Source organism: Histophilus somni (assembly GCF_014202395.1).
GTDB lineage: Bacteria > Pseudomonadota > Gammaproteobacteria > Enterobacterales > Pasteurellaceae > Histophilus > Histophilus somni.
In genome coordinates, this window is the sequence record NZ_JACHGQ010000008.1 from 62,006 (window position 1) to 111,269 (window position 49,264).

The window sequence follows — 49,264 nt, forward strand, 5'->3', positions numbered from 1 at the left end:
AACTGCATAGCATTCTTTTAACTACGCTACTTATCTCCCTTCCTGTACTATCACAAGCTAAAACCCTAAGATTGGCTCATCATATGGCTAATGATAATGTTAACCATACACTAGTTATAGATTTTTCAGACAAACTCAAAGAAATATCTAATGGAAAACTTACTGTTGATGTTTACTCAAACGGGATTTTAGGCGATCAAGTGGAGCTATTTGAAGGAATGAAGCTCGGTACTGTTGATATGTCCATCTCAGATACTAGCATCATTGCATCTTATTATTCTCCAATTGGGATTTTAGATATGCCTTATTTTTTTAAGGATATGGAGCATATTAAAAAATTACTAAGTACAGCCAAAATGGCAGAAATTAAAAAACAAGTTGAAGCCAAATCAGGGGTTAAAATATTAAGTATTCAACCTGTTGCTTATAGAAATATTATTCTCAAAAAAGAACTTGCTGATAATAATAAATTTGATGGCTTAAAAATTCGAGTACCAAATTCTCCTGTACTTGTTAATACTATAACGTTGCTTGGAGCTACACCAAGTCCAATTCCATCAGGTGAGGCATACACTGCTATCCAAACAGGAGTTGTGGATGGTATGGAAGGTAATCCGGAATTTTTAAGCTCCATTAAAATCAGCGAAGTAGCTAAAAACTGGTATGAGACACAACATGCCATGACTTTTACTGCGTTAAATATTAGTGCTAAAAAATTTAATTCATTAACAGAATCTGAACAACAATGGATCAAAGAGGCTGTAACTTTTGCAATAGATCAGTTTTATATTAAGACTGTCAACACTGATGAAAAATGGAGAAGTTATCTAAAACAACAAGGTGTCGAGTTTCATAATGTAGATATACCAACTCTAAGAGAAAAAGCTAAACCAATGGTTGATAAATTTGTTCAAGCAAACGGATTAGAAGAATTATATAAAGAGGCACAAAAATGAAACTAGATGGTTATATTTCCTCATTCAGAAATACATTAACGATTATACTTTTTTCTGCACTTGTCATTGTTGTATCTATAGGTGTGTTTTCTAGATTTTTAACATCACATCCTTTCGCTTGGACTGAAGAACTGTCTAGATTTATTTTTATTTGGTTAGCTTGGATAGCTTCAAGTTTAACAATTGCTAAGGGCATTAATATTACCTTTGATATTGTGCTGGATAAATTAGAACAAACCGTTGGTAATATTGCTCATATTATTGTGAATGTTATTTCTATCATTTACATACTCGCAGTCATTATATTGGGATATATACTTTGTATTAATAATACAAATTCATACTCCCCTTTACTAGGTGTTCCAATGTGGACTCTAAATCTTGCGATACCTGTTGGTGGGGTATTGATGGTTTATGAGCAAATTAAAAATTTAATCAAGAAACGTTAATTATAATGAGGTGATATATGCTACTTCTTGCATTCTTATGCTTCTTTATTTTGGTTCTGCTCGGTGTGCCTATTGCATTTTCAATGGGATTAGGTGCCATAATTTCAATTCTGTCTAATGATTTACCGTTAGCATTGATTTCTCAGCGTTTATTCTCAGGTATAAATTCCTTTTCATTATTAGCAATTCCGTTTTTTATGTTAGCTGGAGAATTAATGGAGAATGGAGGAATATCCAGAAGACTTATTCATTTATCGAAATGTTTAGTCGGACATTTTAGAGGCGGTCTAGGTATGATAGATATATCCACCTCTGTAATTTTTGCCGGAGTATCAGGATCTGCAGCAGCAGATACAGCCGCCGTCGGTTCAATTATGATACCTACCATGAAAAAAAATGGCTATCCAGCAGGCTTAACTGCAGTCCTTCAATCTGTAGCAGGATCTCTTGGTCCAATTATTCCACCTAGCTTAACTGCGATTATTTTTGCCTCATTAACTGGATTATCAATTAAAGATTTATTTTTAGCAGGGATTTTACCTGGAATTGCTATAGCTATCGGATTGGTTCTAGTCACCTATTTCTATGCTAAAAAATATAATCTTGGTAGAGATCAAAAGGCATCTAGAGCCATTTTATGCAAAGCATTTAAAGAGGCGTCTTCTGCATTATTTATGCCGGTTATCATAGTAGGTGGAATTTTGGTTGGGTTCTTTACGCCAACTGAAGCTGGGGCTGTAGCAGTACTTTATGCTATTGCAGTCGGTATTTATTATAAAGAATTAACTTTTGAAAAATTCAAACATTCAATACTAAATGCAGCCGCAATGACCGCAATGTGTACCCTAATTATATCAGGAGCAACTATTTTATCATGGATTATCGCCTTCACTCGTTTGCCTGATTTAATTATAGGGTTCTTAACAAGTATTACGGATAATCCTTACATGATCCTTCTGCTCTTAGTAGCATTTTTATTATTTATCGGCATGTTTATTGAAACTATTGCCGCAACTATTATTGTTGCACCAATTTTAATGCCAGTAGCTTATCAATATGGAATAGATCCGATACAATTTGCCATAATTATGATCGTTGTCTTAGTTTACGCAGGAGTAACCCCTCCTGTCGGTGGAGTATTGTTCATTACTATGGGGATTGCTAATGTCAAACTACAGGAAACGCTAAAATACCTCGTTCCTTATCTAGGTGTCATATTCATCGTTGTGTTACTGATGATATTATTTCCTTCGATCTCTTTGATGATACCTAATATGTTCCGTTAAAAAACAAGTGAGTATAATGTGTTTTTCATTTTACTCACTTGATGGCGATAATGACACAATTTCCTCTTGTATGAACCCATATTTGCGACTAGACTACGCCCTTACAGTTTTTATTATGATTTTACGAAGTTATGTATTTATCTGATTTCTATTTTGACTTACCTGATGAATTAATTGCACGTTATCCCAAACGTGAGCGTTCTTCCAGTCGTATGTTGCAATTAAACGGACAAAACGGAGAATTATTTCACCGCACTTTTAGCGATGTTGCAGATCTGATTAACGAAGGCGATTTGCTGATTTTTAATAATACCCGAGTGATTCCGGCGAGAATGTTTGGGCGAAAAGCAAGCGGTGGAAAAATAGAAGTGTTGGTTGAGCGGGTACTAAATGAACATCATTTTTTAGCCCATATTCGATCTTCAAAATCACCGAAAGAAAATACAGTGCTTTTTTTAGGTGAAGATAAGCTGGGAGAAGGGAAGGGTGTTGAAATGCTGATGAAGGCACGCCATGAAAATTTATTTGAACTGGAATTAAGTGATAAAAGTACCGCTCTTTTAGATATTTTACAGAAAATAGGTCATATGCCTTTACCCCCTTATATTGATCGTCCAGATGAAGATGCCGATAAGGAACGCTATCAGACGGTCTACAATAAAGTTCCGGGGGCTGTGGCTGCACCAACTGCCGGCTTACATTTTGATGATGAGCTATTGACACAACTCAAAAACAAGGGGGTTAATTTTGCCTTTGTTACCTTACATGTCGGTGCCGGCACTTTCCAACCTGTTCGTGTAGAAAATATTGAAGATCATAAAATGCACGCAGAATATGTGGAAGTCCCGCAAGAAGTGGTTGATGCTGTTTTAGCCACAAAAGCAAAGGGTAAACGAGTTATTGCAGTAGGTACAACTTCTGTACGGTCAATTGAAAGTGCGGCACTTTTTGCCGAAGAAAATAATAGCACTCATTTACTTGAACCCTATTTTTCCGACACTTCCATTTTTATTTATCCGGGCAAAAAATTTCGTGTTATTGACTGTTTGATTACCAATTTCCATTTGCCGGAGAGTACTTTGATTATGCTGGTTTCTGCTTTTGCCGGTTATCAACATACGATGAATGCTTATAAAAGTGCGGTCGAAAATCGCTATCGCTTTTTTAGCTATGGCGATGCCATGTTTATTACGAAGGCCTAAAAGCCGATTACATCAGACTGTTTATCTGACGAGAAGGATTACAAATGACAATGAAATTTACCTTACATAAAACTAACGGTATGGCACGTCGAGGTACCATGACTTTTAATCGTCCGCAGGGCGAATTTACGGTGGAAACGCCAGCTTTTATGCCGGTTGGAACCTATGGCACGGTAAAAGGCATGACACCTGAAGAAGTGCGGGCAACAGGGGCAGAAATTTTACTGGGAAATACCTTTCATTTGTGGCTTCGCCCCGGTCAAGAAATTATGCGTCAACACGGTGATTTACACGATTTTATGCAATGGCATCGTCCAATTTTAACCGATAGTGGTGGTTTTCAAGTTTTTAGCTTAGGTAAATTGCGTAAAATTACTGAAGAAGGTGTTAAATTTCAAAATCCAATTAATGGCGAAAGAATTTTCTTATCACCGGAAAAATCTATGGAAATTCAATATGATTTAGGTTCGGACATCGTGATGATTTTCGATGAATGTACACCTTATCCGGCAACTTTCGATTATGCCAAAAAATCCATGGAAATATCTTTACGTTGGGCAAAGCGTAGTCGTGAACGTTTTGATGAATTAGGTAATAAAAATGCCTTGTTCGGTATTGTACAAGGCAGTACTTTTGAAGATTTACGTAAACTTTCTATTGAGGGGTTAATTAATATCGGTTTTGACGGCTATGCTGTTGGTGGATTAGCTGTTGGAGAACCTAAAGAAGACATGCACAGAATTTTAGCATATGTTTGCCCGCAACTTCCGGCGGATAAACCTCGTTATTTAATGGGTGTCGGTAAACCGGAAGATTTGGTTGAAGGTGTTCGCCGTGGTATTGATATGTTTGATTGCGTTATGCCAACTCGTAATGCTCGTAACGGTCATCTTTTTGTCAGTAACGGTATTGTAAAAATTCGTAATGCAAAATATCGTAATGACACAACCTCCCTCGATCCTGAATGTGATTGCTATACCTGTAAACACTATACCAAAGCTTATTTATATCATCTGGATAAGTGCGGTGAAATTTTGGGGGCGAGATTAAATACCATTCATAATCTTCACTATTATCAACGTTTAATGGCTCAAATTCGTCAAGCGATTGAAGAAGATCGTTTTGAGGATTTTGTTGTAGAATTTTATAAAAAAATCGGTAAATCTGTGCCTACACGATAAGAAAGTAATAATAATTGTCGGAGAAATAACCTACAAGGTCGGTTATTGATAAATAAAGTGCGGTGAAATAAAAAGATATTTTCACATTAAAAGAATTTTATGCTATTTTACGCAAGTTTTTAATGAATGTTTAACTCACTTATAAGGATAAAATAATGGAAGCTCAACAAAGTAGCCCACTTTCTATGTTATTTATTTTTGCCATTTTTGGATTGATTTTCTATTTTATGATCTATCGTCCACAAGCAAAACGTAACAAAGCACATAAGCAGTTAATGTCTGAATTAGCGAAAGGCACTGAGGTGTTAACTTCAGGTGGTATTATCGGTAAAATCAGCAAAATCAGTGCTGAAAACGATTATGTCGTTATCGCATTAAATGATACGACTGAAATCACTATCAAACGCGATTTTATCGTAGCCGTATTGCCAAAAGGTTCTTTAAAATCTATCTAAATTTTCATTCATTCCGCAAGGGAACAAGTCTATGTTAAATCGTTACCCTTTATGGAAGAATCTAATGGTGATCCTAGTGATCGCCATTGGTGTTTTATATTCTCTTCCAAATCTTTACGGTGAAGATCCAGCTGTACAAATCTCTGGAACACGAGGGCAAACCGCTGATATAAACGTGCTTACTAATGTACAAACATTATTAGAGCAAAATAATTTACCTATCAAATCAATTATTTTGGAAAACGGCTCAATTTTAGCTCGTTTCAACAATACAGATGATCAACTTTTAGCTAAAGATAAAATTATTGAACAACTTGGTAATAATTATTCCGTTGCACTTAACCTTGCACCCGCCACACCAAAATGGTTAACCAATATTGGCGGTAGACCGATGAAATGGGGGTTAGACCTACGGGGAGGTGTTCGTTTCTTAATGGAAGTGGATATGCACACTGCATTGGATAAACGCCAAGAACAATTACAAGACAGCTTACGTACCGAATTACGCAAAGAAAAATATCAATATATGTCCATTCGTAATGGAGAAAATTTTACAACTCTCATTACCTTAGCTAAACCGGAACAACTTTCCGATGTACAACGTTTCTTGCGTAAACAACATCAAAATCTGAATGTTAATGCCATTTCTGAAAACACACTAAGTTTAGAATTATCAGAGAACGCTCTAAGAGAAATTCGTGATCATGCTATTGAACAAAACTTAAGTATTTTACGTCGTCGTGTAGAAGAATTGGGTGTTGCTGAACCTGTTATTCAGCGTCAAGGGGCTGAGCGTATTGTAGTGGAATTACCCGGTGTACAGGATACAGCTCGGGCAAAAGAAATTCTAGGTGCAACAGCAACGTTGGAATTCCGTTTAGTAAATCAAAATGCAAATTTAGATGTCGCTCTTAAAGGTATGGTGCCTTCTGATTCGGAAGTGAAATATGATCGCAATGGTAGTCCTATTGTGTTATATCGACGAGCTGTATTAGGCGGTGAGCATATTACTAATGCAAGTTCAGGCATAGATCAAAATACCGGTTCTCCTCAGGTTTCGGTTACTTTAGATTCTGAAGGTGGTGAAATTATGTCACAAACTACCAAACTTAATCTAAAGAAACCAATGGCAACTTTATATGTAGAATATAAAGACAGTGGTAAAAAAGACGAACATGGTAAAACTATTTTAGCTAAACATGAAGAAGTTATTAATGTTGCGACAATCCAAGGTCGTTTCGGTTCACAATTCCAAATTACCGGCATCAATAGCCCTGCTGAAGCACAAAACCTATCGGTATTACTACGTTCAGGTGCTTTAACTGCACCAATTCAAATTATTGAAGAGAGAACGGTAGGCCCATCTTTGGGGGCTCAAAACGTTGAACAAGGGCTGAAAGCAGGATTATGGGGATTAGCCATTACGATTATATTTATTCTATTTTACTATAAGCTCTTCGGTTTATTTGCCGGCATAGCCCTTATTGCCAATATGATACTTCTTGTAGGTATAATGTCTTTATTACCCGGAGCGACTTTAACAATGCCGGGTATCGCAGGGATTGTTTTATCTGTCGGTATGTCTGTTGATGCTAATGTATTGATTTTTGAACGAATAAAAGAAGAAATTAATAATGGTCGCACAATTCAGCAAGCTATTAATGAAGGTTATAGCGGTGCATTTACGAGTATTTTTGATGCGAACTTAACCACTATTCTAACATCAGTCGTATTATATGCTGTAGGTACTGGACCGGTTAAAGGGTTTGCTATTACACTCTCTTTAGGTGTAGCGATTTCAATGTTTACTGCCATTACAGGAACTCGTTTTCTTGTAAACTTAATCTATGGTGGAAAACGTGTTGAAAATTATCAATTTAAGGCAGGTGAATAGTGAGTTTATTTACACGCAATAAAAAAGTGCATGAATATAACGGGGTCATTTTACCTTTTAAACTAACCCCTTTTATGAAATACCGCTACTGGGGATATGCTTTCTCTATCATTGTAACTGCGGTCTGTTTTTTCTTTATTTTTACTAAAGGATTCAACTGGGGACTGGATTTTACCGGTGGAACAGTGATCGATACCCATTTTTCTCAACCGGCAGACCTCAATAAAGTACGATCTACATTAAAAGAGAATGGAATAGAAAGTGCGTTGGTACAAACTACGGGAGGTGTTCGAGATGTCATGATCAGATTACCTGTCGTAGAAAGTAGTGCTGAAGTGGGTAATAAAATTAAAACTATCCTCAATAGTTTGGATGAAGGTCTTGAAATTCATAGTATTGAATTTGTAGGTCCGAATGTTGGTGAAGAATTAACACAAGGTGCAATTTACGCAACATTAGCAACATTACTGATGTTATTAGGTTATATTGCTTTCCGTTTCGAATGGCGTTTAGGTACAGGTGCAGTTATTGCCCTTGCTCATGATGTTATTGTCACTTTAGGTGTTTTTTCCTACTTCCAAATTGAAATGGATCTTACTTTCGTGGCTGCTATCCTGTCTGTTGTAGGATATTCGCTTAATGATAGTATCGTTGTTTTTGACCGAGTGCGAGAAAATTTCCGTAAAATTCGCCGTATTGATACTGTTGAAATTATTGATATTTCATTAACCCAAACTCTGGCAAGGACATTAATGACATCAATCACAACATTATTTGTCGTAATTGCACTTTTTGCTTTCGGTGGACCAACAATCCATAGCTTTTCACTTGCGTTGTTAATAGGGATTGCTTTTGGTACTTATTCAACGATTTATATTGCAATTACTCTAGCTCTTGATTTAGGGCTAAAACGTGAACATATGCTAATCCAAATTGTTGAAAAGGAAGAGTTTGAAGAAGGCTTCTAAACTCATGTTGTCGGGCATTTGCCCGACATTTAGAACCAACAAATCAAAACACTGGAAACTGTTTAAAAAAATAACAATGAAAAATGAGTGGTAGGATTTTTCACAACAAGAGTTGTTTAACACGAGTTTTTTTGGTTCAAAACGTTAGTCATGTTTTTCTTATGTTATTCTCATCAAAAACCTATCTGTATCATCTTAAGGTCGAATAAATCGAATAAGCAAGCATAGTAATCGGTCAAAAAGTGCCTACTGTCTTGCTATAAAAAAAGATTGTCTTTCTTAATATAACGTATTGCTATGTATAGACTCTACTACACGTTTTTTTTGGTAGATGGTATGTATTTTAGGCGTGAAAATTTTTAGAAGTATTTGGAGGTAATTCTAAAATCTTAGTTTTGTAGAGCAAACGGAAAAGACAGAATTATTGAAATTTTAAGTAGCGATTTTGGGGATTAACGAGGTAACTTTTTGGTGCTCTGAGCGAGACTTGAACTCGCACGTCCTATGGACACTACCCCCTCAAGATAGCGTGTCTACCAATTCCACCACCAGAGCGTAATTTGAATTTAGGTTTTTATTGAGGAATGTCGCTGTTTTTTGTGTCAGGTGTCGGTATGCTTTGTTGTTTTTCCTGAACTTGCTCCGCAACTTTTGATAAATCATCAAACTTACCACTTTTAACATTATTGCTATGTGAATTGATATTACCAATCAATAAACTGATAGCAAAAAATGCTGTTGCCAAAATGGCTGTCGTACGAGATAAGAAATTGCCTGCACCTGCTGAACCAAAAACTGTTCCTGAAGCACCACCGCCAAACGAAGCCCCTGCATTAGCACCTTTACCTTGTTGGATTAAGATGAAACCAATGAGGACAATGGCAATAACTAAGTAAGCGATCAGTAAAACTTGGTACATTATTTCTTCTCTCTAAATTCAAACATTTCTATAAACAAAATAACGTGCGAATACTATCTAATATTGGAAACCTTCGCAAGTGGTTTTGATAAAAATTCGGTTAATTGTTTTAATTTCAGGCAAAATTTAAACTGTGTTTACTCATTTTTTTTCAAATCTGCTTTTTTATTCTCTTTCGTTTGAAGTCCTAGTTTCCGCAGTGCGGAAAAATTAAAGTAACCTAATAATTCAGGTAAAAGTTCACTGAGCGTTTGCATAAATTGTTGATAGGATCCTTGCCTGCGGCTGATGCTGTCCAGTTGAGCTTCCCAATGTGCGGTCATATCCGGCTGAGTTGCGATTTCTGGTAAGGCTTGAATGAGTGTTCTGCCTGTTTCTGTACTGTGAATATTCCGCCCTTTTTTATAGATGAATCCTCGCTTAAATAATAATTCAATAATGCCTGCTCTTGTTGCTTCCGTACCTAGACCATCTGTTTCACGTAAGATTTTTTTCAATTCTTTATTTTGTACAAAACGTGCGATTCCCGTCATTGCCGAAAGTAAGGTTGCATCGGTAAAAGGTTTTGGCGGTTGTGTTTTTTTGCTAATTACATCACCTTTTTCACAAAATAATTCATCACCTTTTTTCACAATAGGAAGCAAAGGTTCTTGTTGTTCATCTTCATCCTCTTTTCCCCAAAGTTGTTTCCAGCCCGCAATTTGTAAATTTCTCGCTTGAGCAATAAAAGTTCCCCCAGCAATATTTAATGTAATTTTACTTTTTCGATATTCAGCCTCTTGACAAAATTGCATCAAGTATTGGCGGGCAATTAAATTATATATTTGTTGTTCATTTTGGTTTAAATGCACTGTTTGACGTTTTGCTGTTGGAATAATAGCATGATGTGCTTCTACTTTTTTATCGTTCCAACAACGATTTTTCAGCTCAGTATTAACTATATCGGGAATTTCTTTATATAAAATACTGTGTGCGGAAATTGCACGTAAAATGGTATGTCGTGCGGCAAAATGTTCTTCAGGTAGATATCGACAGTCGGAACGGGGATAAGTGATCAATTTGTGAGTTTCATATAATTTTTGACAAACATCTAAAACCTCTTGTGCAGACATGGCATAACGTTTCGCCGCATCTATTTGTAATGCAGAAAGTGAATAAGGCAAAGGTGCGGTCTCTTTTTCTCTTTTGTCAATATATTCTGTCACCGTCGCCGGTTGTGCGGTAATGCGTTTTACTACATTTTTAGCTAAAGCGTTGGATAACACCCGTCCTTCTTCATCTTGATAATCTTCACAGGCTTTACTCGGTTGCCAAAGTGCGGTAAATGTTGAGGGCGTTTTTTCTTTTGTTGCAATAAAGGCTTGAACCTCAAAAAAATCTTTCGGTTGAAAATGCTCAATTTCTAAATCACGACGTACAATTAATCCTAAGACAGGTGTCTGCACTCGGCCAACGGATAGAACACCGTTATAGCCTGATTGACGACCACGAATAGTGTAGGCTCGGGTCATATTAATGCCATATAACCAATCTGCTCTTGAACGTGCTAATGCTGATGTAGCAAGGGGGATAAAATTTTTGTTAGGCTGTAATTTTTTTATTGCCTTTTCTACCGCACTTGGATTGAGATCGTTAATTAGACAACGTTGAATTTCGGCTAATTTTGTAGCAGGCAACTTGGCATAACTGAAAACTTCATCAACTAATAATTGCCCTTCTCGATCCGGATCCCCAGCATTAATTATAATGTCTGCTTGATGAATTAATTTAAGTACAATGTCCAGCTGACTTTTTACTTCTTGTCTGGGAAGTAATAGCCATTTTTGCGGAATAATAGGTAAATGTTCTAAACGCCATTGTTTGAACATTGGATTGTAAACATCAGGAGCAGCTTGTTCCAATAAATGTCCTACACACCAAGTTACATAATCTTGTTCGCCACATTTGACAAAGCCTTGTCCACGTTGATGCGGTTTAGGCAATACGTCAGCAATAGCTCGAGCAAGGCTGGGTTTTTCCGCTATAAATAATCGCATTAGACTACTGATTCTAGGGATTGATGAAAGCCAAATATTCTAACATAAAGTCAGGCTATTCCAAATTCGCTAAATTTTCGCTAAAATGCCTTGCGTTTTTTGATTAACTTAGATGGAAGAAAATTATGTTCGGAAAAGGTGGCTTAGGTAACTTGATGAAGCAAGCTCAGCAAATGCAAGAGCGGATGCAAAAAATGCAAGAAGAAATTGCACAATTAGAAGTAACAGGCGAAGCCGGAGCGGGTTTAATTAAGGTTACAATCAATGGTGCTCATAACTGTCGTCGTATTGATATTGATCCTTCTTTAATGGAAGACGATAAAGAAATGTTAGAAGATCTTATTGCAGCGGCATTTAACGATGCAGTACGCCGTGCAGAAGAAATGCAAAAAGAAAAAATGGCATCCGTTACTGCCGGTATGTCTTTACCTCCGGGATTTAAAATGCCGTTTTAAATTAATTCATATATGACCGGGACGCAATGTTTGCGTCCGTTTTTTTTAATAAGATAATTCATTATGCAAAGCAGTCCTCTTTTAGAAAATCTGATTGAACATTTACGCTGTTTACCCGGCGTTGGTCCTAAATCCGCACAGCGTATGGCATATCATTTATTGCAACGTGATCGTAGCGGTGGTATGAATTTAGCTGGTGCTTTAACCGAAGCGATGTCGAAAATTGGTCATTGTACTCATTGCCGCACTTTTACGGAAGAAGAGAGTTGTGCAATTTGTAATAATCCAAGACGACAAAATTCGGGTTTTCTTTGTGTTGTGGAACAGCCTTCCGATATTCCGGCTATTGAGCAAACAGGGCAATTTTCCGGGCGATATTTTGTGTTAATGGGACATTTATCTCCTTTAGATGGGATTGGTCCGAAAGAAATCGGTTTGGATTTATTGCAAAAGCGGTTACAACATGAAAGTTTTTATGAAGTTATCTTAGCAACCAATCCAACCGTTGAAGGTGAGGCAACAGCGAATTATATTGCGGAAATGTGTTTTCAACATAATATAAAGGTCAGCCGTATTGCTCATGGTATCCCTGTAGGAGGGGAATTGGAAACAGTTGACGGCACAACTTTAAGTCATTCACTTATTGGGCGTCGTGAAATTCAACTATAACATGGTTGACGTCTTCCCCCGACTTTAGGTGGGGGATGTCAATCCTTATTTTATTGTTACACGTGCGAATTTTCGTTTTCCGACTTGATAAACTGCGGTGGAAGGTGAAACAATAAGTTTTGCATTGTCGACTTTTTCACCATTAATTTTGACCCCACCTTGCTGCACCATACGAATAGCCTCAGAAGTTGAGCCAACAAGTCCAGCATCTTTTAATAAATTCGCTAAACCGATTTCGCCGGTAAAGGTAAATTCCGGCATGTCATCAGGTATTGCCCCTTTTTGAAAACGATCAATAAATTCTTGTTCTGCAGTATCTGCATCATCAGCACTGTGAAAGCGTGTAATAATTTCTTTTGCAAGTAAGATTTTGACATCACGTGGATTACGACCGTTTTCAACATCCTTTTTTAATTGTGTAATTTCTGTGAGCGGGCGGAATGACAACAGGTTATACCAATCCCACATAAGCTCATCGGAAATTGACATGATTTTACCAAACATATTACTTGGTGTTTCGGTTACGCCAATATAGTTACCGAGAGATTTAGACATTTTTTTCTCACCGTCCAATCCGACTAATAAAGGCATAGTAATTGCAACTTGAGGTTTTTGTCCGCAAGATTTTTGTAGCTCACGCCCCATTAATAAATTGAAGGTTTGATCTGTACCGCCTAACTCGACATCGGCTTCTAAATGTACGGAATCATGACCTTGTAAAAGGGGATAAATAAATTCATGAATGGCAATCGGTTGATTATTGTTAAATCGTTTTTTAAAATCATCACGTTCCAACATTCTTGCAACAGTATAATTCGATGCCAAACGGATCATTCCTATTGTACCCAACTTACCTAACCAATCTGAATTGAATACAACTTGTGTTTTTTGTGGATCCAATATTTTGAAAATTTGTGTTTTATAAGTTTCCGCATTGCGTAACACATCTTCTCTTGATAAAGGGGGACGAGTAGTATTTTTTCCTGAAGGATCGCCTACTGTTGCGGTAAAATCGCCGATTAGAAAGATTACTTCATGACCAAAGTTCTGGAATTGGCGAAGTTTATTAAGTACAACCGTATGCCCTAGATGAATATCGGGTGCCGTTGGATCTGCACCTAATTTAATGCGTAGCGGACGGTTTTCTTTGAGTTTTTCAATGAAATCCTGTTCTGAAAAAACATGATCAACACCACGTTTCAATTCGGCAATTACAGTATTTATATTAGTCATTATGAATCCTTAATTTGAATAATATTAATAAGTTTTTTATTTTCCTTATTATAGGGATTATTGATTAAAAGAAAAGTCCATAGAATATAAGGTTGTCGTAATAATTCATTTTTTTCTCGGCGACCAAAGTGCGAATAAAAAAAGCGGTCAAAAAGTATTTCCTTTTGACCACTTATCTTCTATTTTAAAGACTAGAATTTATAATTTACACCCAAGCGGAATTCATGACCACGTGCTGGAAGCGTGTTATCATTTCCACGTTGTGCATGCGATTTGTAATGCTTGTTCATAATATTATCAATTGCAAAGTTGACATTCATGCTGTCATCGTTAAACGGTTTCCAGTTGATTGTCAGGTCAGTTACATTATAACCAGGTTTGCCTTTACCCGGCGTAACGTTACCCCCTACCAGTAAGAAGTCGTCTTTAGCTTTGACTTTTTCAACAAGGCGGTGATGTAAACCGATTTCAATATTAGGTTCCTCGAAACGGTAACTTACAGATGCCGTCCATGTGCGACCCATCGCAGAAGCGTATTCAGGATTGCCGCTTAGTAGTGGTTTGTTATTTTCGATGCCGCCACCTTTTTTGGCTTTTTTGCCAAGATTGGTGTAGAAGCGAGGTTTGCTGTCGGCGACACCAAGACGAGCGGTAAAGCCACCTTGATGGTAACCGAAATTCAATTCATAACCGCGGTTTTTAATTTTGCCAGCATTTAAGATGCTCTGCCAACCACCATGATTCGAGTGGTTGTCGCGACCGGCGGTTGTGCCTAGGGCATCTTTGATACGTTGCCAGAAATAGCTACCGTCTACACTGAACGTACCGTTGTCATAGTTAAACCCGATTTCAGTGGTGCGTGCCTGCTCGGCTTTGGTGCCTTCAAGAATACTGGTTAAACCACGATTTTGACCATGACTTAAAATGGCATCTTGCATACGTGGGCTACGGGTAGCGTAGTTATGGCTCGCACTAAAGCTTAGCTCAGGGGTGGCTTCGAAAATCACGCCGATACTCGGGTTAAAACTTGAATCACTGACTTTTTTGCCGTCCATCGCTTTAAAGGTAAACTGATCATAGCGTAACCCGGTTGTTAGCGTAAGCTGGTCAGTGGCTGCTGTTATGGCTTCCACATAAAAACCAGTATCTGATTTACGTTGATTAGAGATACCTCCGGCTTTAAAGTGCGGTTTGGACTCTTGATGGCGGTAGTTGATACCGTATTTCACGAGTACATTGTGATGAACCGGTAAATCAAAATTGACGTTTGCTCCTTGGGTCACCACTTTGATTTGAGTGGCACCTTCTCTATTGCCGGCATAACCATTGCCTTTGTCATTGGCAGACCAACGACCATGTACTAAACGATAAACATTGACAGTGGCTTCTTTGGCAAAGCCTAAGTTTTTCCCTGTCCATTCTAAATTGGTGTTATCGACCGTCATTTTGCGTGCAGCGGGGGCTTGTTTGGTTGGATTAAAATTGACAAACTCTTCACGCACCAAACGATCGCCTTCATGTTGTTCGTGCAAATGGCTCAAGACAAAACGGTGATCGCCGACGGTAGCACCGACTTTGGCGAGGTAGCTGAGTTTATTTAAATCGCTGTACAAGACACGGTCAGATTTGTTTACTGAATCATAATAACCTTTACCGGCTTTGTAATTGCCGTCTTTGACAAAGTTTGTTGCGATTAACGCATCAAACATCCCGCTTTTTCCATATACGGTGGCATTATAATTTTGAGAGTAATTGGTGCTGAAGCCTGTGCCAACTCTTGCACCGAAGTTTTTATCACTGCCTTCCAGTAAATCTAAGGCATCTAGGGTTTTGGCAACAATCGCCCCGTTGGTTTGACCGATACCAGCTGAAGCACTACCTGCCCCTTTTTGGACAGACACAATTTTGACCATGGCAGGGTCTAGCATATGACGACCTTGATGGTAGTGAATTTGTGCATCAGAATACGCATTGTCCACTTTAACATCAATGGAGTTTTGTCCCATACCACGAATATAAAGGTATTGAGAAGTGCCGTTACCCCCCCCCTATGGCGATAGATGGCTCGTTTTTCAGTAAACCGCGTAAATCGGTTTCCGTACTTTCGTCTTTGATTTGGGTGGTCACGACATTGGTTTTGACTTTTAAACCTTGATGATTTGTAACATTGATGGTGTCCAATACCACAGCATCTGTTTGAGCAAATGTATTTGCGGTAAACACACCAAATACTAGAGCGGGAATAGGCAGCAATTTAAACTTTTTCATTTGATTTCCTTAATATAAAAACTTTAGAAACATATTCTAATTCTTATATTGAAAATTATTTTCAATGATAAAAACGGCGTGATACTAACATAATTTAATTTTATTGCAAATATTTCTCATTCAAATTTTCACATAAATCAAGCGTTAACTCGTTGAGCAAGGAAATCTAATACCTGCTCCTTAGCAATTATTTGTTTTTCACCCGTACGACGATTTTTATATTCAATTTCGCCTTTTTCTAAATTTTTTTCACCAATAACAATCATATGAGGAACACCTATCAATTCCATATCCGCAAACATCACTCCGGGACGCTCTTTTCGATCATCAAAGATAACATCTACATTTTTATTGAGTAAGCTCTGATACAATTCTTCAGCAAAAATTTGTACATTTTTTGACTTATACATATTCATTGGGATAATTGCTACAGTGAACGGTGCAATTTCATCAGAAGACCAAATAATTCCTTTTTCATCATGGCACTGCTCAATAGTAGCAGCAACAACACGACTTACTCCGATGCCGTAGCAACCCATAATCATCGTTTGTGGGCGACCATCCTCACCTTGTACAGTTGCTTTCATTGCCTCCGAATATTTTGTACCTAATTGGAAAATATGCCCAACTTCAATACCTCGCTTAATCTGTAAAGTACCTTTGCCATCAGGACTTGGATCGCCTTCTACAACATTACGTAAGTCTGCTACTTTAGGTAGGGCAACATCACGATCCCAGTTAACATTAAAGTAATGTTTGCCATCAATGTTCGCACCAGTGCTGAAATCGCTCATGAGTGCCACGGAGCGATCAATAATAGTCGGAATTGGTAGATTCACAGGCCCTAACGATCCTATACTGGCACCAATTTTTGTTTTTATTTCGTCTTCATTTGCAAATTCTAGAGGCTCGGCGACTTCCGGTAATTTTTGTGCTTTGACTTCGTTTAACTCATGATCTCCACGTACAATCAATGCGATAAGAGGTTGGTTTTCATTTGCACCTTTTACGATCAGTGTTTTAACTGTTTTTTCCACAGATAAATTAAATTGTTCAACTAAGTCATTAATAGTTTTTGCATTTGGTGTATCTACTAACTCTATAGTTGCACTCGGTGCCTGGCGTTGACCTATTGCTACGGCTTCCGCCAATTCAATATTGGCTGCGTAGTCGGAATTGCTTGAAAAAACAATATCATCCTCGCCACTTTTTGCCAGTACTTGAAACTCATGAGATGCACTGCCTCCAATAGATCCTGTATCAGCTTGTACGGCACGAAAATCTAATCCTAAACGAGTAAAAATATTATTGTAAGTTCGATACATGACATCATAGGTATTTTGTAAACATTCTTTGCTGGTATGGAAAGAATAGGCATCCTTCATCAAAAATTCACGGCCACGCATTACGCCGAAACGAGGTCGCACTTCATCACGGAATTTTGTTTGAATTTGATATAAGTTCAATGGTAATTGTTTATAAGAACTGACTTCACGATGCACCAAATCGGTAATAACTTCTTCGTGAGTAGGCCCCAAGACGAAATCACGGTTGCCACGATCTACAAAACGTAGCAGTTCCGGACCATATTGCTCCCAGCGTTGGGACTCTTGCCATAGCTCTGCCGGTTGAACAACAGGCATTTCAACTTCAATTGCACCGCTCTTATTCATTTCCTCACGAACAATATTTTCCACTTTTTTCAAAACACGTAAGCCGGTGGGTAACCAGTTATATAAGCCGGATGCCAAAGGTCGTATCATACCTGCCCGTAACATCAATTGATGACTTACTACTTGAGCATCATTTGGGGTTTCTTTTAATGTTGATAATAAATATTTACTCGTACGCATTTTTGTTCCTATATTTCATGATCTTGAATGAAAAAAATTGGTAATAGTGTACCATTGAGTACTATTGGAAAAAAAGTAAAAGGGATAAGAAAGTCATATTTTTTAGTCAAGGGAATAGTTATCCTTTCCGGTAGCGACGTAATTTGCGAAGTCATCATGACTAAATCCATGAGAAAGCATATAACGCCAAATTTTTTGTTTAGCCCTAGAATCTAATTTATCACGATAGTAAGGAAATTTTTTATTTAAAACCTGTAATACTATTTCGTTCCAATCAATTTCACTTTCTTGCTCAATTTCGTTAATTAGTTCTGCTGGAATGCCTTTTAGCTGATACAATTCCTGTCTAATTCGCTGTAAACCATAACCACGTTTTGCACGGTAATAAAGGTAATTTTCAGCAAAACGTTTATCATTTTGCCAGTTTTTTTGTTGACAGTGGGTAAGTGTTTGAGTAATTTCTTGCTCAGTAAAACGTTTCTCCTGCATTTTGCAACGAAGTTCAAATTCACTATATTCACGCCGAGCAAGTAAACTCATCACGTAGCCTAATGCGAGAGAAGACATATATTTTTCCTTTGCGGTTAATGTAGATCAAAGAGAGTATGGACGAAGAAAAATGCGGTCGTTTTTTACCGCACTTTCTATGATGAGAGCTAAACTCTCCGTGTTAATTAAAAATCACTTTCCGTTCCGGATATATCTTGTTCTGATTCAGCTTCAATATCTGCTAATAGTGCTTTTTCCGGATTTGCCAATAATTCTGAACGTAATTTTTGCTCCAAAACAGCAGCTTGATCAGGATTTTCAGCTAACCATTTCATTGCATTTGCTTTACCTTGACCAATTTTTTCGCCCTCATAAGAGAACCAAGCACCTGATTTATTTACCAACTTGTGTTTTACACCCAATTCAATAAGCTCACCATTTCTAGAAATACCTTCACCGTATAAAATTTGGAAGTCCACTTGTCGGAACGGAGGTGCTACTTTATTTTTAACCACTTTTACACGAGTTTCATTACCAATGACTTCATCGCCATTTTTGATACTACCAACACGACGAATATCAAGGCGAACAGAAGCATAGAATTTTAAAGCATTACCACCTGTCGTAGTTTCAGGATTGCCAAAAACGACACCAATTTTCATGCGAATTTGGTTGATAAAGACGACCAAACAATTTGAGTTTTTGATCTGACCTGTTAATTTACGTAATGCTTGCGACATAAGTCTTGCCTGCAAACCAACATGAGTATCACCCATTTCGCCTTCAATTTCTGCTTTAGGCGTTAAAGCGGCAACAGAGTCAACAATAACCACATCTACAGCACCGGAACGAACTAAGGCATCACAGATTTCCAGTGCCTGTTCACCATTGTCAGGTTGAGAAATTAATAATTCTTTAACATCAACACCTAATTTAGCAGCATAAATCGGATCAAGGGCGTGTTCCGCATCAATAAATGCACAGGTTTTCCCCGCTTTTTGTGCTTGAGCGATGACAGATAATGTTAAAGTAGTTTTACCTGAAGATTCAGGACCAAAAATTTCAACAATACGTCCCATTGGTAAGCCACCAATACCTAGAGCAACATCTAAACTAAGTGAACCGGTTGAAATTGCCTCGATATCCAGTTTTTGGGTGTCTCCTAATTTCATAATCGCACCTTTACCAAATTGTTTCTCAATTTGCCCTAGAGCGGCTTCAAGTGCTTTTGCTTTTTCTTCTGGGGTTGCCATTTTATACCTCAAGTAAATTATGTATCAGAATTTATGTACAATATTATACTGTATTCACATACAGTGCAATTTAAAATTTGATATTTTTAGAAATTTTGCGATCTAATCAGCAAAAAGAGAAAATTATTCCGTATTATTAATTAAATTTTCTAATTCTTCTTGCATGGAAAACCATGAAACTTCAACATCTTCAAGTGCTTTTTTAAGCTGAACCTGTTCATTTAAAAGTGCGGTGAGTTTTGTTTTATTTTCTGTTTGATAAAGCACTGTATCAGAAAGCAGCATTTCAATTTCTTGTAGTTTTTGTTGATATATTTGCATTTTGCGTTCAATATCGGCAATTTCTTTTCGTAATGGTGCACTCCGTTGACGCAGTTCAGCTTCTTTTCTTTTTTGTTCTTTGCGATGATTACTGGTGTTTTCGTTATTATTGATGATTTTTTCGTTGTGCTTCGGCGTGCTATTAATTTCATTTAGCCATTTTTGATAGTCTTCTAAATCGCCTGTAAATTCCTCAACTTGTTTATTATGAACCAAATAAAATTCTTCTACCGTATTACGCAGTAAATGGCGATCGTGGGAAACCACGATTAATGAACCTTGATAATCTATTAATGCTTCTGTCAAGGCTTGACGCATGTCTAAATCTAAATGGTTGGTCGGTTCGTCCAACAGGAGTAAATTTGGACGTTGCCAAACAATAATTGCTAGAACCAAGCGGGCTTTTTCACCGCCGGAAAAAGAAGAAACGGCTTGATTTACTTTGTCGCCATGGAACGCAAAACTGCCCAAGTAATCACGTAATTGTTGTTCTGTTTGTTGGGGAGCAATTTTTTGCATATGCCAGAGTGCGTTTTCTTCCGAACGTAGCGTATCCAATTGATGCTGTGCAAAATACCCTAATTGTACGCCTTTTGCTAATTGGATGTGGCCGGAAAGTGCGGTCAATTCTCCTGCCAATAATTTAATTAACGTAGATTTGCCCGCACCATTTTTACCGAGCAACCCGATACGAGATCCTGGTACTAAATTGAGCTTAATTTTTTGTAAAATTTCCACCGTACTTTCTCCATTGTCATAACCTGCACTGGCTTTTTCAATGGAAACCAAGGGATTGGGTAAAGCGAGCGGTTCACGAAATTTAAAGGTAAAAGGATTATCTACATAAGCAGGTGCAATAAGTTCCATTCGTTCTAAGGCTTTGACTCGACTTTGTGCTTGTTTGGCTTTAGTTGCTTTGGCTTTAAAGCGATCGATATATTTTTGTAGATGGTTTATTTTTTGTTGCTGTTGGCGATAAAGTGCGGTTTGTTGTGCTAATTTTGTTGCACGTTGCACTTCAAAGGAAGAATAATTGCCACTGTATTCATGCAGTTTATGTTGTTCAATATGAATGATCTTATTCACAATAGGATCAAGAAAATCACGGTCATGTGAAATTAAAATCAAGGTGCCTTGATATTGAATTAACCAACGTTCTAACCAAATGACAGCATCTAAGTCTAAATGGTTTGTCGGTTCGTCTAATAAGAGTAAATCAGAGCGACAAAGCAGGGCTTGTGCAAGGTTAAGACGCATACGCCAACCGCCCGAGAAAGATTTAACCGTTCTTGTTAAATCCTCTTGAGAAAACCCCAATCCATGTAAAAGAGAAGCCGCTCTCGCTTGAATTGTCCAAGCATCAATTGTGTCTAATTGTGCATGAATACGGGCAATATCATTGCCATGATTATTTTCGGTAGCAGTTGCTAAGGCCTTTTGTAATTTGCAATATTCACGATCGCCTTTGATAACATAATCTAACGCACTTATTTCTAAGGCGGGTGTTTCTTGATTTACCCAAGCCATTGCCCAGTGATTTGGAAAAGTTATATCACCTTCTTCAGCACTCATTTCTTTTTTGAGTAGTGCAAATAAAGAAGATTTACCACAACCGTTTTTTCCGACTAAGCCAACTTTTTGACCGGGGTTAATAGTGGCACAGGTATTTTCTAAGAGTAAGGTATTTCCACGTTTTAAAGTTAAATTTGTAAAAAGGATCATTAGATAAACTCACTATTGATTAATACCGATATCTCCACTCATAAATCGGAACATAATTAGAGGTGAAACCTGATGAGTTGAGCAAAGGTGAAGATCGTACACATAACTTGCAACGCTTAGATCGATCAACCGCAACATTGTCTTTAATCGTAACGATCTAAAAACGATTGTTTATACTCGAGTTAGTCGTTACGATCGGAAAGATGATTGGATTCGTAAAGTTCGAAGTGGAAAACTTTACAAAATATCCAATAATTCCACTTCAAATACCAACGTGCTGAACGGTGGAATTGATGCACCGGCACCACGTTCACCATAAGCCAAATGATGTGGAATAGTTAATTTCCATTTTGAACCTAGCGGCATCATAGATAATGCTTCAATCCAACCTGCAATTACGCCACTTACTGGAAATTCGGCTGGTTGCCCACGTTTGACTGAACTATCAAATACAGTGCCATCAATTAAAGTCCCTGTATAATGGACACGAACTTGATCTTGACGAGTTGGAATTGCCCCACTGCCTTCTACCAACACTTCATATTGCAAACCAGAGTCTGTTACTTTTACACTGTCTTTTTTCGCATTTTCTTCAAGGTATTTTTTACCTTCTTCTTCAATTTGCTTAAATTGTGCTTGTGCAATTTCGCTGGCTTGTTGCTGTAATTCCTGTAACGCTTTAGCAACTTCGTTTAATTCTAAAGCGGGCGGATTTTGATTCAATGCGTCATAAATCCCTTTTGCAACGGCTTCAGCTTTAACCGCTAATTTGCTATCGACTAATTGTTGACCGATTTGTAAACCGATACCATAACTACCTTGAGCTGAAACATCATCTAAGGCAACCTGTGCAAAAAATTGTTTTGTCATTGTTTTCCCTTTATTGTCGTTGAAAATTATTTCTTATAAGCCAATACTTCGCCTACACGTACAGGCACACCAACGTCCAAATGGTTTGCCAGTTCTACCTTATCCGCTTGGAATAGATTGATCACTGTTGAACCTAACTGGAATGCCCCCATTTCTTGTCCTTTACGTAATTGCACCGCACTTTCACCGCTATAAGTCCACTCTTTCACTTCAGCACTGCGTGGTGGATTAATTATTCCAGCCCAAACAGTACTCATACTGGCGGTAATAGTCGCACCGACTAAAATCTGCACCATAGTGCCGAATTCCGTATCAAAAACACAGATCACACGCTCATTACGAGCTAATAAATTAGGAATATGTTCATTTAAAAACGGATTGACCGAAAATAAATCGCCTGGCACATACATCATTTTACGTAAAGTAGCATCGCAAGGCATATGCACTCGATGATAATCTCGAGGAGAAAGATAGATTGTAGCAAATTCACCATGTTCAAATTCTTTAGCTAATTCAGTATCGCCAGCCAGCAGATCCACTAAGCTAAAACTATGTCCTTTTGCCTGCAACAAAGTTTGTTGCTCAATATGTCCACATTGACTAATTCGCCCGTCCGCAGGTAAACAAAGTGCGGTAGGATTTTCATCAATTTTTCTCGCATCAGCTTTTAACGGACGAATAAAAAATTCATTAAAACTTGCATAGTCCTTAAATTCTGTTTTCTCCGCCTCTTGCATATTTACATGATATTTTTTAGCAAAAAGTTTAATAATAAAATGCGTTACACTTCCCCATTTTTGTTTTGCCAGCCAGCCAGCTGCAAGAGTTAAATAAAGTTGTGGCATGACATATTGAAAAGCAATTTTCAAACGTTGCCAATAAGTCGGTTGTTTTTTTTCAGCATTATACATAACAGGTTTCCTTGTAAAAATTGGACGAGGATTATAACAAGTTATTGGTGTAATGTAACCAGCAGAAGAGTTATTGTTTGTCGTAGAGGGGCGGTTTTAATCTAAAGTTAATAAATAGACGTTAATTATGAATTGGTTAAGTCAAGCCTATTATTGGTGTATAATGGATTTTAATAAGCAGAGAGGGAGATATAATATGTGTACGATTATGCAGAAAGAAGTGAATTTCTGGCAGTAATTGAGCGTTTAATTAAATGGAAACTCAAAGATTAATAACATAGATAAGAGAATCAATTATGCATATCCTGTTGCAAAAATATTATAATTATTTACGCATTGAACGACAACTCAGTCCATATACTCTCATAAATTATCAGCGTCAATTGGAAAAAATTGTAGCGATTTTACAACAAAACGATATTCAATCTTGGCAGCAAGTAACACCAAGTGTTGTTCGTTTTGTATTAGCACAAAGTCGCAAAGAAGGATTACATGAAAGAAGTTTAGCGTTGCGTTTATCTGCTTTACGACAATTTCTAAATTATTTGGTTGTACAAGGTGAATTAAAAGTTAATTCAGCCGTTGGTATTTCTGCACCTAAGCAAAGTAAATATTTACCGAAAAATATGGATATGGAACAGGTGCAACAATTATTGACTAATGAAAGCAAAGAACCCATCGATCTTCGTGATAAAGCGATGATGGAGTTGATGTACAGTTCAGGTTTGCGTTTATCAGAATTACAAAGTTTGAATTTGAATAGTATTAATATTCGCTCTCGTGAAGTGCGTGTCATCGGGAAAGGAAATAAAGAGCGGATTTTACCCTTTGGACGTTATGCTTCTCAAGCTATCCAACAATGGCTGAAAGTGCGGTTGTTATTTAATCCGAAAGATGAGGCGTTGTTTGTCAGTCAATTAGGCAATCGTATTTCTCATCGTTCCATTCAAAAACGTATGGAAACTTGGGGTATTCGACAAGGCTTGAATGGGCATCTCAACCCACATAAATTACGCCATTCTTTTGCTACCCATATGCTGGAAAACAGCTCGGATCTACGTGCGGTACAAGAATTATTAGGGCATAGTAATTTATCCACAACCCAGATTTATACCCACTTGGATTTTCAACACTTGGCACAAGTTTACGACAAAGCACACCCTCGAGCCAAACGTAAAAAATAGTTGGAAGCAGGCAAATTCAAACGAAATATTACCGCACTTGATGGACGTTCAAGCACAATTTGACAGGTTACCTTGCTCAACAACAATGCCAACATTATTAGCTTGTGCTATCGCTTTAGGTTTACTTAATTTTATTTTTACCCAAGAAATATTAAATTTTACTCTTAATTGCTCTGCAACTTCGTAAGCTACTCGCTCAATTAACAAAAATGGGCGAGATTGAACATAATTCAATATAAACTCACTCACTTCCGCATAATTTAAGCAATATTTTACATCATCTGTTTGTGCGGCTCGGCGACAATCCCACGCCATTTCAATATCAAAAATGAGCTTTTGCTTGATTTGCTGTTCCCAATCATAAACACCAATTTGAGCAAGTGCGGTCAATCCTTCAATAAATATTTTGTCTGTCATTATAACTCCGATGAACGAAATTCCATTAGGCTTATACTATCAAGTTTATGTACAATAGACGAACGAAAATTTTCTGTTCCAGCGATAGGGAGTTGATGATGAGTTTGTTTGCGATTATTTATATGTTATTCACTTATTTGTTAGGGTCAATTTCGAGTGATGTTGTGATTTGTCGGTTTACCGAGCGAAACGATGCTCGTGTAACAAACTCAAATGTATTACAAAAAGGGGGGTATCGGCTTGTTTTGGCAGTTTTTCTATGTGATGTCTTAAAGGGTATGTTGCCAGTTTGGGTAGGCTATTATTTAGGGTTAACTTACTTTGAATTAGGCATGGTAGCACTCGCCGCTTGTTTAGGTCATATTTTTCCTATTTTCTTTAAATTTAGTGGGGGAAAAGGGGTGGCGACCGCATTTGGTGCTATCGCCCCCATCGCTTGGGGTGTCGCCGGCTCAATGCTTGGTACTTGGCTTTTAATCTTTCTCTTTAGTGGCTATGTTGCATTAAGTACGGTCGTAACTGCATTAATATTGCCTTTCTATGTATGGTGGTTTAAACCAGAATTTACTTTTCCCGTTGCATTAGTTTGTTGTTTGTTAGTTTATCGTCATCATGAAAATATCCAACGTTTATGGCGAGGACAAGAAGATAAAATTTGGTCTAAATTTAAAAAGTAACGTTACATTTGCTTGCTTAAAAATTTAAATAGAAATCTTGGGTTAAGGTTTTAAATTCTGTACTGTATTGATTGTTCCGATCATAAATAACCAACTGACTTTCCTCACATTTCCGTTCTTCTCGGCTAAAACTAAGTAATAAACGCTGTGGAGTTTTACCTGCTTTAGTGATGATTTTACATTCTCTAATACAAAAAAGACCGCACTTTTTTTGTAAACTTTTTCCTTCTTCAAATGGCAAAATCAAGTGAATTTCACCCGTTAGGTTTAATAGTTTTTCGGCGGCGTTTAGCCAATCCAAGTGGCTTTGCGTTAAGGTATAGCGAGCTAGATTGCGTTGTTTACTGGCACAATTAATACCTTGCTTAAAATAAGGTGGATTCGCCGTAATGACATCAAATTTATGCTCACAATCTTGTGCAAAAACAATAATATCTTGTTGAAAAATCTTGATTTTATTTGCCCAAGGGCTTTGTTGGATATTGTCTTTTGCTTGCAAATAAGCCTGCGGATCCAATTCAACTGCACTAATGTGACAATGTTCAGGGCTACGTTGAGCCAACATCAACGCAATGAGTCCTGTACCTGTACCTAAATCAAGCAACGTATTTGCTTGATTTATATTTGCCCATGCACCCAATAAAATCCCATCAGTCCCCACTTTCATTGCACATTGATCTTGATTAATGTGAAATTGTTTAAACGTAAACTCTTGCTTTTTTGCCATAAATATCCTGAAAAATGACCGCACTTTAAGAACAAAGTGCGGTATAATTTGCCACAAATTTTTTTGAATACCAATTCTTTAATGTGGATAAATATGACATCAACGCAATTTGAAGACTTCGATCTTGCCCCTCAATTACTAAAAGCCCTTGCCCAAAAAGGCTATTCTCGACCCACAGTCATTCAACTTGATGCTATTCCTGCCATCATGGAAGCGAGAGATGTTTTAGGTTCTGCACCGACAGGGACAGGAAAAACAGCGGCATTTTTGTTACCTGCTCTTCAGCATTTGTTAGATTATCCACGTCGTAAACCCGGCCCTCCTCGAATTTTAGTTCTTACGCCAACACGTGAGCTGGCTATGCAAGTTGCTGAACAAGCGGAAGAGTTGGCTCAATTTACTCATTTAAGTATTGCGACGATTACTGGTGGTGTGGCTTATCAAAATCATGGTGAAGTGTTTAATAAAAACCAAGATATTGTTGTTGCTACACCGGGACGCTTACTGCAATATATTAAAGAAGAAAACTTTGATTGTAGAGCCGTTGAAATACTCATTTTTGACGAGGCGGATCGTATGTTGCAAATGGGGTTTGGTCAATATGCAGAAGAAATTGCGGCAGAAACTCGTTGGCGTCGGCAAACCTTGTTGTTTTCCGCTACGCTTGAAGGTGAGTTATTAATGGATTTTGCCTCTCGCTTACTGAAAGATCCGGTGCAATTTAATGCGGAGCCAAGTCGTCGTGAACGTAAAAAAATTAATCAATGGTATTATCATGCAGATAGCAATGAACATAAAATTAAACTCCTTGCACGTTTTATTGAAAATGAACAAGTAAGTCGTGGTATTGTATTTGTTCGTCGTCGTGAAAACGTGCGTGAATTGTCTGAAATTTTACGCAAACGTGGTATTCGCAGCACTTATCTAGAAGGTGAAATGGCACAAACTCAGCGTACTAAGGCTATTGATAAACTGAAAAATGATGTGGTTACTGTGTTAGTTGCTACCGATGTTGCAGCTCGTGGCATTGATATTGATGATGTCAGTCATGTCATGAATTTTGATTTACCTTATAACGCCGATACTTATTTGCATCGTGTCGGACGTACCGCAAGAGCAGGCAAAAAAGGTACCGCAGTATCTTTTGTTGAAGCACATGACTATAAATTATTAGGTAAAATAAAACGTTATACAGGAGAGTTGCTAAAACCTCGAATTATAGAAGGATTAGAGCCAAGAACTAATCCACCCAAAGATGGTGAGATAAAAACGGTGAGTAAAAAGCAAAAGAACCGAGCCAAAACTAAGTTGGAAGAGAATAAAAAAGCAGTGCAGAAGAAAAAACAAAAACTTCGCCATAAAGACATAAAAAACATTGGCAAACGTCGTAAGCCAAGTGCAAAAGTCGCTGAATAAACCAACGATATATCCCCTTGAATTAAGGGGATTATGTTATTGATAGCTCAAAGGTAAAATTTCCAATTCACTTTCATCAACAGGTAATCTAAATCGTTGATTTTCTTCCAATTGGTTACTCATAACGACTTGCAAATATAAAATACCGTTAAGATTGACCGCACTTAAAATACATCCTGTTTTACGCCAAGCATGTTCTAATTGCATTTCAATTTCAGTACCAATTTCTACAAGTGCGGCAGTTTTGGCTTGCAATAAATACATGGCACGTTTATTTATCCCTCGATATTTGGCTCGAGCTATAGTTTCTTGTCCAATATAACAACCTTTTTGGAAAGAAATAGCTTGTTCGATTTCTTGTAAATTCAGTGCTTGTGGAATAAATTCTCCTTGTCCGATTATTGTTAAAATTGGAAAGCCTTGCTGCATATCCAAGTAATCCCAATATTGTGTATCTTGCGTATATTCAAGGCTCATTTTTTGTTCCCAACATAAAATCTGGCGATTACCCAAATCAATGCGAATTTGTGGTGAAATAGCACCGCACTCTTTCAGATCCTGATCAAGCATGCCCACAATAGTCCAATTTTTTTCACTAAAAGTCACTTGAGAAAAAACCGCATATTTTTTTAATTGAGCTAAGCCATGATTGAGTAAATCTTGGCGGATTAAGAGATAAAATTGTTGTTCTGCATGACGAATCAGACGGAAAAGAGAATTGACTTTACCTTTCGGATCGCAATGTGCGGTTAATGTGGATTGACCGATTGCCAACTTTGTTACATCACAGGTTAATTGTCCTTGTAAAAATTTTTCGGCATCAACGCCTTCTACATAAATTAAACCATATTGCTTAAGATTAATTAACATTTTTGTCCTTATTCAAGATTTTGGATTTGTTCACGCATTTGTTCAATTAAGACCTTTAATTCAACCGCTGATGAGGTAATATCGGCGTTAATAGATTTAGACGCAAGCGTATTACTTTCACGATTAAGTTCTTGCATCATAAAATCAAGTTTACGCCCGACAGCCCCGCCTTTGTGCAAAATAGCGTATGTTTCTTTTACATGTAATTGCAACCGATCCAGCTCTTCAGCTATATCAATACGTTGTGCCAATAGCACCATTTCTTGTTCAATACGTTGTGTATCTGCTTGTAATTGAATTTCATCAAAACGTTGTTGCAAACGATCTCGTTGCCATTGCAATATTTCCGGCATAAAAGACCGCACTTTTTGTGTCTCAACGGAAATTGCCATAAGGCGTTGTTCAATTAATTTTTGAACTTTTTCTCCCTCACGAGCTCGTGTTGCAATAAACTCCACAAGCAAATCATCAAAGGCTTGCAACAAATCTTCGATGATACTGTCCAAGTCCTGTTCCGGCGTTTCCACTACACCGGGGTAGCGTAAAATATCCATCAGATTGATTTCACCCTCTCCGGCTTGTGCTTTTATATATTGCAAAGATTGAATAACCTGTTTGGCGAACTTTTGATTAAGATTTAAGTTGAGTGCGGTTTGTTTTTTAGTGTCAATACGCAAGCTACATTCGATTTTACCTCGAGCCAGTTTTTGCCGTAATTTTTCACGCAAAGTATTTTCCAATCCTCGAAATTGCTCCGGTAAACGAAAAAAGGTTTCTAAATAACGTTGATTGACCGAGCGAATTTCCCATACGGCATCCCCCCATTCTTTTTTAATTTCAACACGAGCAAAGGCAGTCATACTGTAAATCATATTTTTATATCCTCACTTTTATATTAATTTACCGGTGCTATTGTACTGTTAAATTTCTTTTATGTCAGTTTGCATGATAAAATTGCAAAAATTTTTTAACTTCATTCAAAGGAATATGTCATGCGTCCAAATGCGAGAGCAATCAATCAACCCCGTCCAATAAAAATTACTCGTCATTACACTAAACATGCTGAAGGTTCGGTATTAGTTGAATTCGGTGAAACCAAAGTGATTTGTACAGCGACGGTTGAAGATAGTGTACCACGTTTTTTAAAAGGGCAAGGAAAAGGTTGGGTTACTGCAGAATATGGTATGCTTCCACGCTCAACCCATAGCCGTATGCAACGTGAAGCGGCTAAGGGTAAACAAGGCGGTAGAACGATGGAAATTCAACGTTTAATTGCACGCTCATTACGTGCTATGGTAGATTTGGAGGCTTTAGGTGAGCGTGCAATCACATTGGACTGCGATGTTATTCAAGCGGACGGAGGTACGAGAACAGCATCAATCACGGGGGCTTGTGTAGCTTTAATTGATGCAATTAATTTTTTGTTGCAAAACGGTACGTTGACAACTAATCCGATAAAGGGATTAGTTGCTGCCATTTCTGTTGGTATTGTCAACGGTGAAACGGTGTGTGATTTAGAATATGTGGAAGATAGCATTGCCGAAACAGATATGAATGTGGTGATGATGGAAGATGGACGTATGATTGAAGTACAAGGAACAGCAGAAGGCGAACCGTTTAGCCATGCAGAACTTCTTACCCTATTAGATTTAGCCAAACAAGGTTGTGAACAACTTTTTGTGGCACAACGTGTTGCATTAGCGGAATAAAGATAGTTTGTGCAAGATAAAAAATCTACAATATACATTATACATTTTTACAATGTAAGAATATCGCAATGAAAATGGTGTGGAAATACAGGGGTTAAAATGAATTTTCTCGGAAAAATAATCGGTTTTATTTTTGGTTGGCGTTTTGGTGGTTTTTTTGGTGCTGTTGTCGGCCTAATTCTAGGACACCTTGCCGATAAGAAACTGTATGAATTAGGAAGTGTAAATTCCAGCTTTTTTAAAAATAAACTCACTCGTCAATCGCTCTTTATGCAAACTACTTTTGCCGTATTAGGACATTTGACCAAAGCAAAGGGTAGGGTGACCGAAGATGATATTGCCCTTGCAACAAGCCTAATGCAGCAATTAAATCTGGATGATGCAGGCAGACGTTTAGCACAAGAAGCATTTAATCGTGGTAAGCAAACTGATTTTCCTCTCCGTCAAGTTATTCGAGAGTTTCGTTTAGGTTGTGGACAACGAGCGGATTTGTTGCGTATCTTTTTGAGTATTCAAGTCAAAGCTGCTTTTATGGATAATGAATTGCAAGGTGCGGAAAAAAGTGTCTTACAAATTGTAGCAGAAGAGCTAGGGTTATCTCGTTTCCAATTTGAGCAAATACTTGCGATGGAATTAGCTGCTCGACACTTTAGTCGTGGCGGTTTTTATCAACAAAGTCGTACTTACCAACAGGGAAGTTATCATCAATATCAAGAGCAAGGACAATATCAAAACAGCTATCATCAATCAGGCCCAACGTTAGATGATGCTTACAAAGTGCTTGGTGTATCAGGAAATGATAATCAACAAACTGTAAAACGTGCTTATCGTCGTTTAATGAATGAAAATCATCCTGATAAGTTGGTTTCTAAAGGATTACCTCCTGAAATGTTGGAAATGGCAAAAGAAAAAGCCCAACAAATTCAAGCGGCGTATGATTTAATTTGTAAATCGAAGGGTTGGAAATAACTTAATGCGAGTTTTTTTAGCACCTATGCAAGGTGTGCTTGATCCTTTTGTACGTCAACTATTAACAGAGGTTAATCAATATGATCTCTGTATTTCTGAATTTGTTAGAGTAGTTGATCAGCGTCTTCCCAACAAAGTTTTTTATCGTTTATGCCCTGAACTTCACCATCAGGGCTTTACTTTGTCTGGTACGCCTGTTCGTGTACAACTTTTGGGGCAATATCCGCAATGGCTTGCTGAAAATGCCCAAAGAGCCGTTGAATTAGGTTCTCAGGGCATAGATTTGAATTGTGGTTGTCCGTCGAAAGCTGTCAATGGAAGTAATGGAGGTGCTTCATTGTTGAAACAACCGGAACTCATTTACCAAGCAACAAAAGCTATTCGTCAAGCTGTTCCAATGGAACAGCCTGTTAGCGTAAAAGTGCGGTTGGGTTGGGATAATGTTGATCAGGTTTTTGAAATTGCCGATGCGGTACAGCAAGGCGGAGCAACGGAAATAACGATTCATGGACGAACTAAAAGCGACGGTTATCGTGCTGATCGGATTAATTGGTATAAAATTGCTGAAGTCAGAAAAAAATTACGAATTCCAGTTATTGCCAATGGTGAAATTTGGCATTGGCAAGATGGGCAAAATTGTTTAGCCATTACTGGTTGCCAAGATTTAATGATTGGACGAGGGGCTTTAAATATTCCTAATTTAAGTTATGTAATAAAATTCAATGCGGAAAAATTAGATTGGCAACAAGGTGTTATGCCGATGTTGCATAAATATGCTCATGTTGAAAATGAATTTGACAAAGGGTTCTATCATATTGCAAGAATTAAACAATGGCTACAATACCTGAAAAAAGAGTATCCTCAAGCTGGCACACTTTTTGAGCGAATTAAAAGCTGTCAAAGTGCGGCGGAATTACGGCATAAAATACAATAAAAATGGCGTGTAATTTACGTTACACGCCATTTTTCAACCAATGTATTTATTTTACACGAGAAACATATTCACCTGAACGGGTATCAACTTTAATCACTTCGCCAATTTGTACAAATAGAGGTACTTTCACTACCGCACCTGTACTTAATGTTGCCGGTTTGCCTCCAGTTCCCGCTGTATCACCTTTTAAGCCAGGATCGGTTTCAACAACTTCCAACTCAACGAAATTAGGCGGTGTAATCGTTATAGGTGCACCATTCCATAAGGTTACAATACAATCTGCTTGATCCAGCAACCATTTTTCCGCATCACCTACCGCTTTGGCATCAGCAGAGTATTGTTCAAAGGTTTCAGGATGCATAAAATACCAAAACGCTTCATCTTTATAGGAGTAAGTCAGGTTTAAGTCCATTACATCTGCCGCTTCAACTGATGTACCAGATTTAAAGTTGACATCCAATACTTTGCCTGAAATTAATTTACGGATACGGGTGCGAGTGAACGCTTGCCCTTTACCCGGTTTAACAAATTCATTTTCAATAATAACGCAAGGCTCACCGTCCTGCATAAATTTTAGACCTGGTTTAAAATCACTGGTAGTATATGTAGCCATATCATCCTCAAATTAAAAGAGATTGTTTTTAACAAATGCGTATTCTAACCCAAAATAGCATAAATAGAGAAGAAGAAAATTGGACTGATTACCTCGCAAAGGCAATTTCCGATCCTATAGAATTACTTAATTGTTTAGAGTTACCGATTGAATCGTTTCAGTATGACATTGCGGCACGTCAATTATTTCCATTGCGTGTTCCTTTCCCATTTGTTAAAAAAATGGAAAAAGGTAACCCAAATGATCCGCTCTTTTTACAAGTGATGGCTTCACAGCATGAATTTTTGCCGATGGCAGGATTTACCAAAGATCCTTTGGAAGAACAACATAACAGTGTTCCCAATATTTTGCATAAATACCATAACCGGTTGTTATTAATAGTAAAAAACAGTTGTGCCGTCAACTGTCGTTATTGTTTCCGCCGTCATTTCCCTTATGCGGAAAATAAAGGAAATAAACAAAGTTGGGTAAAATCGCTGGATTATATTGCCGCACATGCTGAAATTGAAGAAGTTATTTTTTCGGGGGGAGATCCTTTGATGGCTAAAGATCATGAGTTAGCATGGTTAATAAAAGAGCTTGAAAATATACCGCACTTACATACCTTGCGTATTCATACTCGCTTGCCGGTTGTTATTCCGCAACGCATTACTGATGAACTTTGTCGGATATTGAGTGAAAGTCGTTTTCAAAAAGTCATTGTTACTCATATTAATCACCCCAATGAAATTGATGAAATATTAGCCTGTGCAATGAAAAAATTAAAACATGCGAATGTAACCTTACTTAATCAATCTGTGGTGTTAAAAAATATCAACGATAATGCACACATTTTAAAAAAATTAAGTGATAAATTATTCAGTATCGGCATTCTTCCGTATTATTTACATTTATTAGATAAAGTTGAGGGAGCAAGTCATTTTTATCTTGATGATGAAAGTGCGGCCGCTATTTACAAAGAATTACAACGCATTAGTTCGGGCTATCTCGTACCGAAACTTGCTCGTGAAATTGCTCATGAGCCGAATAAAACGTTGTATTCGGCATAGGAAAAAGAATGAAGATCCTTTAAAATACATAAAAATTTTACCGCACTTTATGTGCTTCTTTAAACATAACTTTCTGACTCATCAAGGGACTATCATGACAGCTGAACAAAATAAAATCGACACCTCTGGACAAGCTTCTATACAAAAAGAATTGGAGCTTGATCTGGATCCTATGGAGCCGATACTTCCGAAAAAAAATCTTGCACCTAAACAAACTTTATTGGAAAAAGCCAAACGTATTTTCAAGAGAGCGGATAAGCAAAATAGAGTTGATAAAGCAGAAGTGAGTACACATAAAGAAGTAATATCCGCTAGTGATGATGAACAACGTCCAATAATCACGGAAACACAAGAGCAACAAATAAGCCAAGCAATAGACCCGACTATATCTGAAGTGCCTGTTAAGACACAAAAAGAACTGAAAAAACCGGAAAATTGGACTATGTTAGGTGTGTTACCGCCTAAATATCGCCGTATTTTTATTGCATTATTAGTTGTCGTCATTATTTTATTAATTATTTCTTGGTTAAAACCGGATGATAATATAGAGCAATATTTTGAACAATCAACAGGCAATAGTATTCCGACACAATTTCAGCCTTTAGATCATTCTCAACCGGTTGAACCGAGCATTTTAGAGCAACTGAAGAATCCTCAACCAAAAAGTGAAAATATCACACAGAATGATCAGGAAAAAAATATGCCTGTACAAGCGTTGCAGGTAGAAAATGAACCCCAAAATATAGCTATACCGATAAATTCAACACCTAGTAAGGCGGACAGTCCAGTAGTGGAAACAAGCAAGCGACCAAGTATTAAAGTTGAGGAAGCAACATCTCAACCTATAGCACCAATGGAAGAAGTGAAAATTGTTGAGAAAAACGAGCCAAATAAAAAGGCAGAAAAACAGGTGAAAGCAGAGCAGAAAGGCGTGCCTGTTGTTGATGCGAAACCGGCTAATGTGAATAAAGTAACAAATTCACAGAAAACCGCTCTACAAAAAAATGCACAGACTAAAACCCTTGTTATTCCGCAAGGAACATCACTGATGCAAGTATTCCGCAACAACAATTTGAATATTGCCGATGTCAATGCAATGACGAAAGCAAGTGGGGCCGGTAATACATTAAGTAGTTTCAAAGCGGGTGATAAAGTACAAGTATCCTTAAATAAGCAAGGGCGTGTCAATGAATTGCGTCTATCCAATGGTGCGAGGTTTATCCGCCAAGCCGATGGAAGTTATCAATTTAAAAAATAATGATATTAAGCAAAACGGCGTAATTTTCAGTTACGCCGTTTGATTGTCAAGCTAACATTTTTTCTATTTATAACCGCTCTTTTTCTCCACCGAATTCATCCAACAAATTTTCCGTTAATTTGGCAAGAATGCCTGTCATTAAAACAAAATCCGCATCAAATCGTTGTGCAAAATCTTCTTTTGAAATATCGTCATTTTGTTCACGAATTTGATCGGCAAATTTTAAGCGTTTTAAACTGGCATCTTCGTTGAGAGTAAAACTTAAATGTTCTTCCCAGTTGAGGGATAAGTTTGTGATATATTTGCCGGAATTTAACAATCCGATCATTTCTTCACTGTCCAAAACTTGTTGTTTGCAACGAATAACGGCTTGATCTTGGCTTCCTTTTAATTCCGCCTCTTCCAATACAGTCAACCATTGAGGTGAGTTTTCCTTAACCCAATTTGTCATCACCAAACTTGGCTCATTAGCAAATGCAAGTGGCACAACAGGTAAAGATCCTAACGATTTTCTTAATAAAGCCAAACAGTCTTCCGCTCGTTTAGTTGAGGCGGTATCAATGTAAATAAGGTTATTTTCCGTATCAATCCACAACGCAGTATGTTGGTTTTTACTGAATGCACGAGGCAATAACGTAGCGACAATATCATCTTTTAACGCTTGTTTTTCGATTTTTTTCAGTTTGCGATTTTCTTTTTGCTCAAGTTGTTCAATCCGTTCTTCCAGCTCACGGTTAATCACTTGTGCAGGCAAAATCTTTTCTTCTTTGTGAGCAACTAACAAGAGTTGTTTTCCAACACAAAAAGAGAGAGATTCACTTTCACGCAAAGGATTGTGCCAACCGAACCGGCTCATGTCTGATTGTTGGCAGGGAGAATATGCACATTGTTGTAACTGTGATTGTAAATTTTCTACCGACCAATCAAGAGATTTAGTTAAACGGTAAATTAAGGCATTTTTAAACCAAAACATTGTTCTTCCTCAAGGTTTTTCATGTAAAATAAGCACTATTGTAACTTATTCGAGATGAAAATATGCAACATAAATTGATTAGCTTTATTGGTGGAGGAAATATGGCACAAGCCATTGTTTTGGGATTATTAAAACAAGGCTATCCTGCACATTACATTCGTGTTTGTGATCCGAACCAATTTCGCCGTGATTTATTTATTGCGCAAGGTACGCAAGTAAGTAGCAACAATGTCGAGGCAATACAGGATGCGGATGTAGTTTTACTTGCCGTGAAACCACAAATTATGGCGGAAGTTTGTGTACCGTTAAGTGCGGTTGATTTTTCAGATAAGTTAGTGATTTCCATTGCGGCGGGGATTTCTACCGTAAGATTGACCGCACTTTTACCCAGTGCGAAAAGTATTATTCGTGTTATGCCAAATACGCCTGCACTTGTTTCAGCAGGTATGGCAGGTTTATTTGCGACACCGCAGGTTTCGGTAAACTTAAAACAGTTTGCACAAGATTTATTAAGTGCGATGGGGGAAATTTGTTGGCTTGAACAAGAACAAGATATGCACGCCGTTACTGCCGGTTCAGGAAGTAGTCCCGCTTATTTCTTTTTATTTATGGAAGCCATGCAACAGGCATTAATTGAAATGAATTTAGATCCGAAAACTGCTCGCTTATTAGTGCAACAATCAGCATTAGGTGCAGCGAAAATGGTGATCGAAAATCCACAAATCGCTTTATCGGAACTAAGGGAAAATGTTACTTCAAAAGGGGGAACAACAGCGTCCGCTTTAGCGGTATTTAATGAACAAAATGTGACGCAAATAACCAAACAGGCAATGCTGGCTTGTGTTAAACGTTCACAAGAAATGGAGAGTTTATTTTAAATGAGAGTTTCACCATTCAGCTGGATTGCAATTTGTTTGTTTGGCTATTTTTTTGCTTACGGCGTGTTTGTTCCCTATTTTCCCGTGTGGTTAAAATCACAGTCCTATAATGAAACCACAATTGGGTTAATTTTAGCCGGAGCTTACTTTTTTCGTGCATTAGGCGGAATTTGGGTTTCCTCTTTGGTTAAACGTCCCTCACAACTTATTAGCGGCTTGCGTTATTTAGCTTGGGCAACTTGTGTCTTGATGTTTGTCGCCGGTTTTATGGCACCGCACTTTTGGCTACTTTGTATCTTAATCGGACTGTTTTCGATGGCAAGTTCCGGAGGATTGCCATTAATGGACACGCTTTCTACCACTTGGCAACAGCAACAAGGTTTAGATTACGGTAAAGCACGTATGATCGGTTCTATTGCCTTTGCTGCCGGTGTGGTGATTTTCGGCTATGTGATAGAAATGATTAATGCGACAAATATTGTATGGATGTTGACCGCACTTTTATTCATTTATGCAATAGGGCAAATGGCAATTCCAACTTATCCGCCACTCGATCATATTGAATCCACACAACAAGAAAATAATGAAACGGAAAAAACGGATTTTAGCTTCATACAATTATTAAAAAACAAAGTTACACTACGTTTGCTTATTGCGATTTCACTTATTCATGGTTCTCATGCTGCCTATTATTCTTACAGCGTGTTATATTGGCAAGAAGAACTTCATATTCCGCTTCAAGTTATTGGGGGGCTTTGGGCATTAAGTATCGTGGCGGAAATTGTCCTCTTCTTCTTTTCATCAAAATGGTTTCGACACTGGAAAGTCAGCACATTATTTTATCTTTCTGCGTTAGGTGCAGTGGTGCGTTGGGGCGGTTTAAGTTTTGCGGACAATTTGGGTATTGTTATCTTTATCCAACTTTTACATAGTATCACTTTTGCGACCAGTCATTATGCCATTATCCGCTATATTTCCACACAACCTCATCAAGCGATGGCTAAATTACAGGGCTTATATAACAGTTTTTCCGCCTGTATTGCAGTCGGTTTATTAGCGGGACTTTCCAGTCTTATTTATCCCATCTCACCGTTTTATACATTCTTAACTATGATGTTGATTGCGGCACTGGCGATCCCTATTATTCCGAGAAATATCAATGCCTTTCGTCAAAGTATCATCACTCGAGTGAAATCATGAAAGACAACGCATTAATTGATCTTTTTTTAAATGAACTTTGGTTAGAAAAAGGATTATCCGAGAATACCGTGCAATCTTATCGCTTGGATCTGACCGCACTTTCGCAATGGCTGGAGCCTCAGGGGTTGAGTTTAGAAACCCTTGATGTGGTAGATTTACAAACATTCTTAGGCGAGCGTTTGACACAAGGTTATAAAGCAACAAGTATTGCTAGAATGTTAAGTGCATTACGCAAACTTTTTCAATATTTGTATCGAGAAAAATACCGTTCGGATGATCCAAGTGCGGTGTTAAGTTCACCTAAATTACCGAGCCGTTTGCCTAAATATCTGACGGAACAACAAGTAACGGACTTACTCAACACACCCAATACAGAAATTCCGTTGGAATTAAGAGATAAGGCAATGTTGGAAATGTTGTATGCAACCGGATTACGTGTAACGGAATTGGTGAGTTTAAGTCTTGATAGTATCAATATCAATCAGGGTGTTGTGCGAGTTATCGGGAAAGGGAAGAAAGAACGTATTGTGCCGATGGGAGAGGAAGCAAACTATTGGCTTCGTCAATTTATCCTATATGGCAGATCCTTTCTCTTGGCAGGGCAGAGTTCCGATGTTGTTTTTCCAAGCCGTCGGGGAACTCAAATGACACGCCAAACGTTTTGGCATAGGGTAAAATATTATGCAATATTGGCTGAAATTGATACTTCTGCACTTTCTCCCCACGTCTTACGTCATGCTTTTGCTACGCATTTAGTTAATCATGGTGCCGATTTGCGTGTGGTACAAATGTTACTGGGACATAGCGATTTGTCCACTACACAAATTTATACACATGTGGCTAAAGAGCGGTTAAAAATTTTACACGAAAGATTTCATCCAAGAGGATAAATTTTTTTATATTTTTTTGTACACCTGTATCGTATAATGCTCCGTTAGTTTAAAAAGACAAAGTTAAACTATTTAAAAAAATTCATTTCTTTGATACATAAGGAGTTTTTATGAAATACAAACTATCTTTAGCAATTCTGTCAATACTGCCCGCACTTTCCCATGCGGGGGGGGGTAATTTCAACTTTTACGGCAAAGCAGGAATCGATTTAACCTCTCGTTTTGAAACAATGGTTCTCAGAACAGAACAAAATAATTACGTCCCGAGTATTCCTGCAAGTTCAAGACAAAATACCTTCTCGCCAAGTATCTTTTTTGAAACTACCTACACTATTTTACCGCAAACAGAAATCGGTTTGGGACTGGGCTATATCAAACGCAAAGGCTTCGATCATTCTGCCAGTTGGCATTTTGAGAAGGATGTAGATAAAAAAACATGGAAACCTGACAATAAAAACTTTACCGACATCGAAAAATATAGAATTTACCGTTATTCTTCCCTACCAATTTATCTCATCTTGAAACAGAATTATGCGTTTAATGCAAACAGCAAATTTTATCTAAAAGGGAATATAGGTTATTCAATCAATAAAATGCCTAATACAAAGTATGCTCATTATTCAAATGATAGTCAACCAGAGATTCAGAAAACACAAATTGGCGATCCTATTTATAAAATGAAAGCAAAAAACGGGCTGTATTTAGGGTTGGGTATCGGGATTGAATATAAATCTTTCTTAGCGGAAATTGGTTATTACCATACCCATGCAACTGTCAGTTACAAAAACAAAAATACCCAATATCCACAATATTCCTACAACAACGATGCCATACGTTTAACCCTTGGGGTGAAATTCTAGAAAATGAAAAGCGACTAACTGCGGTTAGTTAGTCGCTTTTATAGAAAATTTTTATATTTTTTTGTACACCTGTATCGTATAATGCTCCGTTAGTTTAAAAAGACAAAGTTAAACTATTTTAAAAAATTTATTTCTTTGATACATAAGGAGTTTTTATGAAATACAAACTATCTTTAGTGCTTTTGTCAATACTGCCCGCACTTTCCCATGCGGGGGGGGTAATTTCAACTTTTACGGCAAAGCGGGAATCGATTTAACCTCTCGTTTTGAAACCATGCAACTCAGAACATATCTGAACAATGACGTACCGAGCATTCCAGCCAGCTCAAGACAAAACACCTTTTCACCAAGTATCTTTTTTGAAACCACTTACACTATTTTACCGCAAACGGAAATCGGTCTAGGATTAGGCTATATCAAACGAAAAGGCTTCGATCATTCTGCCAGTTGGCATGTACATACTGATGGAGAATGGGCAGCTAGTGGGGACAATACTGCTGTTGAGTACTATAAAATAAATCGCTATTCTTCCCTGCCGATTTATTTTACGCTAAAACAAAATTATGCCTTTAATGCAAACAGCAAATTTTATCTAAAAGGGGATATAGGTTATTCAATTAATAAAATTGCTGACACCAAACATAAGAAATACACAAATATTGACAATGAAAAAGTCTTCGCACTAAGTGAGCAAAATCTACGTAAAATGAAAGCAAGAAACGGGCTTTATTTAGGTTTAGCCATTGGACTTGAATATAAATCGTTCTTAGCAGAAATCGGGTATTATCATACCCACGCTGCGGTTAATTATAAAACTAAACCTTACAAAAGCAAAGCAGAAGGCTACTATGCTTGGCATTCTTACAACAACGATGCTATACGTTTAACCCTTGGGTTTAAATTCTAAAAAATAAAAACGTGATTAATTGATCTGCACCTAAAAGTTGGACTAAACAACCAACGATTAGTGTGCAGATTTTTATGACAAAAGATAACCCATCTTTCAAATAGCAAGCCATCGTTGAGTTTTATTTATCAAAAAAGCAGTGAGTAATCACTGCTTTTTTATGGTCGTTTAACTAGGTTACCAAGCCCAGCCGATACCCACACCGCCACCGAAGTCGCCGACAGAGTTGCTATTTCCGTGTAATTTCAACAGAACCTTACCGTTATCACTCACACGAGAATAGCCTAAAGCGACCGCACTTTGACCTTTATACGTACCGGCAGAGACTGAAAGCACTGATTTCCCCGGAATCGAAATCGTAGGCAATGCCGCCGCCGCATTCGAACCGGCAATTCCTGCTCGAGATTCTTTACTAAACGCATCAAACCTATTTTCAAGCTGGTTGAATTTTTTGTCAGTATGTGTTTGTAAGGCATCGACATATCCTTTGTTAACCACGGCATTCGGTGAAGAGTTCGGCGTTAAATCCGGCACTCTGATTTCTCCTTTCACCCCGTCAATTTCAATACGTTGACCTTGCGGGTTGGTCAAGGTTAATCCGCTTGGCGTCAAAGTCGCACTGTGCTTACCGACAGTCAATCTCACGCCGTCTACCCCATATTGTGCCGATTTGCCGTCTTTATGGGTTACCCGTAATCCGTTGCCGTCAAGACGAGATTTATTCCCTTCTGCGCTTTCTTTGGTTTCAAAAGACGTCATGTTTTTCAACGTGTCGGACAGTTTGACTTCCAGTCCCGTCTCGGAGGCGTCCACTTTAATATTGCCCGCTGCCGTGGTCATACTGTTAAACTCCCCCTCGCCTTTGATGGTCAATTTCTCGCCTAAATTTTTATGGACAGGCACGCCGTCATTGCCCTCAAAATTTAAGCCCGCTTGTCCTAAAGCCTGCAAGTCTTGCAAGTTTGCCCCACGGTGAACATTGATTTTTTCATCGCCTGACAACAGTGCATTAATTTCACGATTGCTTTCTTTCAAGGCATTTTCATAACTTGATTTACTTGTTTTTAACGTATCTTTGGCTTTTTCAACCGCTTCTTTTGCTTCTTTCACGCGTTTTTCCGCTCCCGTAAACTTGTCCGTGAGTTCGCTTAATTTTTGTTTTTCACGCTTCAGATTATCTTTAACACGAGATTTTGCTTCTTTCTCAGCGTCTGTTTCCTCCGGCATATATTTCAATGCAGTTTCAAGGGCGTCTACCGCATCTTGTTGTGCTTCTTTAGAGAAACGTAAGGTATCAAGTTCTTCACCTTTTTTAAGCATATCACTCACTTTATCGGAAAGATCTTTCGCCTTATCTCGCACTACTTTATTAGCGTTATTGGTTTTATCTGCCGCCTCTTTTGATTTCACATCATCAATATCCAACCCGCTTGCCACGTTGCCCAGCACTACAGGTTTATCGGTTTCACCACCGGTATTGACCAGAGAAAGTTGCGGATTATCTACCACACTTTTATCTGATTTCACACTTCCATCGTTATTCACATCTCCGGCTTTATAGTATTTACCGTCGTTGGCTTTGACCAAACGTTCGCCTTTATCATCGGTAAACACCACCGTTCCCACCTCACCATTGCGTAAAGCGTTCGCTTTATCATTAGCATTTTTGCCGTTCAAGCCGTCTTTACCGGTTAAACCTTTCATCGCCATTGAATCCGCTTCCAGTCCCGATTTTCCGTCTTTACCGTCTGCAAAAACCATTTTCTTCGCTTTCGGCTCAGCGGAAGAATCCGAGTCATCAATAAACTTCGCTCCTGTCGCTTTCACCAATTGCGAACCGTTCACCGCATCCGTTGATTTATCGGTTAAATCCCCGTCTTTCACATTGGTGATTTTCATTGGACCTGTTTTTGGTTCCGCTTTTATTACTACATCGTCCTGTTTTACTGTAATTTTAACCTCTTGACCGTCTTTTTTATACTTGCCATCTTCAAACTTGGCGTCTTTAATTTCATCAGGTTTATAGAACTGACCGTCTTGTCCTTTGACGACTTTCTCTTCCCCTGCATAATAATCAAACGGTCTATTGGAATTTGCAGACGCTATTTTTTCGTCCAGTTTCTTATTGACTTCGCCAAATTTGGTGTCTACGTAGTTTTTATTGGCTGCCATATCGCCTGTTGATTTCTCATCAAGATCTTTTAAGCCCGTAATGGCTCCTGTGCCTTTCTCATCGTCTTTCGAAAACTCAAGGGTAGCAGTACCTTTACCGTTTTCATTTTTGACTTTCAAACTGACCGCACTTTTACCGTCTTTGCCATGGACAGTTAAACCGTCTTTGCCATAAACGGTATGGGTTTTGTCGCCATTAGTTGCGTCTCCATTAGTTGCGTCTTTATTACCCACGGTTAAACCGCTTTGATCAAGTTTAGCTTTATTGCCATCTTTAGCTTCGGTTTCAAAAGAGGTCATGTCTTTTAATTCTTTATTTAAATTAAATTTAACGACGCCTTTATCTTCAACAACTGCGGTGGTATTCGTACCATCTTTGAAGTTAAATCCGTCTGATAATTTGACCTTTTTAGCTTCTCCTGTTCCATTCGCTTTATAGCTTATTTCGACATTGGTTAAATCTTGTTTTACAGCATTTATGGCAGTATGCACTGCTTTTGAAGTAACTGCTCTTTCGTCGTTTTCAGAAACAGAGTCTGTTTTGTTTAAAGTTAATATTAATTTTGTACCATCTCCATTAACTTCTACTTTTGTTTTTATGTCTTTTTCCATTGAATCAGTTAAACCTGAGTTGGCTTGATTCTGCGATACTTTTGATTCTGAACTGTCTATAGTTAATAAGTGATCTAATTTAACTAAGTGTTCCCCATTTTCAGTTCCTTTAAATTTAATACCTCTTGCTTCTAAATAGCGTTTATTTACGGCATCATAAGGATTAGTTGGATCTGCTACAAATACTATTTTTCTTCTTTTTATTGCACTTCCTACTGATAATGCTCCCTCTACTCCTTGTGAACTATTCCCTAATACTATTGCATCTCTTATGGTTTCATCCATTTGTATATGAGATCCTAATAATATATTTTCATTTCCTTCAATATTATTATATGAACCTATAGATATATTCCTATTTCCAAATATTTTATTGTTCGAACCTATTACATAGGTTTGTTCTTTCATAATAGTATTACTTTCTCCTAATACAAAAGAATAATGACCTTCTACTTTATTTTCTTTACCTACAGATATTGAACTAAGACCTAATACATCAGAATCTTGTCCTATTGATATTGCACCTTGATTTTTTGCGAATGAATTATAACCCAATGCTATCGAACCCTCATTTTGCGATACCGCATTATGTCCTATAGAAATTGACCCTGTTCCTATTGCTTGTGTTTTTGCAGAATCAGAAAGTTTAACGGATTTATCCCCTGTGCCTTTCAGATAGTCGACTAAGGCTTTGGCTTGTACTAATTCGCTTGTACCCTCTGTTTCATCTTCTTTAAGATTGATTTTATCAATGCCGATATTAGAACCAAAAATCGCTTTATCTTTAACATTTGCACCATCTATTTCTAAATAATACTCTTCTAAATCCCCTACTAGAGTATCTCTTTGAGTATATTTTTTAAGCTCTTCCGCCACAGCTTTAGATGTTACAACTTTGTCACTATCTGGGTTAAAAGTCGTTTCTTTATTTAACGTTAACGTAAGTGCTTTTTCTGTAGCACTTGCTGTAGCCATTATATCTACACCAGTTCCATCACCTTTGATTGTGATAGTCTCTCCAAGTGCAACGTTGGCTGTACCGCTATTTCCTGAAAATGTTAATCCTTTACCAATAATCGCTTTAGCCACATCAGATAAGTCTTTTACGTTTATGGCATTATTTTGAATAGTATCTATAGACGTTCCAGTTAATACATTTTCAATATTATTAGTATTTGCAGTCGAATCTCCTAAACCACTTGCAACACCTGAAATTTTAACTTTATCACTGTCTGATTTTGTGAATGTTAATGTCGCTCCACTTTCAGGGCTTAACTCAATTTGCTTTTTACCATTACTTGTAATTTTAAGACTTCCAGCATCAGTTCCTGCAGTGATGGTCGCCTCATTCTCTTTTAATTCAAGTTTTGATTTATCATGAGCTAATTCTACAGTTGCTTTATCAGCATTAAGTGTCAATTTAGATTTACTGTCTTTACTACTAATTTCAGAAACGCCACTGAATTTATCTTCTGTTAATGTTACAGTTTTACCTGAATTTCCGGCTGTGAAAACGATAGATTTTCCACTTCCATTAGTTCCATTGTTTAATGAAATTTTCACATCGTCACCATTAGCAACTGATTTTATGCCGGTTAAAGCATCTTTTAATGTGATACTTACTGTTTGCTTATTCTTATCAACTTTAGTGTCAATATTTTTGCTATCTCCTGCAATTGTTAATTCATTATGCTCTTTATCTAATGTATATACTTCTTTATTATCCTTACTATTATCACCCTTAACCGTAAAATTAGCTGCGACTTTTTCTAATCTTTTGTCTAAATATTTTTTGTTGACAGCATAGTTATCATAAGTATTTTTCTTAGGATTAGCTGGCTCGTCTTCGGGAATATCATTTTCAATTAATACATTTTTAAAAGTAGGTGATTCTTTTATTCCTATTAATAATTGCTTACTATCTTTTAGATATGCTGTTTTAATATTATCAGGAACGTATCCTTCTTGAGTAGTAGTTGGTTTATCTACAGCTCCTGCTTTAATGATTAATTTATCACCTAAATAATGTGTCCCCTGTGCAGTTTCTTCTTCTCCGCTTCCAAAAATAAAGCCCTTATTAATTTGATCTATATTTGCATCTATTGCCGCTTTAAATGTTTTTGCTTCTTTTAGTATCTGTCCATTTTGTTCAGTTCCATTTTTAAATTTATTAAATTGTGATTTTTTAAATGTAAATTTACCGTTATCAACTTCCGCACCTAATACATTTGTTGCAAAGTTCTTTAATTGTAAAAAGTTAACAGCATGATTGTCATTCGTTGGTGCTTCAGTAATTGTTACACTCTTAAATTCAGGATCGTCTTTTAAGCCGATAGTGAATTTAGCAACGGAATTGTTTGTTTTGCCTTGTTCAAATTTCGTTTCTAAATTTTTACCGACATATTTTGTTTTACTGTTTGATTCAATATCTCCATTTACAATTTCAATCGTAGATCCTAAATAAAACGGTGTATCTTTATTTGGATGGTCAGGAGTACCATCACTAAACTTATACCCAGAGTTAATCGCTGCAATGGTTTCCGTTAAAGCAGCCTTAAAGGTATCTTGTGATCCCTTGTCTCCAGCTTCAACATAATTCACAGCAGTAAAATCATGTTTTTTAAATTTTGTTTGACTATCTTTTTGATATTCTAATCCCAATGCCTCTTTTGCACTATTTAACTGTGCTCCCGTAATCGCCTGATCGGAAGTCGCTGAAATTTCGCCATCAGCCAAATGTCCAAATTTTATTGTTTCCCCTATGTCAGCAGTTGTTTTTCCATCAGCAAATGTTTGAGTTTTTTCATCAAATCCTTTAGCACCAACGAAGACTTTGTTCTTGTCAATTTTGCCTAATTTTTTTAAAGGTTCGCCATTTCTTGTATCTACTCTATAAAATTCACCGTCATCTGATGCTTTCATTAATTTAACTATTTTGTTATTGTTATCCACTGTATAATAAACAACCAACCCCTCTTTTTTTACATATTCTAATGTTTTTAGCTGACCAACAGTCGCCACATCAGAATCCAACGCTCCCGGTGCAACATTTATTATTCTTCTAAGTCCCACTGCCTCTGTGTTTGTACCTTCGCTAACCTTCCAACCACCAACAGATATCACCCCATAAGAGGCATCATTTTTTATTTCGTAAGTTGAACCCGCAGCTTTATAAGCATCTAATTTAGAAGCTGGTTCTCCCGATAATTTAGGCGTAAATTTGTCGCTTGCATCTGCTTTGTTATCATAAAAATAATTAGTTGTTGATTTATATCCTAATGCAACAGAATTAGACAAATTGGCTTCAGCTTCATTACCTAATGCCAACGCACCTGTAGCATCTCTACCTACACCTGCTTCTATACCAAGTGCGATACCTTTTTCCGCTTGAGATTGTGCTTTATAACCGATAGCAACTGAATATTGTTTACCTGAATACGTATTATTCCCTAACGCAATTGAGGCTTGACCAATGGCACGTGTAAAACTCCCTATTGCAAAGGCATCTTTTTCTTTTGCAAATGAAAATCTTCCGATTGCAATCGCACTATCTTCCTTGGCGTAAGCATATCGTCCAATTGTTAGCGTATTGTCTCCTAATGCGACCGAATACGAACCTATCGCTATTCCACCTTGATTATATCCGAGTGAATCTCTTGATTGTTTCGCTTTTAATTCTTCCGTTCCCTCTTGTTTGGTCGTTTTAGGTTTGATTAATCTAGAATAAGTTTGTATATCTGCTGTATTTCCTTTTTCATATAATTCTTCAAAATCAAATTTTGCACCATATGAATTTTTACTATCCGTTAAAGTAAAGCCATTATTATTTTGAAGTCCATCATTATTGAAATTATCATCCATCTCTATATTTGCTAATGCATAATTTCCAATTGCCAATGAACCTCTACCGCCTGCATACGAATCGGAACCGTATACCATAGCACCATCATTAATTGCTTGTACATTAGTACCTACCCCAACCGTTCTATCTGCATACACATACGATTTGTTTCCAAGAACTAATGATTCTTTACCAAATGCGATTGTATCTGAACCAATTGCTGTTGAATAATCTTTAAAGGCAATGGCAAACGTTCCGATTGCAGTCGTATAATCACCGTATGCAATACTTCTTGCCCCAACCGCTATTGCATTTTTCCCCCTGGCCCATGTGTGAGTTTTTCTATTATCGTATTTAACTCCATTTAAATTTTTTTCTTTCTCTATTTTGTTTCTACTGTCCTTATCTAAATATTTTTCATAGGCGACATTTACTTTAGAATCATATTCTTGTTTTCGTAGATAATCGTCTTTCTTTTTTATTTTTTCAATTTCATCTCTTTCTGTAACTTTATCATATAAATGACCATTTTTTTTATAAAAAACCTCTTCACCATTATCATTTTTGATAAGATAATAACTACTCCATGTTTTACCATCATCTCTTACAAAATAATCTCCATTTAATACTAGAGCATTACCATCTTTTCCTACTAACTCCCCTTTGCCATTAACATATTCATTTTTTCCGACACCACTAATATCTAATAAAAATCTAAAATCAACTGCCGGATATTCCTCTGTATAGTTAAAATTTTGTGCATTATCTAGAAACAATCTAAAGATGTCTTTTGGTAGTTTTTTTTGTTTTGCATCTGCATTTCCGATACCGTCTGATCCAATCGCAATTGAAGAATCTCCCCAAGCAACTGTATCATTCCCTAATGATGTCGCCCCTGCTCCTCTCGCAAAGGTTCTATATCCAACCGCTGTTCCTTGTGCGTTAGCATTATCAATATTTTTATCTTTAGTGTTTTCTCCAACAATCGCTTTATATCCTATTGAGGTTGCACCAATTCCACCACCCACAGCACGAGAACCTATAATGACTGCATATTTGGCGTGTTGATTTTCAATACTAGATTCAGCACCTGCTTTATTTGATTTGTCTGCTAATAATATTAGTTCTTGATGCTTTTTTTTAATGTCTTCATTCGCTCCTTGATACCAAATACTTGTATTGTAGTTAGATTTACCGTATTCGCTGGATGTATTATTATCTATCCACACATCTACCCCATACGCTACACTCGACACCCCCGATATCGCCAACGCCAACGGCAGGACCTTAAACGCTCCTAACACACCGCCGAAAAACACACCGCACTTCGGCTTACTCTCCGAACTGCTCGCTATTTGGCGATTGCTTGCCAACTCGGAAACGGCTTTACATTGACCTGTTGTAATATCATATTTTGTTTTGAAGATTTTGTTCATATATCTATTCTCTTTAAAAATGGATTTTTAAATTAATGATTTCTTGCGTTAATTAATTGTTTAGTAAACTTTGTAGGAATTGGTTATAAACCTAAACAGGAAATGCCTTGCTTTTTAAGGCACAGCAGAAAAAGGCGAATGATATCTTCGCTAAGGGTTTTAAAAGGGTAGATTGGGGTATGACGAGAAGTTAAAAACTTTTTAAAATTTATTTTGCAAGGTTTATAAAAAGGCGTTAGCCTAGGCTGTAGGCTGTAGGCTGTAGGCTGTAGGCTGTAGGCT

General features: G+C 37.5%; 40 protein-coding genes, 1 tRNA gene and 1 pseudogene. 23 read left to right on the forward strand and 19 right to left on the reverse strand.

Going from position 1 to position 49,264, the window contains the following annotated elements:
* The 8 genes from HNR69_RS06665 to secF all read left to right on the forward strand — a co-directional run.
* On the forward strand, nucleotides 1-956 hold a 956-nt coding region (locus HNR69_RS06665), incomplete at its 5' end, for a TRAP transporter substrate-binding protein (RefSeq protein ID WP_260157013.1).
* Nucleotides 953-1,405: a TRAP transporter small permease gene (locus HNR69_RS06670; RefSeq protein ID WP_075293438.1), complete on the forward strand. Its 453-nt coding sequence runs from the start codon at nucleotides 953-955 to the stop codon at nucleotides 1,403-1,405. The genes HNR69_RS06665 and HNR69_RS06670, both read left to right, overlap by 4 nt.
* A 17-nt stretch (nucleotides 1,406-1,422) precedes the next feature.
* Nucleotides 1,423-2,691, forward strand: a complete 1,269-nt coding sequence (locus tag HNR69_RS06675) for a TRAP transporter large permease (protein WP_011609471.1) — start codon at nucleotides 1,423-1,425, stop codon at nucleotides 2,689-2,691.
* 131 nt (nucleotides 2,692-2,822) lie between these two features.
* On the forward strand, nucleotides 2,823-3,893 hold the full coding sequence (gene queA, locus HNR69_RS06680) for a tRNA preQ1(34) S-adenosylmethionine ribosyltransferase-isomerase QueA (protein WP_011609470.1): 1,071 nt from the start codon (nucleotides 2,823-2,825) through the stop codon (nucleotides 3,891-3,893).
* Nucleotides 3,894-3,943: 50 nt separating this feature from the next.
* Nucleotides 3,944-5,074 (forward strand): tRNA guanosine(34) transglycosylase Tgt, encoded by a 1,131-nt coding sequence (tgt, locus tag HNR69_RS06685; RefSeq protein ID WP_075293465.1) that lies wholly within the window; start codon nucleotides 3,944-3,946, stop codon nucleotides 5,072-5,074.
* 155 nt (nucleotides 5,075-5,229) lie between these two features.
* A complete protein-coding gene (gene yajC, locus HNR69_RS06690) occupies nucleotides 5,230-5,529 on the forward strand; it encodes a preprotein translocase subunit YajC (protein ID WP_012341169.1) in 300 nt (99 codons plus the stop codon).
* A 31-nt stretch (nucleotides 5,530-5,560) separates the two neighbouring features.
* Complete coding sequence (gene secD, locus HNR69_RS06695; protein WP_075293439.1) at nucleotides 5,561-7,423, forward strand: protein translocase subunit SecD; 1,863 nt, start codon at nucleotides 5,561-5,563, stop codon at nucleotides 7,421-7,423.
* Nucleotides 7,423-8,391, forward strand: a complete 969-nt coding sequence (secF, locus tag HNR69_RS06700) for a protein translocase subunit SecF (protein WP_075293440.1) — start codon at nucleotides 7,423-7,425, stop codon at nucleotides 8,389-8,391. The genes secD and secF overlap by 1 nt, the downstream gene beginning before the upstream one ends.
* Before the next feature lie 469 nt (nucleotides 8,392-8,860).
* Here secF and HNR69_RS06705 read toward each other — a convergent pair.
* The 3 genes from HNR69_RS06705 to HNR69_RS06715 form a co-directional block, all read right to left on the reverse strand.
* Nucleotides 8,861-8,946: transfer RNA gene (locus HNR69_RS06705), tRNA-Leu, on the reverse strand.
* 19 nt (nucleotides 8,947-8,965) lie between these two features.
* Nucleotides 8,966-9,310 carry a preprotein translocase subunit SecG gene (gene secG / locus HNR69_RS06710; protein ID WP_011609465.1) on the reverse strand — a complete coding sequence of 115 codons (345 nt, stop codon included), beginning with the start codon at nucleotides 9,308-9,310 and terminating at the stop codon, nucleotides 8,966-8,968.
* A gap of 137 nt (nucleotides 9,311-9,447) precedes the next feature.
* Nucleotides 9,448-11,346: a DNA topoisomerase III gene (locus tag HNR69_RS06715; protein ID WP_075293441.1), complete on the reverse strand. Its 1,899-nt coding sequence runs from the start codon at nucleotides 11,344-11,346 to the stop codon at nucleotides 9,448-9,450.
* A 125-nt stretch (nucleotides 11,347-11,471) separates the two neighbouring features.
* On the opposite strand from HNR69_RS06715, the gene HNR69_RS06720 reads away from it, so the two are divergent.
* Nucleotides 11,472-11,801, forward strand: a complete 330-nt coding sequence (locus tag HNR69_RS06720; RefSeq protein WP_011609463.1) for a YbaB/EbfC family nucleoid-associated protein — start codon at nucleotides 11,472-11,474, stop codon at nucleotides 11,799-11,801.
* A 63-nt stretch (nucleotides 11,802-11,864) separates the two neighbouring features.
* On the forward strand, nucleotides 11,865-12,470 hold the full coding sequence (gene recR, locus HNR69_RS06725; RefSeq protein WP_012341172.1) for a recombination mediator RecR: 606 nt from the start codon (nucleotides 11,865-11,867) through the stop codon (nucleotides 12,468-12,470).
* A gap of 45 nt (nucleotides 12,471-12,515) precedes the next feature.
* Here the strand turns inward: recR and tyrS are convergent, their stop codons facing one another.
* From tyrS to asd, 8 genes and pseudogenes are all read right to left on the reverse strand, one after another.
* Nucleotides 12,516-13,703: a tyrosine--tRNA ligase gene (tyrS, locus tag HNR69_RS06730; protein ID WP_011609461.1), complete on the reverse strand. Its 1,188-nt coding sequence runs from the start codon at nucleotides 13,701-13,703 to the stop codon at nucleotides 12,516-12,518.
* Between the two features lie 191 nt (nucleotides 13,704-13,894).
* A pseudogene (locus HNR69_RS06735) lies at nucleotides 13,895-15,971 on the reverse strand (TonB-dependent receptor domain-containing protein).
* Nucleotides 15,972-16,108: 137 nt separating this feature from the next.
* Complete coding sequence (gene proS, locus HNR69_RS06740) at nucleotides 16,109-17,824, reverse strand: proline--tRNA ligase (protein WP_075293442.1); 1,716 nt, start codon at nucleotides 17,822-17,824, stop codon at nucleotides 16,109-16,111.
* A 102-nt stretch (nucleotides 17,825-17,926) separates the two neighbouring features.
* Complete coding sequence (gene recX / locus HNR69_RS06745) at nucleotides 17,927-18,391, reverse strand: recombination regulator RecX (protein WP_075293443.1); 465 nt, start codon at nucleotides 18,389-18,391, stop codon at nucleotides 17,927-17,929.
* 107 nt (nucleotides 18,392-18,498) lie between these two features.
* Nucleotides 18,499-19,566 (reverse strand): recombinase RecA, encoded by a 1,068-nt coding sequence (gene recA / locus HNR69_RS06750; RefSeq protein ID WP_075293444.1) that lies wholly within the window; start codon nucleotides 19,564-19,566, stop codon nucleotides 18,499-18,501.
* A 123-nt stretch (nucleotides 19,567-19,689) separates the two neighbouring features.
* Nucleotides 19,690-21,609 (reverse strand): ABC transporter ATP-binding protein, encoded by a 1,920-nt coding sequence (locus tag HNR69_RS06755; RefSeq protein ID WP_075293445.1) that lies wholly within the window; start codon nucleotides 21,607-21,609, stop codon nucleotides 19,690-19,692.
* 237 nt (nucleotides 21,610-21,846) lie between these two features.
* Nucleotides 21,847-22,479, reverse strand: coding sequence for a BamJ family beta-barrel-assembly machinery protein (gene bamJ / locus HNR69_RS06760; RefSeq protein WP_012341178.1), 633 nt, complete (start codon nucleotides 22,477-22,479; stop codon nucleotides 21,847-21,849).
* 26 nt (nucleotides 22,480-22,505) lie between these two features.
* Nucleotides 22,506-23,390 carry an archaetidylserine decarboxylase gene (gene asd / locus HNR69_RS06765; RefSeq protein WP_075293446.1) on the reverse strand — a complete coding sequence of 295 codons (885 nt, stop codon included), beginning with the start codon at nucleotides 23,388-23,390 and terminating at the stop codon, nucleotides 22,506-22,508.
* 296 nt (nucleotides 23,391-23,686) lie between these two features.
* Here asd and xerC point away from each other — a divergent pair, with 296 nt between their 5' ends.
* Nucleotides 23,687-24,574: a tyrosine recombinase XerC gene (xerC, locus tag HNR69_RS06770; RefSeq protein ID WP_075293447.1), complete on the forward strand. Its 888-nt coding sequence runs from the start codon at nucleotides 23,687-23,689 to the stop codon at nucleotides 24,572-24,574.
* 48 nt (nucleotides 24,575-24,622) lie between these two features.
* Here xerC and folB read toward each other — a convergent pair whose 3' ends face one another.
* The gene (folB, locus tag HNR69_RS06775; protein ID WP_012341182.1) at nucleotides 24,623-24,991 is read right to left on the reverse strand and encodes a dihydroneopterin aldolase; all 369 of its coding nucleotides are present in this window, start codon (nucleotides 24,989-24,991) and stop codon (nucleotides 24,623-24,625) included.
* A gap of 98 nt (nucleotides 24,992-25,089) precedes the next feature.
* Here folB and plsY point away from each other — a divergent pair, with 98 nt between their 5' ends.
* Complete coding sequence (plsY, locus tag HNR69_RS06780; protein ID WP_041604983.1) at nucleotides 25,090-25,668, forward strand: glycerol-3-phosphate 1-O-acyltransferase PlsY; 579 nt, start codon at nucleotides 25,090-25,092, stop codon at nucleotides 25,666-25,668.
* A gap of 16 nt (nucleotides 25,669-25,684) precedes the next feature.
* Here the strand turns inward: plsY and HNR69_RS06785 are convergent, their stop codons facing one another.
* Nucleotides 25,685-26,395 (reverse strand): tRNA1(Val) (adenine(37)-N6)-methyltransferase, encoded by a 711-nt coding sequence (locus tag HNR69_RS06785; protein WP_075293448.1) that lies wholly within the window; start codon nucleotides 26,393-26,395, stop codon nucleotides 25,685-25,687.
* Between the two features lie 93 nt (nucleotides 26,396-26,488).
* Between HNR69_RS06785 and srmB the strand changes: the two genes are divergently transcribed.
* A complete protein-coding gene (srmB, locus tag HNR69_RS06790) occupies nucleotides 26,489-27,811 on the forward strand; it encodes an ATP-dependent RNA helicase SrmB (RefSeq protein WP_041604985.1) in 1,323 nt (440 codons plus the stop codon).
* A 36-nt stretch (nucleotides 27,812-27,847) separates the two neighbouring features.
* Here the strand turns inward: srmB and ygfZ are convergent, their stop codons facing one another.
* Both ygfZ and HNR69_RS06800 read right to left on the reverse strand, forming a co-directional pair.
* Nucleotides 27,848-28,681, reverse strand: a complete 834-nt coding sequence (gene ygfZ / locus HNR69_RS06795; RefSeq protein WP_012341186.1) for a CAF17-like 4Fe-4S cluster assembly/insertion protein YgfZ — start codon at nucleotides 28,679-28,681, stop codon at nucleotides 27,848-27,850.
* An 8-nt stretch (nucleotides 28,682-28,689) separates the two neighbouring features.
* Nucleotides 28,690-29,553: a YicC/YloC family endoribonuclease gene (locus HNR69_RS06800; protein WP_075293449.1), complete on the reverse strand. Its 864-nt coding sequence runs from the start codon at nucleotides 29,551-29,553 to the stop codon at nucleotides 28,690-28,692.
* Nucleotides 29,554-29,673: 120 nt separating this feature from the next.
* On the opposite strand from HNR69_RS06800, the gene rph reads away from it, so the two are divergent.
* The 3 genes from rph (at nucleotide 29,674) to dusC (ending at nucleotide 32,293) form a co-directional block, all read left to right on the forward strand.
* Nucleotides 29,674-30,390, forward strand: coding sequence for a ribonuclease PH (gene rph, locus HNR69_RS06805; protein WP_012341187.1), 717 nt, complete (start codon nucleotides 29,674-29,676; stop codon nucleotides 30,388-30,390).
* A 99-nt stretch (nucleotides 30,391-30,489) separates the two neighbouring features.
* Complete coding sequence (djlA, locus tag HNR69_RS06810) at nucleotides 30,490-31,359, forward strand: co-chaperone DjlA (RefSeq protein ID WP_011609445.1); 870 nt, start codon at nucleotides 30,490-30,492, stop codon at nucleotides 31,357-31,359.
* A gap of 4 nt (nucleotides 31,360-31,363) precedes the next feature.
* Nucleotides 31,364-32,293, forward strand: a complete 930-nt coding sequence (dusC, locus tag HNR69_RS06815; RefSeq protein ID WP_011609444.1) for a tRNA dihydrouridine(16) synthase DusC — start codon at nucleotides 31,364-31,366, stop codon at nucleotides 32,291-32,293.
* Nucleotides 32,294-32,339: 46 nt separating this feature from the next.
* Here the strand turns inward: dusC and efp are convergent, their stop codons facing one another.
* Nucleotides 32,340-32,906: an elongation factor P gene (gene efp / locus HNR69_RS06820; protein WP_011609443.1), complete on the reverse strand. Its 567-nt coding sequence runs from the start codon at nucleotides 32,904-32,906 to the stop codon at nucleotides 32,340-32,342.
* A gap of 35 nt (nucleotides 32,907-32,941) precedes the next feature.
* Between efp and epmB the strand changes: the two genes are divergently transcribed.
* The gene (epmB, locus tag HNR69_RS06825) at nucleotides 32,942-33,955 is read left to right on the forward strand and encodes an EF-P beta-lysylation protein EpmB (RefSeq protein ID WP_012341189.1); all 1,014 of its coding nucleotides are present in this window, start codon (nucleotides 32,942-32,944) and stop codon (nucleotides 33,953-33,955) included.
* A 94-nt stretch (nucleotides 33,956-34,049) separates the two neighbouring features.
* Nucleotides 34,050-35,213, forward strand: a complete 1,164-nt coding sequence (locus tag HNR69_RS06830; RefSeq protein WP_075293451.1) for a LysM-like peptidoglycan-binding domain-containing protein — start codon at nucleotides 34,050-34,052, stop codon at nucleotides 35,211-35,213.
* Between the two features lie 67 nt (nucleotides 35,214-35,280).
* On the opposite strand, the gene rdgC is transcribed toward HNR69_RS06830, so the two are convergent.
* Nucleotides 35,281-36,186, reverse strand: a complete 906-nt coding sequence (rdgC, locus tag HNR69_RS06835) for a recombination-associated protein RdgC (RefSeq protein ID WP_075293452.1) — start codon at nucleotides 36,184-36,186, stop codon at nucleotides 35,281-35,283.
* A gap of 62 nt (nucleotides 36,187-36,248) precedes the next feature.
* Here rdgC and proC point away from each other — a divergent pair, with 62 nt between their 5' ends.
* The 5 genes from proC (at nucleotide 36,249) to HNR69_RS06860 (ending at nucleotide 40,921) form a co-directional block, all read left to right on the forward strand.
* On the forward strand, nucleotides 36,249-37,064 hold the full coding sequence (gene proC / locus HNR69_RS06840) for a pyrroline-5-carboxylate reductase (RefSeq protein WP_075293453.1): 816 nt from the start codon (nucleotides 36,249-36,251) through the stop codon (nucleotides 37,062-37,064).
* A complete protein-coding gene (locus tag HNR69_RS06845) occupies nucleotides 37,065-38,264 on the forward strand; it encodes a 3-phenylpropionate MFS transporter (protein ID WP_075293454.1) in 1,200 nt (399 codons plus the stop codon).
* The gene (gene xerD / locus HNR69_RS06850; RefSeq protein WP_075293455.1) at nucleotides 38,261-39,154 is read left to right on the forward strand and encodes a site-specific tyrosine recombinase XerD; all 894 of its coding nucleotides are present in this window, start codon (nucleotides 38,261-38,263) and stop codon (nucleotides 39,152-39,154) included. The genes HNR69_RS06845 and xerD overlap by 4 nt, the downstream gene beginning before the upstream one ends.
* A 110-nt stretch (nucleotides 39,155-39,264) precedes the next feature.
* Nucleotides 39,265-40,014 (forward strand): outer membrane beta-barrel protein, encoded by a 750-nt coding sequence (locus HNR69_RS06855; RefSeq protein ID WP_075293456.1) that lies wholly within the window; start codon nucleotides 39,265-39,267, stop codon nucleotides 40,012-40,014.
* A gap of 274 nt (nucleotides 40,015-40,288) precedes the next feature.
* Nucleotides 40,289-40,921, forward strand: a complete 633-nt coding sequence (locus HNR69_RS06860) for a hypothetical protein (RefSeq protein ID WP_136122138.1) — start codon at nucleotides 40,289-40,291, stop codon at nucleotides 40,919-40,921.
* A gap of 177 nt (nucleotides 40,922-41,098) precedes the next feature.
* Here the strand turns inward: HNR69_RS06860 and HNR69_RS06865 are convergent, their stop codons facing one another.
* Both HNR69_RS06865 and HNR69_RS09515 read right to left on the reverse strand, forming a co-directional pair.
* Entirely contained in the window at nucleotides 41,099-48,982 is a 7,884-nt protein-coding gene (locus tag HNR69_RS06865) for a YadA-like family protein (protein ID WP_183405658.1), read from the reverse strand.
* An 83-nt stretch (nucleotides 48,983-49,065) separates the two neighbouring features.
* Nucleotides 49,066-49,264, reverse strand: a 199-nt coding sequence (locus HNR69_RS09515; RefSeq protein WP_221265086.1) for a hypothetical protein, incomplete at its 5' end; no start/stop codon positions are given.

Coding starts and splice junctions, on each gene's coding strand:
- HNR69_RS06670 (WP_075293438.1), top strand. CDS start 953: ATGAAACTAGATGGTTATATTTCCTCATTCAGAAATACATTAACGATT.
- HNR69_RS06675 (WP_011609471.1), top strand. CDS start 1,423: ATGCTACTTCTTGCATTCTTATGCTTCTTTATTTTGGTTCTGCTCGGT.
- queA (WP_011609470.1), top strand. CDS start 2,823: ATGTATTTATCTGATTTCTATTTTGACTTACCTGATGAATTAATTGCA.
- tgt (WP_075293465.1), top strand. CDS start 3,944: ATGAAATTTACCTTACATAAAACTAACGGTATGGCACGTCGAGGTACC.
- yajC (WP_012341169.1), top strand. CDS start 5,230: ATGGAAGCTCAACAAAGTAGCCCACTTTCTATGTTATTTATTTTTGCC.
- secD (WP_075293439.1), top strand. CDS start 5,561: ATGTTAAATCGTTACCCTTTATGGAAGAATCTAATGGTGATCCTAGTG.
- secG (WP_011609465.1), bottom strand. CDS start 9,310: ATGTACCAAGTTTTACTGATCGCTTACTTAGTTATTGCCATTGTCCTC.
- HNR69_RS06715 (WP_075293441.1), bottom strand. CDS start 11,346: ATGCGATTATTTATAGCGGAAAAACCCAGCCTTGCTCGAGCTATTGCT.
- HNR69_RS06720 (WP_011609463.1), top strand. CDS start 11,472: ATGTTCGGAAAAGGTGGCTTAGGTAACTTGATGAAGCAAGCTCAGCAA.
- recR (WP_012341172.1), top strand. CDS start 11,865: ATGCAAAGCAGTCCTCTTTTAGAAAATCTGATTGAACATTTACGCTGT.
- tyrS (WP_011609461.1), bottom strand. CDS start 13,703: ATGACTAATATAAATACTGTAATTGCCGAATTGAAACGTGGTGTTGAT.
- proS (WP_075293442.1), bottom strand. CDS start 17,824: ATGCGTACGAGTAAATATTTATTATCAACATTAAAAGAAACCCCAAAT.
- recX (WP_075293443.1), bottom strand. CDS start 18,391: ATGTCTTCTCTCGCATTAGGCTACGTGATGAGTTTACTTGCTCGGCGT.
- recA (WP_075293444.1), bottom strand. CDS start 19,566: ATGGCAACCCCAGAAGAAAAAGCAAAAGCACTTGAAGCCGCTCTAGGG.
- HNR69_RS06755 (WP_075293445.1), bottom strand. CDS start 21,609: ATGATCCTTTTTACAAATTTAACTTTAAAACGTGGAAATACCTTACTC.
- bamJ (WP_012341178.1), bottom strand. CDS start 22,479: ATGACAAAACAATTTTTTGCACAGGTTGCCTTAGATGATGTTTCAGCT.
- asd (WP_075293446.1), bottom strand. CDS start 23,390: ATGTATAATGCTGAAAAAAAACAACCGACTTATTGGCAACGTTTGAAA.
- xerC (WP_075293447.1), top strand. CDS start 23,687: ATGCATATCCTGTTGCAAAAATATTATAATTATTTACGCATTGAACGA.
- folB (WP_012341182.1), bottom strand. CDS start 24,991: ATGACAGACAAAATATTTATTGAAGGATTGACCGCACTTGCTCAAATT.
- plsY (WP_041604983.1), top strand. CDS start 25,090: ATGAGTTTGTTTGCGATTATTTATATGTTATTCACTTATTTGTTAGGG.
- HNR69_RS06785 (WP_075293448.1), bottom strand. CDS start 26,395: ATGGCAAAAAAGCAAGAGTTTACGTTTAAACAATTTCACATTAATCAA.
- srmB (WP_041604985.1), top strand. CDS start 26,489: ATGACATCAACGCAATTTGAAGACTTCGATCTTGCCCCTCAATTACTA.
- ygfZ (WP_012341186.1), bottom strand. CDS start 28,681: ATGTTAATTAATCTTAAGCAATATGGTTTAATTTATGTAGAAGGCGTT.
- HNR69_RS06800 (WP_075293449.1), bottom strand. CDS start 29,553: ATGATTTACAGTATGACTGCCTTTGCTCGTGTTGAAATTAAAAAAGAA.
- rph (WP_012341187.1), top strand. CDS start 29,674: ATGCGTCCAAATGCGAGAGCAATCAATCAACCCCGTCCAATAAAAATT.
- djlA (WP_011609445.1), top strand. CDS start 30,490: ATGAATTTTCTCGGAAAAATAATCGGTTTTATTTTTGGTTGGCGTTTT.
- dusC (WP_011609444.1), top strand. CDS start 31,364: ATGCGAGTTTTTTTAGCACCTATGCAAGGTGTGCTTGATCCTTTTGTA.
- efp (WP_011609443.1), bottom strand. CDS start 32,906: ATGGCTACATATACTACCAGTGATTTTAAACCAGGTCTAAAATTTATG.
- epmB (WP_012341189.1), top strand. CDS start 32,942: ATGCGTATTCTAACCCAAAATAGCATAAATAGAGAAGAAGAAAATTGG.
- HNR69_RS06830 (WP_075293451.1), top strand. CDS start 34,050: ATGACAGCTGAACAAAATAAAATCGACACCTCTGGACAAGCTTCTATA.
- rdgC (WP_075293452.1), bottom strand. CDS start 36,186: ATGTTTTGGTTTAAAAATGCCTTAATTTACCGTTTAACTAAATCTCTT.
- proC (WP_075293453.1), top strand. CDS start 36,249: ATGCAACATAAATTGATTAGCTTTATTGGTGGAGGAAATATGGCACAA.
- HNR69_RS06845 (WP_075293454.1), top strand. CDS start 37,065: ATGAGAGTTTCACCATTCAGCTGGATTGCAATTTGTTTGTTTGGCTAT.
- xerD (WP_075293455.1), top strand. CDS start 38,261: ATGAAAGACAACGCATTAATTGATCTTTTTTTAAATGAACTTTGGTTA.
- HNR69_RS06855 (WP_075293456.1), top strand. CDS start 39,265: ATGAAATACAAACTATCTTTAGCAATTCTGTCAATACTGCCCGCACTT.
- HNR69_RS06860 (WP_136122138.1), top strand. CDS start 40,289: ATGCAACTCAGAACATATCTGAACAATGACGTACCGAGCATTCCAGCC.
- HNR69_RS06865 (WP_183405658.1), bottom strand. CDS start 48,982: ATGAACAAAATCTTCAAAACAAAATATGATATTACAACAGGTCAATGT.